The sequence below is a fragment of the Anaerohalosphaeraceae bacterium genome (assembly GCA_037479115.1).
GTDB lineage: Bacteria > Planctomycetota > Phycisphaerae > Sedimentisphaerales > Anaerohalosphaeraceae > JAHDQI01.
Genome location: JBBFLK010000003.1, coordinates 114,147 through 171,817, shown reverse-complemented (window position 1 = coordinate 171,817; position 57,671 = coordinate 114,147). Strand labels below are relative to the sequence as shown.

General features: G+C 53.9%; 52 protein-coding genes, 1 tRNA gene and 1 riboswitch (1 of these 54 only partly in view). Of the genes, 24 read left to right on the top strand and 29 right to left on the bottom strand.

Annotation, left to right across the window (positions count from 1 at the left end):
• The first annotated feature begins 302 nt into the window (after positions 1–302).
• The gene (gene larE / locus WHS88_02755; GenBank protein MEJ5259091.1) at positions 303–1,127 is read left to right on the top strand and encodes an ATP-dependent sacrificial sulfur transferase LarE; all 825 of its coding nucleotides are present in this window, start codon (positions 303–305) and stop codon (positions 1,125–1,127) included.
• A gap of 335 nt (positions 1,128–1,462) precedes the next feature.
• Positions 1,463–3,379: a TonB-dependent receptor gene (locus tag WHS88_02750; protein ID MEJ5259090.1), complete on the top strand. Its 1,917-nt coding sequence runs from the start codon at positions 1,463–1,465 to the stop codon at positions 3,377–3,379.
• 57 nt (positions 3,380–3,436) lie between these two features.
• Here WHS88_02750 and rpiB read toward each other — a convergent pair whose 3' ends face one another.
• Together rpiB and WHS88_02740 are read right to left on the bottom strand one after the other, a co-directional pair.
• Positions 3,437–3,901 (bottom strand): ribose 5-phosphate isomerase B, encoded by a 465-nt coding sequence (gene rpiB, locus WHS88_02745; GenBank protein ID MEJ5259089.1) that lies wholly within the window; start codon positions 3,899–3,901, stop codon positions 3,437–3,439.
• Complete coding sequence (locus WHS88_02740) at positions 3,898–5,010, bottom strand: Sua5/YciO/YrdC/YwlC family protein (GenBank protein ID MEJ5259088.1); 1,113 nt, start codon at positions 5,008–5,010, stop codon at positions 3,898–3,900. Before WHS88_02740 ends, rpiB begins: the two co-directional genes overlap by 4 nt.
• 160 nt (positions 5,011–5,170) lie before the next feature.
• Here WHS88_02740 and WHS88_02735 point away from each other — a divergent pair, with 160 nt between their 5' ends.
• Positions 5,171–6,406: an aspartate kinase gene (locus WHS88_02735; GenBank protein ID MEJ5259087.1), complete on the top strand. Its 1,236-nt coding sequence runs from the start codon at positions 5,171–5,173 to the stop codon at positions 6,404–6,406.
• Between the two features lie 139 nt (positions 6,407–6,545).
• On the opposite strand, the gene WHS88_02730 is transcribed toward WHS88_02735, so the two are convergent.
• Positions 6,546–6,824: a hypothetical protein gene (locus WHS88_02730; protein ID MEJ5259086.1), complete on the bottom strand. Its 279-nt coding sequence runs from the start codon at positions 6,822–6,824 to the stop codon at positions 6,546–6,548.
• Positions 6,825–7,052: 228 nt separating this feature from the next.
• On the bottom strand, positions 7,053–8,180 hold the full coding sequence (locus WHS88_02725; GenBank protein ID MEJ5259085.1) for a DegT/DnrJ/EryC1/StrS family aminotransferase: 1,128 nt from the start codon (positions 8,178–8,180) through the stop codon (positions 7,053–7,055).
• Between the two features lie 183 nt (positions 8,181–8,363).
• Between WHS88_02725 and purF the strand changes: the two genes are divergently transcribed.
• Genes purF through WHS88_02710 form a run of 3 tightly spaced genes read left to right on the top strand, consistent with a single transcriptional unit; the run spans position 8,364 to position 11,918 of the window.
• Positions 8,364–9,800 (top strand): amidophosphoribosyltransferase, encoded by a 1,437-nt coding sequence (gene purF, locus WHS88_02720; protein ID MEJ5259084.1) that lies wholly within the window; start codon positions 8,364–8,366, stop codon positions 9,798–9,800.
• A complete protein-coding gene (gene purM, locus WHS88_02715) occupies positions 9,800–10,873 on the top strand; it encodes a phosphoribosylformylglycinamidine cyclo-ligase (protein MEJ5259083.1) in 1,074 nt (357 codons plus the stop codon). Before purF ends, purM begins: the two co-directional genes overlap by 1 nt.
• Before the next feature lie 46 nt (positions 10,874–10,919).
• Positions 10,920–11,918 (top strand): hypothetical protein, encoded by a 999-nt coding sequence (locus WHS88_02710; GenBank protein MEJ5259082.1) that lies wholly within the window; start codon positions 10,920–10,922, stop codon positions 11,916–11,918.
• Between the two features lie 5 nt (positions 11,919–11,923).
• On the opposite strand, the gene WHS88_02705 is transcribed toward WHS88_02710, so the two are convergent.
• Together WHS88_02705 and gdhA are read right to left on the bottom strand one after the other, a co-directional pair.
• On the bottom strand, positions 11,924–12,658 hold the full coding sequence (locus tag WHS88_02705; GenBank protein MEJ5259081.1) for a uracil-DNA glycosylase: 735 nt from the start codon (positions 12,656–12,658) through the stop codon (positions 11,924–11,926).
• Positions 12,659–12,759: 101 nt separating this feature from the next.
• On the bottom strand, positions 12,760–14,112 hold the full coding sequence (gdhA, locus tag WHS88_02700; protein MEJ5259080.1) for an NADP-specific glutamate dehydrogenase: 1,353 nt from the start codon (positions 14,110–14,112) through the stop codon (positions 12,760–12,762).
• Positions 14,113–14,301: 189 nt separating this feature from the next.
• Between gdhA and WHS88_02695 the strand changes: the two genes are divergently transcribed.
• The 7 genes from WHS88_02695 to WHS88_02665 all read left to right on the top strand — a co-directional run bounded on the left by WHS88_02695 (position 14,302) and on the right by WHS88_02665 (position 19,072).
• Positions 14,302–15,177: a LysR family transcriptional regulator gene (locus WHS88_02695; protein ID MEJ5259079.1), complete on the top strand. Its 876-nt coding sequence runs from the start codon at positions 14,302–14,304 to the stop codon at positions 15,175–15,177.
• A 2-nt stretch (positions 15,178–15,179) separates the two neighbouring features.
• Positions 15,180–15,791: an HAD family hydrolase gene (locus WHS88_02690; protein MEJ5259078.1), complete on the top strand. Its 612-nt coding sequence runs from the start codon at positions 15,180–15,182 to the stop codon at positions 15,789–15,791.
• Positions 15,788–16,591 (top strand): hypothetical protein, encoded by an 804-nt coding sequence (locus tag WHS88_02685; GenBank protein ID MEJ5259077.1) that lies wholly within the window; start codon positions 15,788–15,790, stop codon positions 16,589–16,591. Before WHS88_02690 ends, WHS88_02685 begins: the two co-directional genes overlap by 4 nt.
• A 22-nt stretch (positions 16,592–16,613) precedes the next feature.
• Entirely contained in the window at positions 16,614–17,090 is a 477-nt protein-coding gene (locus WHS88_02680; GenBank protein ID MEJ5259076.1) for a flavodoxin domain-containing protein, read from the top strand.
• A gap of 111 nt (positions 17,091–17,201) precedes the next feature.
• Positions 17,202–17,375 (top strand): hypothetical protein, encoded by a 174-nt coding sequence (locus WHS88_02675; protein MEJ5259075.1) that lies wholly within the window; start codon positions 17,202–17,204, stop codon positions 17,373–17,375.
• A 92-nt stretch (positions 17,376–17,467) separates the two neighbouring features.
• Positions 17,468–17,941, top strand: coding sequence for a hypothetical protein (locus WHS88_02670; protein MEJ5259074.1), 474 nt, complete (start codon positions 17,468–17,470; stop codon positions 17,939–17,941).
• Positions 17,942–19,072 (top strand): hypothetical protein, encoded by a 1,131-nt coding sequence (locus WHS88_02665; protein ID MEJ5259073.1) that lies wholly within the window; start codon positions 17,942–17,944, stop codon positions 19,070–19,072.
• A gap of 34 nt (positions 19,073–19,106) precedes the next feature.
• Here WHS88_02665 and WHS88_02660 read toward each other — a convergent pair.
• From WHS88_02660 to WHS88_02615, 10 genes are all read right to left on the bottom strand, one after another.
• Positions 19,107–19,181, bottom strand: a tRNA-Glu gene (locus WHS88_02660).
• 12 nt (positions 19,182–19,193) lie between these two features.
• A complete protein-coding gene (locus WHS88_02655; protein ID MEJ5259072.1) occupies positions 19,194–19,364 on the bottom strand; it encodes a 4Fe-4S binding protein in 171 nt (56 codons plus the stop codon).
• A 153-nt stretch (positions 19,365–19,517) separates the two neighbouring features.
• Entirely contained in the window at positions 19,518–21,857 is a 2,340-nt protein-coding gene (locus tag WHS88_02650) for a hypothetical protein (GenBank protein MEJ5259071.1), read from the bottom strand.
• A 139-nt stretch (positions 21,858–21,996) separates the two neighbouring features.
• Positions 21,997–23,625 (bottom strand): murein biosynthesis integral membrane protein MurJ, encoded by a 1,629-nt coding sequence (murJ, locus tag WHS88_02645; protein ID MEJ5259070.1) that lies wholly within the window; start codon positions 23,623–23,625, stop codon positions 21,997–21,999.
• 107 nt (positions 23,626–23,732) lie between these two features.
• Positions 23,733–24,500 carry a ComF family protein gene (locus WHS88_02640; GenBank protein ID MEJ5259069.1) on the bottom strand — a complete coding sequence of 256 codons (768 nt, stop codon included), beginning with the start codon at positions 24,498–24,500 and terminating at the stop codon, positions 23,733–23,735.
• A 340-nt stretch (positions 24,501–24,840) separates the two neighbouring features.
• On the bottom strand, positions 24,841–25,611 hold the full coding sequence (locus WHS88_02635; GenBank protein ID MEJ5259068.1) for a prepilin-type N-terminal cleavage/methylation domain-containing protein: 771 nt from the start codon (positions 25,609–25,611) through the stop codon (positions 24,841–24,843).
• Positions 25,598–26,617 carry a hypothetical protein gene (locus WHS88_02630; GenBank protein MEJ5259067.1) on the bottom strand — a complete coding sequence of 340 codons (1,020 nt, stop codon included), beginning with the start codon at positions 26,615–26,617 and terminating at the stop codon, positions 25,598–25,600. The genes WHS88_02635 and WHS88_02630 overlap by 14 nt, the downstream gene beginning before the upstream one ends.
• A gap of 51 nt (positions 26,618–26,668) precedes the next feature.
• Positions 26,669–27,196, bottom strand: coding sequence for a PEP-CTERM sorting domain-containing protein (locus WHS88_02625; protein ID MEJ5259066.1), 528 nt, complete (start codon positions 27,194–27,196; stop codon positions 26,669–26,671).
• A 320-nt stretch (positions 27,197–27,516) separates the two neighbouring features.
• Positions 27,517–27,733: riboswitch (cobalamin riboswitch) on the bottom strand.
• Positions 27,734–27,795: 62 nt separating this feature from the next.
• Complete coding sequence (locus WHS88_02620; GenBank protein MEJ5259065.1) at positions 27,796–28,632, bottom strand: ABC transporter ATP-binding protein; 837 nt, start codon at positions 28,630–28,632, stop codon at positions 27,796–27,798.
• A 16-nt stretch (positions 28,633–28,648) separates the two neighbouring features.
• Complete coding sequence (locus tag WHS88_02615) at positions 28,649–29,458, bottom strand: ABC transporter permease (GenBank protein ID MEJ5259064.1); 810 nt, start codon at positions 29,456–29,458, stop codon at positions 28,649–28,651.
• A gap of 317 nt (positions 29,459–29,775) precedes the next feature.
• Between WHS88_02615 and WHS88_02610 the strand changes: the two genes are divergently transcribed.
• Together WHS88_02610 and WHS88_02605 are read left to right on the top strand one after the other, a co-directional pair.
• Positions 29,776–30,498: a B12-binding domain-containing protein gene (locus tag WHS88_02610; protein MEJ5259063.1), complete on the top strand. Its 723-nt coding sequence runs from the start codon at positions 29,776–29,778 to the stop codon at positions 30,496–30,498.
• A gap of 140 nt (positions 30,499–30,638) precedes the next feature.
• On the top strand, positions 30,639–31,097 hold the full coding sequence (locus WHS88_02605) for a PTS sugar transporter subunit IIA (GenBank protein MEJ5259062.1): 459 nt from the start codon (positions 30,639–30,641) through the stop codon (positions 31,095–31,097).
• Positions 31,098–31,126: 29 nt separating this feature from the next.
• Here WHS88_02605 and glgP read toward each other — a convergent pair whose 3' ends face one another.
• Both glgP and WHS88_02595 read right to left on the bottom strand, forming a co-directional pair.
• Positions 31,127–33,739, bottom strand: coding sequence for an alpha-glucan family phosphorylase (gene glgP / locus WHS88_02600; protein ID MEJ5259061.1), 2,613 nt, complete (start codon positions 33,737–33,739; stop codon positions 31,127–31,129).
• A gap of 192 nt (positions 33,740–33,931) precedes the next feature.
• Positions 33,932–34,390 carry a hypothetical protein gene (locus WHS88_02595; protein ID MEJ5259060.1) on the bottom strand — a complete coding sequence of 153 codons (459 nt, stop codon included), beginning with the start codon at positions 34,388–34,390 and terminating at the stop codon, positions 33,932–33,934.
• Positions 34,391–35,046: 656 nt separating this feature from the next.
• Between WHS88_02595 and fusA the strand changes: the two genes are divergently transcribed.
• Positions 35,047–37,083 (top strand): elongation factor G, encoded by a 2,037-nt coding sequence (gene fusA / locus WHS88_02590; protein ID MEJ5259059.1) that lies wholly within the window; start codon positions 35,047–35,049, stop codon positions 37,081–37,083.
• Positions 37,084–37,140: 57 nt separating this feature from the next.
• Here fusA and WHS88_02585 read toward each other — a convergent pair whose 3' ends face one another.
• The 11 genes from WHS88_02585 to WHS88_02535 all read right to left on the bottom strand — a co-directional run bounded on the left by WHS88_02585 (position 37,141) and on the right by WHS88_02535 (position 48,740).
• Positions 37,141–39,993 (bottom strand): hypothetical protein, encoded by a 2,853-nt coding sequence (locus tag WHS88_02585; protein ID MEJ5259058.1) that lies wholly within the window; start codon positions 39,991–39,993, stop codon positions 37,141–37,143.
• Between the two features lie 3 nt (positions 39,994–39,996).
• Complete coding sequence (locus WHS88_02580) at positions 39,997–40,524, bottom strand: HAD-IIIA family hydrolase (protein MEJ5259057.1); 528 nt, start codon at positions 40,522–40,524, stop codon at positions 39,997–39,999.
• Between the two features lie 8 nt (positions 40,525–40,532).
• The gene (locus WHS88_02575) at positions 40,533–41,501 is read right to left on the bottom strand and encodes a KpsF/GutQ family sugar-phosphate isomerase (protein MEJ5259056.1); all 969 of its coding nucleotides are present in this window, start codon (positions 41,499–41,501) and stop codon (positions 40,533–40,535) included.
• Positions 41,502–41,548: 47 nt separating this feature from the next.
• On the bottom strand, positions 41,549–43,075 hold the full coding sequence (locus WHS88_02570; GenBank protein MEJ5259055.1) for an Rne/Rng family ribonuclease: 1,527 nt from the start codon (positions 43,073–43,075) through the stop codon (positions 41,549–41,551).
• Between the two features lie 18 nt (positions 43,076–43,093).
• Positions 43,094–43,744, bottom strand: coding sequence for a TIGR03936 family radical SAM-associated protein (locus WHS88_02565; GenBank protein ID MEJ5259054.1), 651 nt, complete (start codon positions 43,742–43,744; stop codon positions 43,094–43,096).
• A 24-nt stretch (positions 43,745–43,768) separates the two neighbouring features.
• Positions 43,769–45,505, bottom strand: a complete 1,737-nt coding sequence (gene ptsP / locus WHS88_02560; GenBank protein ID MEJ5259053.1) for a phosphoenolpyruvate--protein phosphotransferase — start codon at positions 45,503–45,505, stop codon at positions 43,769–43,771.
• Positions 45,506–45,514: 9 nt separating this feature from the next.
• Positions 45,515–45,823 carry an HPr family phosphocarrier protein gene (locus WHS88_02555; GenBank protein MEJ5259052.1) on the bottom strand — a complete coding sequence of 103 codons (309 nt, stop codon included), beginning with the start codon at positions 45,821–45,823 and terminating at the stop codon, positions 45,515–45,517.
• 63 nt (positions 45,824–45,886) lie between these two features.
• The gene (locus WHS88_02550; GenBank protein ID MEJ5259051.1) at positions 45,887–46,345 is read right to left on the bottom strand and encodes a PTS sugar transporter subunit IIA; all 459 of its coding nucleotides are present in this window, start codon (positions 46,343–46,345) and stop codon (positions 45,887–45,889) included.
• A 72-nt stretch (positions 46,346–46,417) separates the two neighbouring features.
• Positions 46,418–46,774: a ribosome-associated translation inhibitor RaiA gene (gene raiA / locus WHS88_02545; GenBank protein MEJ5259050.1), complete on the bottom strand. Its 357-nt coding sequence runs from the start codon at positions 46,772–46,774 to the stop codon at positions 46,418–46,420.
• Between the two features lie 30 nt (positions 46,775–46,804).
• Positions 46,805–47,473 carry a DUF502 domain-containing protein gene (locus tag WHS88_02540; GenBank protein MEJ5259049.1) on the bottom strand — a complete coding sequence of 223 codons (669 nt, stop codon included), beginning with the start codon at positions 47,471–47,473 and terminating at the stop codon, positions 46,805–46,807.
• Positions 47,474–47,705: 232 nt separating this feature from the next.
• Entirely contained in the window at positions 47,706–48,740 is a 1,035-nt protein-coding gene (locus WHS88_02535) for a lysylphosphatidylglycerol synthase transmembrane domain-containing protein (protein ID MEJ5259048.1), read from the bottom strand.
• 103 nt (positions 48,741–48,843) lie between these two features.
• Here WHS88_02535 and hisI point away from each other — a divergent pair, with 103 nt between their 5' ends.
• From hisI to pstB, 8 genes are all read left to right on the top strand, one after another.
• Complete coding sequence (hisI, locus tag WHS88_02530; GenBank protein ID MEJ5259047.1) at positions 48,844–49,260, top strand: phosphoribosyl-AMP cyclohydrolase; 417 nt, start codon at positions 48,844–48,846, stop codon at positions 49,258–49,260.
• Between the two features lie 96 nt (positions 49,261–49,356).
• Positions 49,357–50,049 carry a response regulator gene (locus WHS88_02525; GenBank protein ID MEJ5259046.1) on the top strand — a complete coding sequence of 231 codons (693 nt, stop codon included), beginning with the start codon at positions 49,357–49,359 and terminating at the stop codon, positions 50,047–50,049.
• Between the two features lie 9 nt (positions 50,050–50,058).
• Positions 50,059–51,843, top strand: a complete 1,785-nt coding sequence (locus WHS88_02520; protein ID MEJ5259045.1) for an ATP-binding protein — start codon at positions 50,059–50,061, stop codon at positions 51,841–51,843.
• 268 nt (positions 51,844–52,111) lie between these two features.
• Positions 52,112–53,416 carry a putative porin gene (locus WHS88_02515; GenBank protein MEJ5259044.1) on the top strand — a complete coding sequence of 435 codons (1,305 nt, stop codon included), beginning with the start codon at positions 52,112–52,114 and terminating at the stop codon, positions 53,414–53,416.
• Between the two features lie 109 nt (positions 53,417–53,525).
• Complete coding sequence (locus WHS88_02510; protein ID MEJ5259043.1) at positions 53,526–54,362, top strand: phosphate ABC transporter substrate-binding protein; 837 nt, start codon at positions 53,526–53,528, stop codon at positions 54,360–54,362.
• Positions 54,363–54,393: 31 nt separating this feature from the next.
• The gene (gene pstC, locus WHS88_02505) at positions 54,394–55,377 is read left to right on the top strand and encodes a phosphate ABC transporter permease subunit PstC (protein MEJ5259042.1); all 984 of its coding nucleotides are present in this window, start codon (positions 54,394–54,396) and stop codon (positions 55,375–55,377) included.
• The gene (gene pstA / locus WHS88_02500; GenBank protein MEJ5259041.1) at positions 55,374–57,008 is read left to right on the top strand and encodes a phosphate ABC transporter permease PstA; all 1,635 of its coding nucleotides are present in this window, start codon (positions 55,374–55,376) and stop codon (positions 57,006–57,008) included. Before pstC ends, pstA begins: the two co-directional genes overlap by 4 nt.
• Before the next feature lie 55 nt (positions 57,009–57,063).
• Positions 57,064–57,671, top strand: the 5' portion of a protein-coding gene (gene pstB, locus WHS88_02495) for a phosphate ABC transporter ATP-binding protein PstB (protein MEJ5259040.1). The gene runs 247 nt beyond the window's last position; the window shows 608 of its 855 coding nt (coding positions 1–608); its start codon is at positions 57,064–57,066; the stop codon falls past the right edge of the window.

The following is a 57,671-nucleotide window of genomic DNA, read 5'->3' as shown; positions in this document are numbered from 1 at the left end:
ACTGTTCACTTGCCAAAGAGCTTTTCAGTTTCGTTTCGACTTCTTCAAGCCGAAACAATAAGCGGCCAAGCAATTCTCATTAAGAACTTACTTGTCCGCTCGTTCATCTGAGATGAGTTAATATAACTCCAAAAATTTTCCCGTCAATAGCATTTTTAAAAAATTTTTTATTTTTTTTCGTCATTCGCCGGCAGGGACTTTATCACAATTACAGGATATATCCCGTCCGCTTATAGGACATTTTTTTTCTCTTGTCAAAACCGCCTTTTTTTACGTATTGTTTTTCAGAAAGGTTCTTCGCAATGACGCCGAACGAAAAATATCAACACCTTCAAATAAGGCTGCGAGCCCTGCAGAAGCTTGCCGTCGCCTTTTCCGGCGGCGTGGACAGCACCTTCCTTCTGGCCGCCGCCGCACAAACGCTCGGCCCGCAAAATGTCCTGGCCTGCATCGGCATCAGCCCTTCTCTTCCGCAATCGCAATTGAAACAAGCCCGGCGGATTGCAGAACAACTCCAAATCCGTCTGCTGGAAATCCTCTTGACCGAATTGAACGACCCCAACTACACCGCCAACAGACAAGACCGCTGCTTTCACTGCAAAAGCCATCAAATGCTGACGATTCGCCGCCGCGCCGAACAGGAAGGATTTTCCCTTCTGGCCTGCGGCAGCAATTGGGATGACCAAAACGATTACAGGCCGGGCTCGCGGGCCGTTGCCGCTCTGAATATTCTGACTCCCCTGATGGAGGCACAATTAACCAAAGAAGATATCCGATTCCTCAGCCGGCAGATGAATCTGCCGACCGCAGACCTGCCTGCCTCGCCCTGTCTGGCTTCGCGCATTGCCTACGGGATTGAAATCACCGAAGAAAAACTGCATCAGGTCGAACAGGCGGAAGACTTCCTCCGCTCATTGGGGCTTTCTGAGCTTCGTGTCCGACATCACGGCATTCTGGCTCGAATCGAGGTCCCTTCCAATCAAATCCAAAAACTCACAGAGGAATCCTGTCGAAATAAAATTGTCGAAACACTCAAATCCCTCGGCTTTCAATATATCACCCTCGACCTGCAGGGCTTCCGCTCCGGCTCTCTGAACGAAATGCTCAAGCCCTCAGAGCGTCTCTGAACCGTCTTTTCTTCTTCCGAAATTATCGGACATTTTATTTAAAGCGATTCAAAGCCCCTCTGCCCCCCATTCCGCGGCCCCAAATTAAGTATATCTCCGTATTTGCCGAAGAAAAAATACCTATTGAGCCGGCGGAATCCTTCAGAAAATCGCAAAACTGTTTTTCAGGTTTCATGAAACGTTTTTTTTATATTCATCAGGACGGAAAACAAACAGACCCGCATAGGCGGCATCAATCTGCACCGCTCGCTTTGCTTCTTGCGGGAATCGTCTTCTGCCCCTTCGGCCCCCAGGTCTTTCAGGCCGAGTTGTTCGCTGAGAAAAACCTCTTTGATATGTCCCTGGAAGAGCTGATGAATGTCTCTCTGGTGGTTTCCTCTTCCCGGACCGAACAGAAATTAACGGAAAGCCCGGTCCCGGTTACAGTTATCACCGCAGAAGAAATTCACGCCTCCGGCTTGACAAATATTCCGGAAATCCTGCAGTTTTATACCGGCATGGACGTCGCAAAACTGGACCGCACACGCTGGATTGTCGGCGTGCACGGCATGCACAGCGAATTTTCCGACCGAACCCTCGTCCTGCTGGACGGCCGGAGCATAATGAATCCTGTTTTCGGGGCTCCAAACTGGCTGAACCTGCCGATTTTCCTCGAAGACATTGAACAGATTGAAATCACGCGGGGACCGGCCGGAGCCGTTTGGGGAGCCAACGCCTTCAACGGGGTCATCAACATCATCACCAAAAAACCCGACCGGACACGGAATCTTCTGAGTACAACCGTCAGTCAACACGGAGACAGTTTTACGCACCTGCGATGGGCAAACACGCAAGACAAATGGGCATGGAAAATCTCCGCCGGATTCGAAACCATCCAAGATTCCGATGCAGCCGGCGCCGGCAAGTACCAGCTCGGCTATCCGGATATGGCCCCGCTGATTCCGGTACAAACGTACCCCGCACGCGATTTTCTGCGCATCTGGAAGACGGATTCCGTCATTTCGTATCAGACAGACCCTTCGACAAAATGGACCTTCGGGGCTGCTGCTTCCGCCAACGAAACAGGCGACCGGGAAATGTGCGGCCGTTTTCCGCAAGAAGATGTTCACATTGAAATGCTCCGTTTGTTTTCCCGCACCGACTTCGGCATCGATGAGGACATCAGCGGACACCTGCAATGGTATGGAAATTACGCCGCCTTTGAGACCCCTTTTGTGATAGACCGATATGACTACTTTGAGAACGACTTTGAAGGCCAGCTAACCCTGACTCCCAATGAAAAACATACCATCACGATGGGCGGCAGCGCTCGATGGACGCGCATCAGAAACCGAAATCAAACCGTTTTCGGAGAAATCCTTTTCAGCCAAAAAAGATATGAAGAGTACTGGACGGGCTTTTTTCTGATGGACCAGGTCAAACTGACCGACCGGCTGACCCTCGAGGCACAGGGCCGAATCGACCGCTACAGCGAAAGCGGAACTGATGCATCGGTTCGTCTGTCTTCCTTATACGCCCTCGATGAGGCCCGCAGCCACATTCTGCGGGCCGGTTTCGCCAGGGCTTTCCGGGCCCCCACCATCATGCTGCGTGAAACCACACTGAACGGACTGATGGGATTAGTGAATATCATTCCAATCCCCGAAAAACTCAAAAACGAATCCGTCTCGTCCATTGAAGCCGGATACAGCGGACAGCTGACCGAACACCTCTTCCTCCGCACAGATGTTTATTATCAGCGAATGGAAGACCTCATCGGCAGTGAAATCGTCAGCGAAATCGGACCTGTCCAGAACAGCACTTTTTTCAATATCGACGGAGCCGACGCATGGGGAACAGATTGCGAAATCACCTTTAGACACAGCGTTTTCACAGCCGCCGCCTTTTACAGCTTCAATCATTTAAGAACAGACTTCAGCGAACAGAATATCCGCGCTTTCTTCCCCTCCGAGCATAAAACAGGTTTGCGTGTCCGCTGGAAACTCGATGAGAAATGGGCCATGAATCTCAACTATGTGTATAACAATCTGATTCCGATAACCCCTACCGGAAGCCCGCCGGACGATATCGAGGTAAAAAACCGTCTTGACATCACCTTCACCCGCCAAATCGCTCAGGGCAAGGGGGAATGGATGCTGGGGGTGACAGACCTTTTCAATCAAACCGTCCCGCCGGTTCACGACATCAGTTATTTTACGGCTTACGAAACCCCGGGTCGTACTTTCTTTACGCGTCTGCAGCTGTCCTTCTGAAATCCAATAAAAAAGGCCGAACCAAGTCCGGCCTTCGCATTCCGATTTCCAAAAAATCTACCCATTGATTTCTCGCGGGTCTTTGCCCTCTTCGATGGCCTGAATCTTCCGGACCCGCCGCTGGTGACGGCCCCCTTCAAAATCCGTCGTCAGCCACACTTCAACCATTTTCCGGAGCATCGTCGGCCCAAGCAAATCGCCGGACAGACACAGAACGTTTGCATCGTTATGCTGACGAGAAACCTTCGCCGCCAGTTCATCATAGCACAGAGCCGCCCGAATCCCCTTGACTTTGTTGGCGGCAATGCACATTCCGATACCGGTCCCGCAAACCAGGATAGCACGGTCGGCCTTTCCGGAAGCCACGGCCATCGCCGCTTCATAGGCGTAATCCGGATAATCGACCGCCTGGTCATCCTTGTGGGTTAAATCCAGACATTGATGCCCCAGTTGAGTCACAATCGCTCGAATCTGCTCGCCGGAGCGCACGCCGCGGTGGTCATTAGAAACAGCAACAATCATAAAATTTCTTCAATCCTTTCTCGAAGAGCCCTTTCTATTTGTCTGGCACACCTTCTGTAAACGTCTATATCCTGTCCTGCCGGATCCGGAATTTCCGCCTTTTTATCCAATAGATATGCCTGAAAATCAGACGGCCTCATTCGCTCGATATCAGACAAATGGCATTCCGTCATAACAAAAACAAGGTCGCTTTCCTGAAGCGCCTGTTTTGTCAGAAACCGGCTTTTATGTTCATTTAAGGAAACGCCGTATTCGCGACATATAATATCTGATTCTTTGCTTGCTCGAAGACCGTCAGCTGCAAAGACACCGGCCGATTCAACCTTATAACCAAACCGTTCAAGAGAGTCAATAGAACAACCTAATTTATCCGAAAGAATCTTTTTACAAATGGCTTCAGCCATCGGACTTCGACAGGTATTTCCACTGCAGACAAACAATATCTTAATTAAGCTGTTTTTACGAAGCATTTCAGACGAAAAAGAACCCTCTTCAATAATCTCTAAGCCGCTTGCTCCATATTTCACAACCGAAAATGTCTTTTTGTTTCGGATGCTGCATTCATCCAAATCTACAACCAAATCAATTTTGCCCTTGAAATATTCGTAAACATCCGCAGGAGCATATGGATTAAACTTTTCCGAATTCAAGGAACTCATCAGCACAGGCAAAACTGTAGAAGACGATATTTCTCTTGTTTCCTCTGATTCCGGACAATACAAACAAATCCTGCCGTCCTCGTATAAGCAGCGGCAAATTTCTTCCGGAAAGACGCTTCTCATTTTTTGAAGACCTTCCTGGTCCATTTCAAACACTAAAAGAAGGGGACCCGGCCAGCAGTTTCGGATAAGCTTCATCACCGGCCGCAGAACCTTGGGAACATATTTGGAAATGTCCTCCTTTTTTCCCAGAAGCACCGTATGCGGTGCCGGCGCACCTTCTTTCAGGTCATCCAATCCGGCCAACGTGTCCGGCAGGGCCCGCGCCGCTAAGCCGTACCCCGTTTCGGTCGGAAGCGCCGCAATGGCCCCCTGCTCAAGGGCACGAACCACTTTTCGAACCGCTTCCTTATTCAGCGGTTTTCCCAATTTGATAAGCTCTGTTTCCATCGGTCTTTTCGATACAAGGTCCCCGGCAACGGAAGCAAAATCTTAATTTTTCTCGGCGGCAAAAGCAAACCGAAAAGTATTGACTTTTGTCCCACAGATGCCTATAGTAATCCCCCAATTGTTCGAGACATTTAGAGGAAATGTTTTAAGGAAAACCTGTATGTCCATTCTGGTTCAGAAATTCGGCGGAACCTCTGTTGCGAATGCCGAGAAAATCCGCCGAGCCGCGAAACGAGCCATCGAAGCACATCAAAAAGGCTATCAGGTTGTTGTCGTGGCCTCCGCCCGCGGAAAGCAGACCGATGAGCTGATTGCCGATGCGATGGAAATCAACCCCAATCCGCCTAAGCGGGAGATGGACATGCTGCTGAGCACCGGCGAACAGCAGACGGTTTCACTTTTTGCTATGGCCTGCTATGCAATGGGGCAAAAAGCCATCAGTTTCACCGGTTCGCAAATCAGCATGCTCACCGATGACACCCACACAAAGGCTCGCATCCAAAGCATCGGGACGGAAAAAATCCGCAAAAAACTGGATGAAGGGTATATCGTGGTCGTTGCGGGCTTCCAGGGTGTCGATGCGGAAGGCAATATCACCACCCTCGGACGCGGCGGCTCCGATACCAGTGCCGTCGCCCTGGCCGCCGCCCTCGGTGCCAGTTTTTGCGAAATTTATACCGACGTCGATGGAATTTACACCACCGACCCCCGAATCTATCCCAAAGCCGTCAAGATGGAACAAATCAGCTACGATGAAATGCTCGAACTGGCCAGTTTGGGCGCCGGCGTCATGCACAGCCGGTCCATCGAATTCGGCAAAAAATACAATGTCACCATTCATGTCCGAAGCAGCCTGAACAACAATCCCGGAACACTAATCACTCATGAGGTCCCGAAAATGGAAGGTATATTGGTTTCTGGTGCAACCATTCAGAAAGATTTGGCCAAAATCAGCCTGATCGGAGTGGACAACAAACCCGGCAACGCCGCAAAAATCTTCTCCCATCTGGCCAAGGCACGCGTCAGCGTCAATGACATCATTCAGACCGAAGTCAGCCCGGAAAAAGCCAACATCCTCTTTACGGTCAACAAGTCCGACCTGGATGCCGCTCGGCAGGCCATCGAGGAAATCCGCGAATCTGTCCATTGCCAGAACGTATTTGTTCGGGAGGACGTGGCGGAAGTTTCGATTGTCGGAGTTGGGATGCGGTCTCATTACGGCGTAGCCGATCGAATGTTCCAGGCCCTGGCCGATGCAAAAATCAACATTGATTCCATCACAACCAGCGAAATCCGAATCAGCTGTCTGGTCAACTTGGCCGACGGCGATAAGGCCCTGATTGCAGTCTGCGATGCTTTCCAGCTTGATCGCCCCTCCAATCAGCGGACTCTGTAAACCCCAAAAACGATTCGGCGGTCTCCGTGCATGGAAACCGCCGAATCGGGACTCGGCCTCGCATTCAGGCACAGCATACAAGGCACACAGACGATACCGAAAACAGGCATATAGACTGTTTCGGTTTTTCGGCAGTTTTTCAGCTTCCGCTTTCGGCCTGCCGTTTGGCCGCTTCCCGGCGAAGATAATCCGCCAGCTGAACAGACTTTTCCTCGGCGAAACTAATCAGTTGGTCCATCCCCAGACGTATTTTGCACGACAAAGCCAGTAAATCCTCCCGCATCTGCTGTCTTTCCGCCAGTCGTTCCGTCATCGTCTGTTCATTCTTCGTCCGGCCGTCCTCGACAGGAGCCACCAAATACAGGGCCGCCGCAAATCCTGCCCCAAACACCATCATGAGAAACAGCAATCGACCCATCGTTTTCTCCCGCGGAAAACATCGTTTTTTGGTTTTGCATTTGCCTTACCAAGTCGGCCTCGTCTATTAAAACCTACGAAATATCCGCAGGCCGGTCAACCAATGAACCCGGGGAAAAGGAAAATTTTGAATTGCCGTAACCAGCGAAACAGCAATGGTTTACAAAAGGCATGGCCCTGCTGAACCGACGCAGAAACGCCGATTCTCTCCAACCAACGACGCCGCCGGTCAATTCAGATGATCCAGAATATCCTGCAGCTCTGAACAGACCAGCTCGACCTCTCCGCGGCTCAGATTGTTATGAAACGGCAGTGCGATGGTGCGGGCGCTGATATGGTCCGTTACGGGGAAATCCCCGCTCTTGTGTCCGAGGGCTTTGGCGAGAAACGGCTGCAGATACACCGGCGGAAAATAGTTGCTCACCTGAATCCCCCGTTCCATTAGCCGGTTGAGCACTTCGTTGCGCTGCTCGGGTCGGTAGACATCCGCCAGACGAATCACAAACACAAACCAGCTCATCCTCGCCCCGCCGGGAACCTGCGGGAGAACAATGCGTTTTTCATTCGCCAGCCGCTCCAGATACATCTGGGCTACCTGCTGACGCTTGCGCACAAACTCTTCGATCCGCCTGACCTGAGAAACACCCAGGGCACAGTTAATATCGCTGAGGCGGTAATTGTAGCCGAGCCGCTCATGGGCCAGCCAGCCCCCCCCGCTTCCCCGCCCCTGATTGCGAAGCGAAATGCACAAGCGGGCGATTTCCTCATCATCCGTCACAATCATTCCTCCTTCGCCGGTCGTCATCTGCTTATTGGGATAAAACGCAAAGACCCCCACCCGTCCGAAGGTACCTGCTTTTCGTCCGTTCAATTCCGACCCGAGGGCCTCGCAGCAATCCTCCACCACCTCCAGCCTGTGGGCTTTTGCCAACTCGCAAATCTTATCCATCCCCGCCGGATTGCCGAATACCTCCACCGGAACAATGGCTTTTGTTCGAGGGGTTATTTTCTTTTCAACCTCCTTTACATCCAGATTCAGCGTGACCGGGTCAATATCGGCAAACACCGGCGTCGCACCGGTCATCAGAATCGTGGTCACGGTGGCAATAAACGTAAATGGTGTCGTAATCACCTCATCGCCCGGCCCCAGGCCCATCGCCTTCATACATAAAAACAACCCGCTGGTGCCGCTGTTGACCGCCACCGCATGGCGCCGGCCTACATACCGTTCAAAACACTCCTCAAACTCCCGCACCTTCGGCCCCAGCGACAAATAGGGACTTCGCAGAACCTCAACAACGGCCTGTATATCCGATTCATTGACATCCGGACGCGAAAGGGGGACTCGAAACTCCATATTGCATATCCTTTTTTTAATTTTAGTGAAAGAAACAGTTATTTTAGCAGATTCTGTCTCGATTTTCAATAGATTTTACGATTTCCCCGTGACCCGATTCCTGAATTTGCCGTTGACGGCGGACGCTTTCTTCGGTAAGGTAGTAGGCAGATGTCTGACTCCAATCTGCCAATCTGAGGTTCTATGACTCAAATAAAAGAAGAATGCGGGATATTCGGTATTTTCGGAGATCCCGAAGCCGTTCAGAAAACGTATTTCGGATTACACAGTCTTCAGCATCGAGGCCAGGAATCCGCGGGCATTGCCTCCAGCAACGGTGAGAGTATCCATTGTTATACAGGAATGGGGCATGTCAGCCGGGTTTTCCGTTCCGGACGGGGCATCCTCGAACGGCTGAACAACCCAATGGCGATCGGCCATGTCCGCTATTCAACCAGCGGCTCCACCACGCCGATGAATGCCCAGCCCTTCCTGAGTGAATACTCACGCGGACAGGTGGCTGTCGCCCACAACGGCAATCTGATTAATGCTTCTCTGCTTCGGGATGAATATGAGGCCTATGGGCATATTTTCAAATCCTCTAACGATACCGAAATTATCGTCCATCTGCTGGCCAAACCGTCTCATATCACCAAACCGGACCCTCTCGGACATGTCCTCAACCATCTGCAGGGGTCTTTTTCGCTTCTGTTCCTCTTTCCGGACCGCATCGAAGCCGCCCGCGACCCCTACGGAATCCGTCCGCTGTGTCTGGGAAAAACCAAAAACGGCGCCTACTGTGTAGCCAGTGAAACCTGCGCTTTTGACGCCATCGAAGCCGATTACATCCGTGAAATTGAACCCGGCGAAATCGTCACCCTCGACGCCGAGGGCGTCCACAGCCGTTTCTTTGTTACCCCCGGAACCGTCACGCCGGCCCACTGCATTTTCGAGCATGTCTATTTCGCCAAGCAAAGCAGCATTGTCTTCGGAGAAAACGTCCACGAAGTCCGCAAACGGTGCGGGCGCCGTCTGGCTCAGGAGCATCCGGTTTCCGCCGATGTTGTCATTCCCGTGCCGGATTCCGGCACTTCCGCCGCAATCGGCTATTCCCTCGAAAGCGGCATTCCCTTCGATATGGGGTTTGTCCGCAGCCACTACGTCGGACGCACCTTTATCTCGCCCAGTCAGGCCCTTCGGGATTTGGAAGTAAAACTCAAACTGACGGTTGTCAAAGAAGCCGTGCGGGGCAAACGGGTCATTGTGATTGACGATTCCGTCGTCCGCGGCACAACCACCAAAGGCAAGATCCGCTCTCTGCGTCAGGCCGGCGCCAAAGAAATCCACCTGCGGGTGGCCTGTCCGCCGGTCCGCTTCCCCTGCTTTTACGGCGTGGATTTCCCGACCCGCGAGGAACTGCTGGCCAATCAGGTCCCCCTGTCCGACATCAGCCGTGCTCTCGAAGCCGACAGCGTGGAGTATCTGTCCCTCGAAGGACTGCTGAGCAGCGTTTCTCTTCCTGCAGACCATTACTGCACGGCCTGCTGGAGCGGTCAGTATCGAATCCCCGTTACAACACCGGTGAACAAATTTTCCCTGGAACGCCATCAAATGCAATTATTCGACGAGATGGAACTCTGATGACACCCTCAAAAAAACTCACGTATCAGCAGGCCGGCGTCAGCATTGACGCCAACGATGAAATGGTCCGACGCATCAGCCGTTCGCTGGCCTCCACATTCGGCCCGCGTGTCATTCCGCTGGAAAACGGCTTTGCCGGTCTTTTTCGTCTCGATTATGATGAAAAATTATTCAAGAAAAACTACAAAAACCCCGTTCTGGTTGCCTGTACCGACGGCGTAGGAACCAAAATCCTCATCGCCCGCCAGATGAACCGGATGGATTCCATCGGAATCGATTTGGTGGCGATGAATGTCAATGATATGCTCGTCCAGGGCGCTGAACCGCTCTTTTTCCTCGATTATCTGGCGGTCCACAAACTCATCCCGGAACAGATTGCCGAGATGGTCGAAGGCATCGCGGCCGGCTGCCGGATGGCGGACTGTGCCCTCATCGGCGGAGAAACGGCCGAAATGCCTGATTTATATGCGGAAAACGAATGCGACATGGCCGGATTTGCCGTCGGCGTCGTGGAGCGAAACCGCATCATCACCGGCCGAAATGTAGCACCGGGCGATGTCGTTCTCGGTCTGGCTTCCACCGGTCTGCACAGCAACGGTTATACCCTCGTCCGCCATATCTGCTTTAAGCAGGAAAAACTTCAGCTCGATGACCGTCTGGACGAATTGGACGGCGCCCCGTTAGGGCAAATCCTCCTGACGCCCACACGGATTTACGTCCGCTCGGTTATCTCCGTCCTGTCTGCCTATAAAACCAAAAAAGTCATCCACGGCATGGCTCATATCACCGGCGGCGGGCTGGTCGGGAATATTCCGCGCGTCCTTCCCCCCGCCTGCAATGCCGTCCTGAAAAAGAAATCCTGGCCGATTCCCCCCATTTTCCATTTCCTCCAAAAACGCGGTCCGGTCGAGGAACAGGAAATGTACCGGGTCTTTAATATGGGAATCGGGTATGTCCTGATTGTTGCTCCGGATTTTGCCGATGCAGTGAAAACCAAGCTGGAAAAAGCCGGAGAAGAAGTCTATAAAATCGGCGTGATTACACCCGGAACAGGCAAGGTCGTCATCAAATAAGCGGGAAATTCGAAACATGGGTCCGGCAAACAGGCAAGGAGGAGTTTTGCAGCGGATTTTGTATCCCGGCCTGCCGGCAGGGCTGCTTTTTTTGGCTGTATCCGTTTTCCTCTTTTGGCCGCTGCCGTCCCGCTGGGGTCTTTGGGGCACACTGCTGCCGGCAAACAGTTTTCTGGCGGCGATGGGCTGTTTTGTGCTCAGCCGGCGATGGCTGGATTCCTTTTGGGCCTCCGCCATAGCCGGCGCTGCCTATGGGTTCGGGCCGTTTGTCCTCAGCTTTAAGCTCTATCATCCCCTGGCCGGCTTCTCGATTGCGCTTTTGCCCTGGCTCTTCTGTCCGGCCGCCTTTTGGAATCGCTTTGCCAAACCGTCTTTGTCCATCGCGCTGCGCCGCCTTCCCCTTTTGATTCTTCCTTTTGCCTTCCTGTTTCTTTTTTACTGGCTCGCTTCTCTGCCGCAGCTGGGACCGTACAGTCTGATGCCTTCCACGCAGCAGCTCGGCAAAGAAGATATCCTCTCTATCCTCGAGTTTCCCACCCCTCCGGCCAACAAAATCATCATTGGTTTTTATGCGAATGCCTTTATCCTGGCCGTGATGGGACTGTTTGTCTATTCCTTCCTGCTCCGGGCCCTCGTGCTGCTGCCGCCATTGCTGGGGTTTGTTCTGGCCTTTTCCCAGCCGCTTCTGAACGTTCCTCCCGTAGTCTGGGTCGCCGTGCCGATGCTTTTTCTGTCGGTTCTGGCCGGTTTGGGCGCTCAGGCGTTGGTTGTTGCAGGGCCGGCGGACCGAAAATGGATTTTGGCTTGTCTGCTGCTGGCCGCTTTTCTGGCCGTCTTCTGCTTTTTCTTTGCTTTCAGCCGTCCGGACAGGCACGGATACTGGACCCCGGCCGTGATGTACGGACTTTCTTTTCTGAGCATCGCAGCGGTGTATGGGCTCTGCACCCGGCAGATTCGCCTGCATTTTTTACGGTGGCTTCTGCTCATCGCGGCTCTCGGAGCAGACCTTTTCTACACCAGCCGAACGCTGATTGCCTCCCTGTGAAAAAATCAGGTGGGGTCCGCCTGCCTTCCGCCCTGCGGTATTTTCAGTCCGAGTGCATCGGCCACCTTTTGCAAATCCTCCCAGACCCGCTGGCGATTTTCATAGGAATAATTCCGCAGCAGATAGGCCGGATGATAGGTCGGCATGACTTTGGCCGGACGGTCTGAATCAGAAAAACGGTATTCGTGAAAATATCCTCTCAGCTTGCCGATGGCCGCCTCGGTCTGCAGCAGGGTGCGGGCGGCGTGCGAGCCCAGCGCCACAATCACTTCCGGCCGCAGGATATCCAGCTGCCGCTTCAGATATGGAAGACAGTTCCAGATTTCATCCGGTCGGGGGTCGCGGTTTTCCGGGGGGCGGCACTTGAGCGTGTTGCAGATAAACACATCCTCACGGCGAAGGCCGATGGCGGCAATCATTCGGGTCAGCAGCTGGCCCGCCCGGCCCACAAACGGCCGGCCCTGCTGGTCTTCGTCGGCTCCCGGCGCTTCTCCCACAAAAACCAGCCGGGCCTTCGGATTGCCCTCCCCGGGCACAGCGTTCAGCCGTGTGCTCCCGATTTCGCATTTGCGGCAGGCCCGAACTTCTTCGGCAATTGCCTCCAAAAGCTGCTGGGAATCTTTGGCCCCGCAGGCGTCCGTCGAAACCGGACGGCTTCGCAGGGTAAAATCCCCCGCAAAAAAAGACTCCATTTCTTTGTGCTGCCGCAGCAGTCTGGATACGTCTCGTGGCTCATTCATAGCAGACAGTATATCCAGCCCCGCTCATTCTTCCAAGAAAAAAGGCCTGTCCGGCAAAGACAGGCCTTTGGAAACCCCGCAGAAAAAGACACGCAACCAGCTTACACAACGCCCTGGTCAATCATCGCATCGGCAACCTTGACAAACCCGGCAATGTTGGCACCGACAACATAGTTGCCCGGCACGCCGTATTCTTCCGCTGTGGTCTTCACCTGGGTATGAATGGCATCCATAATCTCCTTTAGACGCCGCTCAACTTCCTCGCGGGTCCAGTTGGTATGCTGGGCGTTCTGAGCCATTTCCAGACCCGAAACCGCCACACCGCCTGCATTGGCCGCCTTGCCCGGCCCGTACAGAATCTTGCTCTGCAGGAAGACTTCCACTCCGCCCGGTTCGGTCGGCATATTGGCGCCTTCGCTCACCAGTTTGCAGCCGTTCTTAACCAGCGTCTTGGCGTCCTCTTCGGAAATCTCATTCTGAGTTGCAGACGGGAAGGCACAATCGCACTGGATGCACCACGGACGCTTGCCGTCCAGATACTGGGAGCCCTTGAATTTATCAGCATATTCCCGAATCCGGCCGCGGCGGACATTCTTGAGCTCCATCACCCAAGCCAGTTTTTCCGCATCGATTCCGGCCGGGTCATAAATCGTTCCCGACGAATCAGACAGAGTCACACACTTGCCGCCGAGCTGATTGATTTTCTCCACAGTATATTGTGCGACGTTTCCGGAACCGGACACCGTGCAGATTTTGCCTGCAATGCTGTCCCCGCGGGTGGCCAGCATATTCTGCGCAAAGAAGACACAGCCGTAGCCGGTCGCTTCCGGCCGAATCAGAGAGCCGCCCCACTTGACCGCCTTGCCCGTCAGAACGCCGGTAAACTCATTGACAATCCGTTTGTACTGGCCGAACAGATAGCCGATTTCCCGTCCGCCCACCCCGATGTCGCCGGCCGGCACATCCGTGTTGGCTCCAATGTGCTTGCAAAGTTCCGTCATAAACGACTGACAGAACCGCATCACTTCGTTGTCCGACTTGCCCTTCGGGTCAAAGTCCGAACCGCCTTTGCCGCCGCCCATCGGCAGGGTCGTCAGAGAGTTTTTGAACACCTGTTCAAATGCCAGAAACTTCAAAATCCCCACATTCACGCTCGGATGAAACCGAAGACCACCCTTGTAGGGCCCAATCGCACTGTTCATCTGAACGCGAAAACCGCGGTTGACCTGAATCTGCCCCTTATCATCCAGCCACGGAACACGGAAGACGATGACCCGTTCCGGCTCCGTAATCCGCTCCAGAATTTTGTGCTCCTGATATTTCGGATGACGCTCCAGCACCGGCTCCAAAGACTCCAGCACTTCCTGCACCGCCTGGAAAAATTCCTTCTCTCCGGGGTTTCGGCTCTTGACTATATCCAGAACCGACTGAATGTAAGAGGATACTTTTGACATGTTCCAATTCCTTAAAAAGTCTGTTTTTCCCGTATTTTTGTTTCTGGGCCTTCCCAGAACTGTCTTTTTGTGAAAAGAATCAAGAAAAAACACTTTACTTAAAATAATGTTGTCTTATAGTAATATTAACAAAACCAAATAACAAATAAACTTTTCGAATACTTTCAATAAGCAGGGTTTATATAAGTGATGAATATTGAAACGGCAAAAATCTTCTGTGACTTGGTAGAAATGAAGAACTTTTCACGGACTGCGGAGATTCACGGCATCAGCCAGTCCGCCGTTTCTCAGCAATTGGCCCAGCTGGAAATGGACCACAAAGTCCAGTTAATCAACCGCAAAAAAAGGCCGATTGAACTGACCGCCGCCGGCCAGATTTTCTACCAGGCCTGCAAGGATATCCTCGAACGATACGACCGGCTCAACAGCGAACTGGCCGCCCTCAAGCAGTCCACCTGCAAAATTCATCTGGCGGCCATTTTCAGCATCGGGATGCACACCCTTCAGCCCTACATCCAGAAATTTATGTCCGTCTATCCGGATGTCAACCTGGCGGTCGAGTACAACAGCGCCAAAGATATCTATGAAAAAATTCTCCGCGGAATCATCGATATCGGCGTCGTGGCCGTTCCCCGCCGAGACCGCAATCTCGAAATCTTTCCCTTTGAAAACGAACCGCTCGTGCTGGCCTGCAGCCCGTCTCATCCTTTCGCAAACCGAAAAACGGTGGACATCCACGAGATTCAGGGGGAAAAATTCATCGCCTTTTCGGAAGAAGTCCCCACCCGCCGCTTTATCGACGACATCCTGAACCGATACCACATCACCGTCCGCTGCATCATGGAATTTGACAACATCGAAACGATTAAGCGGGCAGTGGAAATCAATGCGGGAATCAGCATCCTGCCCGCTCCGACTCTTCGCAGTGAATTGGCCAACGGAACGCTGCGGGCAATTGAATTCTCCAATGAATCCTTTTTCCGCCCGACGGGAATTATTGTTCGCAAAGACAAAACCCGCTCCAAGGCCGCCCAATATCTGATTGAACTGCTTCGAAAAGAATAAGTATGCCTGTACACTCTGTTCTTTTTGATCTGGACGGCACGCTGACAGTGCCGCTGCTGGACTTTGATTTGATACGACGCCAAATCGGGCTTCCGCCGGATTGTCCTTCGATCCTGGCTGCGATTGAAAAACTGCCGGAAACGCACCGTCAGCGGGCCTGGGAGATTCTCTGCAGCCATGAGGAACACGCCGCTGTTCATTCCGCACTTCAGCCATCGGCCAAACCCCTGCTGGAGTATCTGCGGCAAAAAAACATCAAAACAGGCATTCTGACCCGCAATTCCCGACAAAGCACCCAAACCGTCCTCGCCAAACACCGCCTTACGGTTGACGGAATGATAACACGTGAAGACGGCCCTCCGAAACCGGACCCTTTCGGCGTGCTGGCCCTGTGCAGACTGTTCCGGTCCTCTCCGCAAAACACCCTCGTTGTCGGCGATTTCCTCCACGACCTCCAGGCCGCCCGTCAGGCAGGAGCTCCGGCCGTCCTTTTCAAAAGCCACCCTCGAGCCGATGAATTTGTTCCGTGGGCGGATTTTGTCATCCATTCCCTTGACGAAATCCGGCTTATCATAGACAATCTGTCCGACAAACTCGAAGGGAACCATCGATGAATAATCTGTTTTTCCGTGTAAGTATGCTCGGGTTCTTTCTGCCGATTGCGGCCTCCGCAGCGGCAACGTCCGATTGTCCGCCCTCCGGGGACCCCAACCAGTCCCCCGATGCGGCCGTTCAGACAATCCTGAACCAAATGCATCAGACCGCGCAAACCATCCAAACCCTTCGGGCCGAGCTGACATATCTGTTCATCCAGGACCCCGAACTGTTGGATTCGAAAACCCTTCGACGGGGCGTCCTTTACTATGTGAAAGGCAAAAGCGGGTCCCGCTCGAACCTGAGAATTTCCTTCGACACCCTCCAGCAGGATCAGGAGCCCCCTCAATCCCGTCCCGAACATTATCTGTTCGACGGCGTCTGGCTGACCAAAATCGATTGGGCTCTCGAAACAATTGACCGCTACCAGAAAGCCCCTGCCGACAAACCGGTCGGTGTTTTCGATTTCATCAGCCACAATTTCCCGATGGTTGGTTTTACAGACCCCCAAAAACTCCGGGACGAGTTCGTTATCACGGCTTCGCCGGAGCCGAACGACCCCAATCAGCCCCGGCATCTGCTTCTGAAGGTTCGGAACAGTTCCCGGTATAAGGATGATTACAGACAAATGGAGGTCTGGATTGACTCCAAAAACTGGCTTCCTATCCGGTTGACAGCCGTTTCGGTCCAGGGAGATTTCTACGATTTAAAGTGGGGCAATCTCCAGATTAATGAAAACATATCCGACAGTGTTTTTCAGATTGCAACCCCGTCTCATTTTCGCCAAAATATCCATCCGTTAGAAGAAAACGCAAACTGATAAAAAAATAAGGAGCTTTCTTATGGCAAGCGGATTGGTTATTTACTATTCCCGCAGCGGCAATACCAAAATCATGGCAAAAACGATTGCGGATGCAATGACGGCCGCAGGCGTTCCGACCGCCTGCAAAAGCGTCAGTGAGGTAAAACCGGACGACCTTCTGAAAGTCGATGCCATAGTCGTCGGCTCCCCTACCTACTACGGCCGGGCCGCCGCCCCCATCGCCCAGCTTTTTGATGAAACCGTCAGCAAGCACGGGAAACTGGACGGCAAAGTCGGCGGGGCCTTCAGCAGCTCGGCCAACATCGGAGGCGGAAACGAAACGACCATCTGCGAAATCAACAATATGATGCTCATCCATGGAATGATTATTCAGGGCGACCCTCAGGGAGACCATTACGGGCCGGTTGCCATCGGAAAGCCCGATAATCGAGCACTCGAACAGTGCTCGCGGAGAGGTCAGCGGATTGCCGCCCTCACGAAACGCCTATTCGGGTAAAATGAGGAAACCCCCGTTTTTCGCAAAAAACTTTGACATCCAAAGACTCGATTGATAGACTTTGGAAACGAAACAAAAAAGATACTAACTGTCTTCTTAGGAGGTTCTTTAATGCAGGAATACGAAACACTCAAAGCTCTGGTTGCTGAAATAGAAGCCGATATCAACAAAGCGGAAGGCGGAAATAAAGCGGCCGGAACAAGAGTCCGCAAACAAATGCAGGCCATCAAACAAGCGGCGCAAAGCGTACGCAATAAAATCCTCGAACTGCGCGTGGAAGACTGACGCAAACGGACAATCCATCGGCCGCTTGAGTTTCTCAAACCCATAAAAACGAGTATGTAAGTCGTGTTTCCTGAAAAGGAAAAGGGGAAATTATGCCTCCGCAATTGCTGTTTCCATATAAAGAATTAGACCTCAATCACATCGAATTTGATCGTGCCGCCATCGCGGAAGTCAACCCTCAATCGTATGAAATGGCTCAGCTGGACGCGATTGTCTGGTATGACTTGTCCAAAATGATGGCCCTTGGATACAAAGACGTCACGCCCAATGAATTCTGGGTTCGAGGCCATATCCCCGGACGTCCGATTATGCCCGGCGTAATCATGGTAGAGGCTGCGGCGCAGCTATGCAGCTTTTTTATGAAAAAAATCTACGGGCTGGAGGGCTTCATCGGCTTTTCCGGCATCGAACAAACCAAATTCAGAGAAACCGTGGTTCCCGGCAGCCGATTGTATCTGCTCGGCCACATTACAAGGGTTCGAAGCCGTCAGTTTGAGGGCGTTGTACAAGGAGTCGTAAACGACAAAATGGTGTTTGATACAGTCATCAGCGGGATGAGAGTATAGGTGGACTATCCGCTCGAACATTTCTTTGAATACCGACAATCCCTGACAAATGAAACACCCCGTTCGCTGCCGAATGAGCGGGGTGTTCTTCTTTTTGCCGATTCAAACAATTGCCCCATTCAGCTTCTTCAGACGGCTTCCATCCGACGAACGGTTTTGACCCGGTTATCAGCTCCTCCCGCCGGGGAGTTGTCCCGCAAAGCCAGTCTTCGGCCTCTGGCTGCCTCGGTCCTTTACACGCTCGTATCCTCGGACTATCACGCTTTCTGGCTGTACAGCCGGCTGGTGAACCTTTTCTTCCCGCAGCAGAGCCGGGACCTGCTCCCGCTTCCGCCGGCCCACTGCGTCCGTCTGAATCCGCAAGAACCCTGGGCGGCCTTTGCCGTGTCCGCTCAGCCGTTTAGAGACAAAGAAGCCGTATATTGGGGGCCCTTTGCGACTCGAAGCGATGCCGATTTCTTTGCCCGCACCTGGAATGACATCTTCTGCCTGTGCCGAAACCGTACGCTGGCTCTGGCAGGAAACGGCTCCAAATGCACCTATTTCCAAATGAATCTTTGTCCGGCAGACTGCGTGAAAAAAGAGCAGAACATCCCCTATCCTCAACGCCTCAAACAAGCCCTCGAAGCAGCTCAATCTTCCCCAGCCTCTCTGCAGAACCCATTGACGGAACGGATGAAAATGCTCGCCGCTCAATTACAATTTGAGCAGGCCCAGGTCATCAAAAAACAGCTCGAATCGCTCGAAAAGCTTCAGACTGCCCCCTATCGCTGGACCACCCCGCTGGAGCGGTTAAAAATCCTTCATATCTCGGAGTACCGCTGCATCCGCTTTCAAAAACGACCGGTTCCGTTGTATCAGGCCTTCGTGATTACGGGGCAAACTGCAGAGAAACTGCCCTGCTTTTCGCTCGAGTCGGCTGAAAACCTGCTTCAAATCGCTCAGACCCCGCCCGGCCGCTGCCTTCTGGAACCGCAAAACCTGTCCGAGCACATCTCCCGACTGTCTGTTTTTCTTTATAAAACCGCTCCGCCGGGCATTTGGCTGAATCTGAATAAACCGCTGGTGCCCAATCGGTTCAAAGAGAAGCTGCAGGAATGGTTGGAAAAAACCGTTTCGGAAACCAAATAAAAAAGGACGCCTTTTTCAGGCGTCCTTATCGATTTAGCCCCAAGGGGATTCGAACCCCTGTTGCCGGGTTGAAAACCCGGTGTCCTAGACCTGCCTAGACGATGGGGCCGCCTCTTGTTTTTTACATACTGATGGCTTCGACCGGGCACTCATTTACACACAAGCCGCAGTCCACGCACTTTTCCGCATCGACTACCGCTTTGCCCTCAATCATCTCAATCGCTTCGCTCGGACAGGCATCCACGCAAGAGCCGCATCCGGTGCACACTTCTTTATCAACTTTTGCCGGCATTGTATTCTCCTTTCCAAGTATCCGGTATTCTTATTCTGTAGGTGCAAAAGAGTACCGAAAAATTTCGGCAGTCTCAAGTATTTTTTCGCTTTTTTAAATCAAAAAATTCATCTTGGACAAAATACCCCTTATTTTGTCCGGACTATAGCTGGTTTATGGGTTTGCCGCAGCCGCCGGAATATCCTTCGGCACTGACGCACCCAGAGCCGCGGCCAATTGGCGGACATATGGGCTTGCATCATACTGCCCCATCCAATTCAAGACCTGATCAAAATTTTTCGATTGAAGACTGCTCAAGAGATACAGCGTCATCATCCGGATGGGCCATCGGTCATGAGACAGATTGTCGGAAATAGAAGCAACCAAAGAGGAATCCAGCGTCAGGGCAACATCCGTGAACGTCGAAAGCGTTTGAAGTCGAATAATCCAGTCTTCATCCGCCAGCAGCCGACGGACGGCATCGGCCAGAAGAGTGGGTTCGGCCCTCACAAAACGATATCCGACTCGGTTTGCCAGGGCCGCCTGCTGCTCGGCCAAAAGCCCCGTAAACAGTTCGGCAGAGCGAAACTTCTGGCCCTCTTTGCCCCTGGACAAACCGCTGAGCCGCTGAATGAGAAAATCCTGAGTCAAAGCGATTCCTCGCCGGCGTACCGTCTGGCGAACCGGTGCCGGGCGAAGCAGAGGGTTGTTCTCGCCCAATTCCTGAGAATCCGGTTCATCCAGCCGCAGAACGAAATCGATTTCCACCGAGGCCTGCGGATAGGTTCGAAGCAGCCGGCGCAGGGGACCGGTCATCAGGTCCACCGTAACGGCGGCATGCTGTCCCGGACGAATCGGCAGACTCGGACGCAGGGGCAGCCGAACCAGCGAAGGAAATGTCTGAACCAAATCCCCGCGGACCTCCGCATCAATTCGAACGTCGCCCCGCAGCATTCCCGCCGGCCCCACTATCAGCAGACGCGGACCGATATTGTCCACCACAACTGTAGCCGGCATATCACTGCCGTAAGGATAGTCAGAACCGCTCATCCGCAGCTTTGCACGGACCAGTTTGGACAAAGGAAGAAACTTCGGACAGACTTCATCCCCGAACTCCGCCTGCAAATACTGCAGGATTTCCGTCGGGGAAAAAGCAGGCAGATAGTCCGACCCATTGGCCTTCAGAACCTCCTGGGCCCTCCAGGCGAGAATGGTTTCCGGGCCCATCTGGACGACTTTCTTCAGAGGCGCCAGGGCCGCTTCCCGGTTCTTTTCTTTCAGGAAAAGGGCGGCCTGAGTAAAGAGAGCAACCGGGTCATTTTCATCTGCATTTTCCAAATACTGACGAGCCAGGTCTTCCTGCCCGCTTTGAACCAGGGCATAAGCAAACAGAACGCGGGCCTGCGGACTGTCCGGACGTCGGGCAATCGCTTCATGCCCCCAAGCCAGGGCCTGCTCGGCATCCGGCAGGACAAAACTGTAAAACCAGCTCAGCTGTTCGGGCATCAAGCCGCCTGCATCGGCGTTGGAGCGAATTCGTTCCGCTGCCTTTCGTCCGGCCGCCTCCAGACGTGCGCGTCCCCTCTCCGTCTGGCCCATTCGCATCATGGCCAGGCCTGCCGCCGACTCGAGCATCAGGTCCTCCCGACCTTCCGTCCGGGCCTGTTCTGCCAGCGTCAGACACAGGCCGGCGGTTTTTTCAGACTGAAGGGCACACAGAGACCAGCTCAGCAGAATCTCCGTCGGCAGCGGCTCCCCGGGATACAGGTATTCAGACAATTCGGAAAGATACTGATACGCTCGAACCGCTTCCGAATACAGCTGAACCTGCCGGAGAATGTCTGCATAGGCCCGCGCCGCCGCCGCATTCAGCGGATTGACCTCCAACATGCGTCGCAGATGAAGCACCAAAAGCCCCCTGGGCACCTCCTGCCCCATCTCCGCCATTTTTGAGAACGCCAGCAGATTATATGGGTTCAGACTGTATGCGTACTGCAGACGCTGAAAGGCCGTGGTCATATCCGCCCGTTCCAGTTCGAGCATCGCCAAATGCACGGAAAGTTCCGACACAACCGCCGGATTTTTATTGCCGTAGATGCTGAGCAGACGCCCCAAAAGCATCTCCCGCTCCTGACGCGTCTGAAGCCGTCCGAGCAGATAACCGACTCCGCCGGTGACCACCGCCAAATTGGCACGTTCATCAATGTACTGCCGCAGGGCATCGCGGACGGAACGGGAATAGTCATTCGGATTCGCACCAGCCGAAGCGGCCACCTTCAGCAGCATCTCCTGTGCGGAACCCAGCTGAGGATCGAGAGCCGTCGCCGCCTCCAGAAACGCCATGGTTATCTCAATGGAGCGGGCGGAAAACGGGTCATTGCCATAAACATCCATCGCCGTTTTGGCCAGAACAGCCGCGGCAGCCGGAGAGGTAAAAGAGCCCTCCTGAGCGAAAACCGTCCTTGCCAACCCTCCTGCGACAACCAATCCTAAAAAAAACAGCCGTTTATTCATTTTGTATCTCCCTGCAGCTGCCCGCAATCAAAACCCGTTTTTGGTAATCCCTGCGGCGGCTTTAAATCCCCGCGTAAACACGGCGGCATTATAAAACAAGCCCGACAGACCGTCAAACCTTCTCGAGAAACCTTCTCGACTATTGCTCGGGTTTGCCTTCTTCCCTCGGCTGTGCCGGCGCAACCTGCTTTCGGCCTGTCAAAAGCCGGAGCATCTCATTGCCGCTTTGCCACGAACCGAGAAGATAAACTCCTGCGCACACAATCACGACAGTTCCCACCCGCACCAATTCAAAGAATGTTTTATTCGGCAGCCCTCTGAGCAGATACAAAACAAGTCCCCCTGCCAGTGTCATCAGAATTGTGCACCCAACCGTCTTCCTGAAAGAGCTGCCCCAGCCTTCGAAGATGCGTTTGCCAAAATTTCGCTGAAGTCCAGCGAGCAGAATACCCGCCTGCAGATAGGAACACAGCGCTGTCGAAACCGCAAGTCCCGCCGCCCCCAGCGGCCAAATCAGCAGCAGATTCAAACAAATATTCACCCCAACGGCAGCCGCCGCCGTCATTGCCGGACGTTTCGACTGCCCGATGGCATAGTACACCCGCGTGACAATCTGCTGGCAGAAATAGCCGCACAGCCCCAGACTGTAGCAGTACAAAATCCACGCTGTAGCTCGTGTATCCTCCGCCGTAAATGCCCCCCGCTCAAACAGCACCCTGACAAGGGGTCGGCCGATGAGAATCATCCCCGCCGCAGCCGGCAGCGCAATAAAAAAGGCCCCGCAGATTCCGCGTCGAATCGTCTGCAGCAGCTCTGTCTTATCCTCCCGGGCGGCTGTGCGGCTCAGAACCGGATAAATCGCCGTAGCCAGCGAAACCCCCAGAACCCCCAGCGGAAACTGGTAAAGCCGCTGCGCATAAAAAAGGCCCGAAACCGTCCCAGCCCAGACCGGATAGCGAATCGTCTGTCCAAAAAGAAGGAAACTGTCCCCCTTCTCCGCCGAACCGGACAAAGACTTGGCAATAATATCATCCGCCAGCGTGTTAATCTGGGTGGCCGTCAGCCCTAATATCATCGGCCCCATCAGCATCAGAATCGACCGAACCCCTTCCGAGCGAATCTCCCAGGCAGGCCGAATCTGCACCCCATACCGCTTCATCGGCGCTGCCACCAGGAGCAGCTGCCCGATTCCGACGGCGATGACGGCCCAGGCCGTAAAATAAACCATCTTTTCCTTCGGCCAGCCCAACCCTTTCCCGGAAATCACCAACGCCCCTATCAAAAAAATATTGAGCACCACAGGGGCCAGCGCCGGAGCGGCAAAATGCCGATGGCTGTTCAGAATCCCCCCCATCACCGCCGCCAGACAAATCATCACCATATACGGCATCATAATCGCCGTCAGTTTCAGCATCCGCCGTGTGCTCTCCAGCTCCGCCCCGACCTGCATATAGCCCCAAATCCCCGCCCAAACCAACAAAACAACGGCCGTCAAAATCAGAAAAACGGCCGTCAAAACCGTATTGGCCAGCCGATTGGCCTCCTTGGGGTCTTTTTCCAGATACCGGCTGTACACCGGAATAAAAGAGGTGGTTGCCGCCCCTTCGCCGAATATCCGACGCGAAAGATTGGGAATCTTAAACGCAATCGTCCAGGCATCAAACAAGTCGCTTCGCCCGAAAAAATACGCAAACGCCATATCCCGGACCATCCCCAAAATCCGGCTGATGACGGTCAAAAACGCAATCTGTCGAAATCCCTTTACCATTCTAAGTTTATCCGTAAAAACGAGTTAACAGTTTTTTCGGCCAAAATCCCCTCGCATCCCCAATAAATCCGGGCAGGTCAGGCAGTCCCCCTGAATTTCGCGGTCTGTCAATCGAAATCCGCTGTGTCCGCCACTGCGGCAACCAGTGCATAAACCTTTTGTGCACCAGCCCTTTTGAGCACCCGAGCACATTCATTCAGCGTCGCCCGGCTGGTCGTAATATCATCCACAAGGCAAACGGACGCCCCCGCAAAAGAATGCCCTTTTCGGACGGCAAAAGCTCCCTTGACATTTCTTCGCCGTTGAGCACTCGTCAGATTCCACTGCCTTCTGGTGTATCGAACCCGAACCAAATCTCGGCTAACAGGAACATCAATCCCCTTCATCGCCTTTGCCAGCAAATAGGACTGATTGAAACCTCTTTGCAGACGCCGCAGCCAGTGGAGAGGAACCGGCACGAGGTAATCGACCTGCCCCCAGGAACGACTTTCCAATACGGCCCTTAAAAACGGTCCGAAAAAGTCCGCCAGCTCCGTTCTTTCCTGAAATTTCAGCCGCAGCAGCAAATCGCGCAAGACGGAATCATACTGCCCCACCCGCAGAATGCCGTCCGTGAGAATCCGCTGTCCCTCGCAGCGTCCGCACCCCTCCGGCAGATGCCCGTAAGGGCTGACTGTCAGACCGCACCGCCGACAGTAATCTTGTCCGGTTGTGCGGGAGAAATCCTGCCAGCAGCGTCTGCACAGAAAGGTTTTTTCTTCCGGGAAGGCCCCGCACAAGAGGCACTGCCGAGGCCAAAGCATTGCCGCCGCCCCCTGCCCCCACGGCCGCAGCCGCTTTCGAAAAAACAACCCAAGATGCTCAAAAACCTGCATTCCCTCCCGATACCATACCCGCCGAATGCAGGCAACTGTTTTTTTGCATCATGACCTCCCCACGTCCACCTCACCCACATCCACCCACATTATGATTGCACCGCCCCCGTCATTCTCGCGACTTGTTTTCCGAAGCTTTGAGCGAAGGAGAAAAGCGGGATTTGAATCGACCGGTGTGGGAATTAGCCCCGGGCGCAAGCCCGGGGGAAAGGAGATGGGGTTCTCGTCTTCTTTTTCCCCGCCCGTAAGGGCGGGGCTATCCTCTGCCGCCCAGCGGCCAGTATCCAGCAGAAAAGGTGAAGGCCAAAATCCCCTCTCTGCACAGTTTTGTTTGCTGCTGTTAATTCAAATCATACAGACGGTTATCCGGCGACAGAAAGCCCGTTCCCTCTGCAATCATCTTCTTGTCCTCCGGATAGGTCTCCGTGTATCGGTCCGCCAGCGTTTCTGCGTGTCCGTCGCAAAAAGCCGCATTGGTTTTTCGACGATGCCGAAACCCCTGCGTCCCGGCATACCGGCCGCTGAAACTCCAATCTCCCGGATTGGCCCACGGCGCCCGCATAAACTTATTGGCCCCTTCCCCATATTGGCCGTCTCCGAACAAGGCCGTCTGGGCTGGATTGCGAACCTGATGATATTTAGCCGGTTCCGGAATGCTCTCAGCGCTGCCGTGCCCGATATAACTGGTGTTGTAATTGTAGCCCGTAAACGGCTCGCCGCCCGCATTGTCCGCCCCCCGAAAACCCGGGCACTGCTGAATCTCCATCGAATCGCCGCTTTGCCACAAAATGCCGGGTTCCCATGTATAAACCCTCCGCCCGTCGGCCCAGCTCTGCGTCGTAATATAATCCCACGCAATCGTCCGAATTTGGCTCCAGTCGGAAGAGGCAACGGTTCGGTAGGCCATCGGATAGAATCCGTCGTAGCAGGCCGTATACGCCGACGCCGCCAGGGCACACTGCCGCAGCTTGCTCAGACACAGCACGGACTGCCCCTGCGCCCGGGCCTGCTTCAGGGCGGGCAGCAAAAGACCGGCCAAAAGCACCAGACAGGCCAAAACCGCCAGCACTTCCGCCAGCGTAAATCCCCGGCACTTTTTATTCAACGCCACCTTCCGTTCCTTTCAGCCAATCGGCACTCAGCCAAAGCAAATCTTCCAAATCGACGCGGCCGTCTCCTGTAATATCCCCCGCAGGGAGCCGTTCAGAGCGGCCCCGAACTCGTGCCACTGCATCAATCTCCGGCGTAGCCCCGCTCGTCCGCGGATTGTCAAAGCGAATGTACTGAATCCATTTCCGCCCCGTCTGCGGGTCAACCGGCAGCGGAAACTGCGAAATATCCAATGCCGTCCCGCCGGCCGACTTTCCGTACTTCAAAGCAATCTGAGCCAGCGTGGTGTTTCGAAAATCCGTTTCCAGCACCGCCGGGTCAAGCGGCAGCGTCGGGTCCGTCTCTTGTCCCCACCATCCGGGCAGGCCCGGCTCGTACACCCGTCCGAGCGTCGGGGCAAACGCATCCGCAAAAAAATCCCCCAGAAAACCGTAGCGGCCCGGAAAGTTTGGGTCTGAAAAATCCGGATTGACCCGATACGTCTCATCCATTGTAAAGGTGAACCAGTTCAGTCCGTCCTGACTGACGCTGACAACCGCCGGCTCCTTCGTGCAGGGTTTATTCAGAGTCGCCAGCAGCGCCGGATTCCCCATCAGCCAATACTGGCTTCCGCTGATGTTTTGAAAGGAGTTTCCAAAGACAATCAAATCTTTTCCGAAGGGATTATCCGGTGCATCATAAACCCGTCTGCCGAATCGCAGAACCAGATGTCCTCCAAAGCCGATGCTGACTACCTCGCTGGGCAGCCAGGCCGGATAGACCGGCACCACCGGCACCGCCTGCCCCGGCGGTGCAGCGGCCCCGTCCCCGACGGTATCCACCGTCGGCCTGCCTAAAGCCGCCTGCGGGTTGTTATACGGCTGGCCTGTCCAGTAATGCGTCGGAATCCCCCCGCCCGGCACATATTCCACCACCTCCACAGCAAAATCATTGGCATCCCAGACAACCCCTGAAGCCGCCGCCCCAAGCAGAATCCAGCTGACCGCCAAGAACAATTCGTTCCTCATAGGCTCCCCAAAAAAGGAGGCCGGACGTGAAAATCCGGCCTCCGCTGGATACTATCGTTGTTTCCTGAACACAAACAAGCTCACCAGCCCCAGCATACCTAAACTTGCCGGCTCCGGAATCGGCGTCCTGACCGAACCGGTAAAGGCCCAGTCCCAGTCACTCGGGCCGACCCACACCCAGTCGCCGCTGGCCCAGCCGTCCCATGCTCCGTTTGAAAGAACCCGGTCCGAAGCACCGATCCAGCTGAGCGACCAGTTCACGCCGTCATCCGATGTAAAGAAACTCCACGAGCCGCCCCGTTTGGAGGCCCCCAGATAACTTAAATCCGCAATAAACCAGCCGCCGACGCTGTCCACCCAGTACGAGCTCATCGTAAAGTCATCCGAATACGCATCAATCGCCAACAGAGCATCATAGCTGGTTTTGGCTCCGTTCCACATGTATCCGAAGGCATAACTGGTGCTGTCGTCGAAATCCACCACAATCATAGCCCGATTGCAGCCCTGACCAGCCCAGTACTCCACATTCACTTGTTCAAAACTCAATCCCGCCAATGCGGCGGACGATAGACTAACCATCACACAAACACCTGCAAAAAACCTTTTCATTCTTTCCTCCGAAAACCAATCTTAAAAAAACCTTTTTTGACTTTTCCTCAACACTCACAAGTCCCGACAATCTATTTCTTCATCCTGCTGGTTTTCACCTCCGTTTCCTGCGTTTCTTTGGCCCTAACCGCGAGGGCCCCGGCGGACAAAACAAAAAAGCCGCTGCCTCCGCCACGGAAGCAACGGCTTTGAATGTCTGATTCCACTGAAGGCCGAACCGCCTCTCCAAATAAGAGGACAAGCGCTCGGCGGCTTCAAGGTGCACAGCGTTCCATCCGCGGGAAACATCTTATGCGTTCCGAATTGCAGGCAGGTTTTCTGACTTGCATCGATTCTCTGCAGGCACCTTCCCATCCTTTCAGACAGTGGTTTTTGCCCGCAAAGTGCCGAACTTGCGATTCGGCCGATGCTCACAGCGGCGCGACCGTCACGGTTTTTCACCGTGTTCCCGTTTGACTATCCGAAAACCCCTCTTTGGGATTTCGGACCCGCAATCCATCTTTCACTGGTAAAGAACAAAGGAAAGAATATCTCCGCTTTTCAAAAAATCAAGAAAAAAAGCCGACAGGTTACTCAAAATCCTCCGGCATAAACTGGGTTGGAAATTTCGTTCCGCCCAGCCGCAGCGCCTCCAGTTCCGCCTCACTCACCTTGCCCTGGATAAACTGCTGAACGACCTCGTTGGGATGAGTGCGAATATGTTCGGCATCTCCATCCGCAATAATCCGACCGTGATGAAGCATCACAATCCGATTCGCTATTTTATAAGCACTTCGCATATCGTGCGTAACCACGACGCTGGTTACCTTCAGCTCCCGCTGAAGTTTCAGAATCAGCTCATTAATCACATCCGAGGTAATCGGGTCCAGGCCGGTCGTCGGCTCATCATAAAGAATAATTTCCGGATTGAGCGCAATCGCCCGCGCCAGGGCGACCCGCTTGCGCTGACCGCCGGACAAATTCGCCGGATAATAATGCTGATATCCGTCCATTCCCACCAGGGCCAGCTTCTGCTTGACCATTTCATCGACGGCCTTCCAATCGGTAATTTTGTAGTGCTGGCGCAGCGGGAAAATGATATTTTCATAAACCGTAATGCTGTCAAACAGCGCCCCCATCTGAAAACAAAAACCGAATTTGCGGCGAATCGGAACCAGCTCCCGCTCGCTGAGGTGATCGATGCGTCTGCCGCGGTAATAGACTTCCCCGGAATCCGGCCGTTCCAGCACAATCAGATGCTTCATAAAGACGGTCTTGCCGCAGCCGCTCGGGCCGATGATGACCGTCGTCTTGCCTTCCTCAATGGCCATCGAGACGTTATCCAGGACCAGCTTCTGGCCGTACCGCTTCGTCAGGTCGCGGACGACAAGAATTCCGTCCTCCGGCTGAATCTTCTTTTGAATCAAGGCACCTCCGCCGAAATTAAATCAGGGGCCGCAGCGGCCAGAATGTTTTATACACCGCACTGAGAACCACGGCAAAGACATAATTCAAAGCCAGGATGGAAATAAAGCATCCGACAAACGCCTCCGTACAGGCCTCGCCGACCCCACGGGCCCCCTCTCGGCAGGTAAATCCTTTATAACAGCTGATTATGGCAATCGCCCCGCCGAAGAAAAATCCTTTGAGGGCTCCGGTGGAAACGTCCCACAATTCCACCCCCATCGCACTGTAGTTCCAATACGCCCCCGGATTGATGCCCAGCTGTTTGACGCTCACAAAATACCCGCCCAGGATACCCAGCAAATCCGCATAGATAATCAGCAGCGGCGTCAGCAGAAGACACGCCAAAACCCGCGGAGCCACCAGATACCGGATGGGACTGACCCCAAAACTCTGTACGGCTGCAATCTGCTCGGTTACATTCATCGTACCCAGCTCCGCCGTCAGAGCCCCTCCGACCCGTCCGGCCAGCATCACGGCGGCCAAAACAGGCCCTAATTCTTTCACAACCGCAATGTTAATTAAAACGCCCAACCGCTCCTCCAGCCCCATCGACGCCAGTTGTCCATAGGCCTGAATCGCCAAAATCATCCCCACAAAGGCACCGGTGGCCATCACGACCGGAACACTTTTAACCCCGATAATGTTCATCTGGTTCAGAACCAAAGGATAGGAGCGCGGATGAAACAGGGTATGGACCATCGCTCGAAAGGACTCCGCCGAAAAACGGCCGAATCGGCCGAATCCTTCGATGCAGGCAATCGTTCGTTCTCCGAGAATCTCTATCATGAATTCTCCTTTCACAAAACACTGTCATTCAAACTATCGGTTTTTTCGCATCCTCTTTTGCAAAAAACAAGTTCACAGATGAGGCAACCATTTTTCTCCATTTTAACGTTAAACAGATTCATTTTTTATAGGACATAAAAGCCGCAAAGAACACATCCTCTTATTAAACAAAGACTTACAAATACCATTCAAAATAAAAAAGGCGAAACATTTTACCTATTTTAACTAAAGATTTTTTGATGGCGAATCCGATTAAATCCCCAGATTGGCTATTTTTCCCATTTTGACTTGTTCTAAAAAATGAAAGGAAGAGGCTTATGGTAGATGAATGCATTCTCGAAAAATATCTTCGTTCCCTCCTTTCCGGAGACCGTATTTCCTGCCGGCTTGTGATTGAAGAAATCCTCAAGAACGGCGTCCCGGCCCATCAGGTTTATATCGATGTCATCTGGCCGATTATGGTCGAAATCGAAAAACTGTATCGAGAAGGACGAATCGACTCCGCTCAAGAGGCCTTCGCCTCTCGAATCAATCGGACGTTGGTCAATCAACTCCAAAATAAACTGCCCAGAAAACCCGAAAAACACAAGAAAATCGTCATTTGTACCGCCGATAACGAGCAAGCCGAGCTCGGCGGACAAATGCTCACGGATTTGTTTGAGAGCGACGGCTGGGAAACCCGTTTCCTCGGCGGAAGCGTCTGCACAGATGACATTCTGGCTTTTATTCATACATATTCCCCAGATATTCTCCTTCTTTATGGGATGAACGGCTCGGATGCCCCCAATGTTCGGCGTCTTATCGACATGATTCGAGATATCAACGCCTGGCCGAACATGCGCATTATGCTTTCCGGAGGCGTATTTGGTCGGGCCGAGGGGCTTTGGGAGGAAATCGGAGCGGACTTGTACGCGCCCAGTCCGGAACAGGCCGTCCAGCTGGCGGATATGGACCGAGCCGCCGCTCCAATGCCCCAAAAAACGATAAAACAAAAGGTCAAAGCCGCCGCAAAACCCGCTGTTTCTTCGGCAAAACGCTGATAAGACGGTACCTCGACGACAATCGGAAATGGGCTTTTAACAGAAAAAACATTGCTCTTGTGGAGAAATAGTGGTATAAAGTCGGGCTTGTTTTTCTCAAAAAAATGTTTGGAACAGGAATCAGTCAATAGGAATTCCGTATGATCCTAACGCAAATCCTGCAGCCGACTTGCATTAAGGCTCCGCTGGAAAGTCGGGACAAAACAGGCGCGATTGAAGAACTGATCAACCTGCTTGCCCAGGCAGGCCAAATAACCGACCCGGCCGGTGCGCTCGAAGCCGTGATGGAACGGGAACAGCAGCGAAGCACCGGCATCGGTTCCGGGATTGCCATCCCTCACGGGAAAACCCCCTCCGCCAAAGAGCTGGTGATGGCTTTCGGCATCGCAAAAAATCCGATTGACTTTGACAGCATCGATAAAAAACCCGTCAAAATCATCGTGTTGCTGCTGTCCCCGCCCGACTGCACCGGGCCCCATATTCAGGCACTGGCCCGCATCAGTCGGCTGATGCTGGACGAGACCCTCAAGGCCAAACTCGAAAAGGCCTCCTCTCCGGAAGAGGTGTACGAACTGATCAGCAGCAAGGAAACCGAGTAGCCCGTCCGGAATGGTCAGGAATTCTCCCGTTATCCTCGGGAGCTTTCCCAGAGCACCATGCCCGGCTCATACGGCTCCACCAGGTCCTGATGGCGCGGGATAATCCGCAGGCAGAATCCCTGTTTGCCGGAATTGCGGCAGTCGATGGTTCCCTTGAATCGAGCGATTCTGTCCGGATTAAGTGACCCTTCCTCATACTGCATTTCCGCAATCTGGCCGTCCTCGATGATTCCGGAAGAATTGACATGGCCGTAATAGACCTGCACGGAAATATCGGAAGGATTCAGCCGCCCTAATTTCACATCCGCTGTAATCATCAGTCTGGAGCCGACCTCCAATTCCGGCACGCGGCCGTTCCAGGCCACATACTGATTGTCTTTGCCGGACTGAACCGAGACGTTCAGAATCGCCAAATCCTCCCAGGCCATACGCGTCCGCACCTTCCATTCCGAAAGGGCCCGAACCCTGGCCTCGCCGTTTTCGGTCAGCTCCACCCACTTGACGGCGGCCGGCCGGTAATACCGACGGGTGTATTCCGCCACCATTCGGCTGGTATTAAACCGCGGGGCGCACCACTTGATTGTATTTTTCATCCGCCGAATCCATTGTCGAGGCAGGCGGTCTTTGGAACGCATGTAGAACAGCGGAACCACCTCCTGTTCGAGCAGATTGAAAATGGCCTGTGATTCCACCTGGTCCTGGTAGCTGAGGTCTTCATACTCCTCGCCGGCGCCGATAATCCACCCGCTTTCCGGCACATACCCTTCGCACCACCAGCCGTCCAGCGTGCTCATATTCAGCACCCCGTTAATGGCCGCCTTCATTCCGCTGGTTCCGCTGGCCTCCATCGGACGGCGCGGATTGTTCAGCCACACATCGACTCCCTGAACCAGATACCGTGCGATATCCATATCATAATCTTCAAGAAAAATCAGCCGCCGCCGAATCTCCGGATTCTGCGAAGCAAAATGAACAATCTGGCGAATCAGTTCCTTGCCCGCCGTGTCCCGCGGATGCGCCTTGCCGGCAAAAATAAACTGAACAGGCGTCTGTGTATTCGTCAGCAGCTTCATCAGACGCTGCGGTTCCCGCAGCAGCAGCGTCCCTCGCTTATACGTGGCAAACCGCCGGGCAAAGCCGATGGTCAGCGCCTCCGGGTCCAGGACCTCATCCGCCCACTTCAGCTCTGAATGGAATGTCCCGCGGCGCTCCATCTGACGTTTCAGCCGCGTCCGAGCAAAGGCAATCAGCCGTTCTTTGCACCGCTGATGAGTCCGCCAGAACTCCTCGTCCGGAATCTGATCAATCACCTGCCAGAGCGACTTGTCCACAATCTCATCCGCCCAGCGGGCCCCCAGATAGCGTTCATACAGCTGATTCATCTCGGAGCTGAGCCAGGTCTTGGCATGAATGCCGTTTGTGATGGAACCAATCGGCACCTCGTGCACCGGAAGTTCCGGCCACAGATTCCGCCAAATCTGCCGGGAGACCTGCCCGTGCAGTTCGCTCACTCCGTTGCGGAATGCACTGCACCGCAGTGCCAGCACCGGCATCTTGAATGATTCTGAACCGTCCTGCGGGCGAATTCGTCCCAGCCCGAGAAAGCGCTCCCGGTTGATGCCCAGCTTGCCGTAATAATGACCAAAGTATTTATCCATCAGCTCCACCGGAAACTCATCGCTTCCGGCTGCGACAGGCGTATGAACCGTAAAAACGTTGCTCGCTTTGGCTGCCTCAAAGGCCTCTTCAAACGACATATTCCGAAGGCTGCGGAGCTTGGAGATGCGTTCAATCGCCAGAAACGCCGCATGCCCTTCATTCATATGGCAGACGGTCGGCTCCAGCCCCATGGCATACAGCGCCTTTAAGCCTCCGATGCCCAGAATAATCTCCTGACAGATGCGGGTCTCTAAATCTCCCCCGTACAGGGCCTGTGTGATCGCCCGGTCCTGCGGGGAATTGTCCGGCACATTTGTATCCAGCAGGTACAGGGGCGTGCGCCCTACCTGCGCCTTCCAAACCTGGGCCGACACCGTCCGACCCGGGAACTGGATGGTCACCAGCAATGGATGCCCCCCTTCCTTCCGCACCAGTTCCAGAGGCATGGTATGAAAATCATTGTCAATATAATGTTCCTGCTGCCATCCGTCGGTGTTCAGATACTGACGGAAATAGCCCTTCTGGTACAGCAGCCCCACGCCGACCAGAGGAATCCCCAAATCGGAGGCACTTTTCAGGTGGTCTCCCGCCAAAATCCCCAGACCGCCCGAATAAATCGGGATGCTTTCGTGAATCCCGAATTCCGCACAAAAATAAGCAATCAGCGGACGCGGCTGCTGACCGTAAATCTTGTCAAACCAGCTGGGAGCGTTCAGCGTCTGCTCCAGTTTGATTTTGGCCTGCTGAATCTGATATAAGAAACCCTCATTCCTGGCCAAATCCTCCAGACGGGCCTGGGAAATCATCCCGAGCATCCGTACCGGGTTGTGCATGCACTGTTTCCACAAATCGTAATCTGCACGCCGGAATATATCCGTAATCTCATAATTCCAGGACCAGTACATATTGCCGGTAATCAGCTGCAGGTCTTTCAACGGCTCCGGCAGAGACGGTTTGACGGTAAAGGTTCTGACATTCTGCATAAGTCTTCCCTGATTCAAGTTTTTAAAAGCACACACGCATGTCCCAAAAAGGACACGTGCCGCTTTCGTTATCGGTTAAGAACACTATATCCTTAATCGGAAAACAACCGCTGTTCTCTTCGGCTTTCTTGATTTCTACGATTATCGGACGAAAAAGATAAGAGGAAAAACAAAATCACGGATTCAGGAGTCTTATTTTCTGTAACCTCCGGAATTGCCTGCATTCCCAGAGTTCATTTCCTCCAGAACCCAAAAAGAGGTCAACTCTCCAATATCATAGACTTTCGGACGCATCCTGAGGGCTGCAAACTGCGAACTGACAACCAAAAAGACATTTTCCTCCCGAAGCAGAACCGCCTTTCGCCCCACGGGACTCGCAGAAGAAAGGACCAGTTCGAGGGCCAACCCCAAAGACATTTGGCCTCGGATTTCCAGACCAATCGGGCGGTCCGGTTCAATCAGCAAATTCCGGCTTAAATCCGGCCACAATACAATCAGAGGCAGCGGCGGCTCGACGGAGGTTCGAATAATCTCGAGGGCCTCCCGAATCGACACATCCTCGCGAAGGGCCGATAAATCCGCCTCTTTCTTCAAAAGGTTCTCGATTTGAATCTCCTGACGTTTCGGCCGGACCCGGACTGTTTTGTTCATTTCTGCTAAGGAAATAGGCAACTTTTGTGTCTCTTTCGGTTCGACTTCCGGGGAATTCTCTTGGGTCTGTGTTTGTGAACCCTCCTCCAGAGACGTGATTAATTCTGCCAGGTTAACAGGACCGGCAAAAACATCGGCCGAAATGCGGAAGTACCCCCGATCTTCAATATTGCGCAAAACAAGCTCTTTTCCGCTTCCTCGCAAGAGGGTTTCCAGAGTGTCCCGTCCCTCCTGCCGGCTTCCCTCCTTTCCCAACCCCCGCACTTTAACACGCAGCGGAATATTTTTGATGCGTTTCCATTCATCAACCCGGCAGGTAAACTCATCCGAGGAATGAACCTGCAAAATGGAAAGAACATAGACGCGCGGACGGTTTGTTTCCGTTCCGAAGACAGAATCGGTCTGCCAAAAGACAAACAAGCAAACTGTTAGAAAAAACGCCTGCTTCATAAACAAACCTAAATTGTACAAAAGAGGATTCTTTGGTCAAATTAGATTGCAAAATTAACGGATTATCTGGATATGCAATACCCCATACATCTTTACAGTGTTCTTTTCCTTTATTTAAGACTTGTCGGCGGAGCATTTTCCCTGTACAATCTCGCTTTTTACACGAAAGAGGAAAATAAAGGTTTTCAGTTTGGAGGTTGACAAGCGTGGCAGCAATCAAAGACTTTCGAAATGTGGTGCTTTTAGGACACGGCGGTGCCGGCAAGACCTCGCTGGCGGAGTCTATTCTCCATAAAGCCGGTGTTATCAACCGCTTAGGAAGCATTGACGAGAAAAACACCGTGTCGGACTTTGATGAAGAGGAGAAAAACCGCGGGCATTCCATTTATTCATCGCTGCTGTATTTCTCCCACGCCGGAAAGACCGTCAACCTCATTGATACCCCCGGCTATCCAGACTTCATCGGGGCGGCTTTGATGTCCATTCCTGCCGCAGACACGGCGGTCATCGTAATCAGTGCCTCGGCGGGCATTGAAATCAACACGCGAAAATTGTTTGCCGCCGCCTCCTCCGCCGGAAAAGCCCGGATTATCGTCGTCAACAAAATCGATGCGGAAAACGCCGACTTGAAAGAACTGCTCGGCCAGATTCAGGAATCCTTCGGTCCTCAATGCCGTCCGGCCAATCTGCCTGCCTCCGACAAAAACTCCGTAATCGACTGCATTCGCAACAAAACCGGCCAATCCCCCGTAATGGATGTGGCCAAAGCTCATACGGAACTGCTCGAGAGCATCATTGAAGCCGATGATGAGCTGATGGAAAGCTATCTGGCCGGCGAGACGATACCGGACGAAAAAATTTCCGATGTTTTTGTCAAGGCCCTCGTGTCCGGGACGGTCATTCCCATCCTGTTCACCAACGCCAAAACCGAAGTCGGCGTTCCGGAACTGATGAACATGCTGGCGCTCTACGCTCCGTCTCCTGCGGATGTCAAACCGCCGGTTCTTCTGGACGGCGAGAAAAAAATGGAAATTACGCCCGACCCCAACGGGCCCTTTGCCGGTCTGGTTTTCCGTGTCGGATACGATGCCCGGTCCAATATGAAATACGCATCGATCCGAATTTTCAGCGGGAAGCTGGATTCCTCCACCCAGCTGTTCGTCGGCGACGCCCGCAAGGCCATCCGACCCGGCCATCCGCTCAAAATGCTCGGCGGTGATATCAAAGAAGTCGAGGTCGGAACCTGCGGGGACATCATCACTCTGACCAAAATCGACGAACTTTCCCACGGTCTGCTCGTGCACGACGGGAAATTCTCCGGCAAATTCGAGCTGCCGGCGATTCCCAAACCGATGTTCTCGCTGGCCCTGGAGCCGGCCTCCCGAAACGATGAAAACCGGCTCAGCAGTGCGCTGGAAAAACTGTGCGAAGAAGACGTCTGCTTCAAGGTCAACCGCGACCCGCAGACCAAAGAGCTGGTTATCAGCGGACTGGGAGACCTGCACCTGCGGATTATGCTGGCCAAGATGGAAAACCGCTACAAGGTATCCGTGCACACCAAGCCGCCCAAGATTCCGTATCGCGAAACCATCACCGCCAAGGCGGAAGGACACTACCGGCACAAGAAGCAGACCGGGGGAGCCGGCCAGTTCGGCGAAGTCTTCCTTCGGGTTGAACCGGCCCCGCGAGATTCCGACCCGCCGCTGATTTTCAGCTGGGATATTTACGGCGGCACCATTCCCGGACAGTTTGAGCCGGCGATTCTCAAAGGCATTCAGGATGTCATGGAAAGCGGCATTGTCGCGGGCTTTCCGATGCAGGACATAAAAGTATCTATTTATGACGGCAAGCACCACCCGGTTGACTCCAAAGAAGTGGCCTTCCGAACCGCGGGCAAAGGGGCCTTTATCGACGCACTCGAAAAGGCCAAACCGGTGCTGCTGGAGCCCATCGTGAATATGGAAATTACCGTTCCGGCGGAAAACATGGGCGACATCACCGGCGATATGGCCTCCCGGCGCGGACGTGTTACCGGACAGGAAATGCTTCCGGGCGGGATGGTTCTGATTCGGGCCCAGGTGCCCCTGTCGGAAGTGGCCAACTACAACAGCCAGCTCAAAAGCGTCACCGGCGGCCAGGGCAGCTACTCGATGGAACTAAGCCACTACGAACCGACTCCGCCGAATATCCAGCAGCAGGTCGTGGCCCAATACAAGAAAGAAAAACAGGCGGAAGAAAAATAGCCGCCTAACGGAGATTCGATCCAAAAGCCCGCCGGCAGACGGCGGGCTTTTTTATTTTTACGGGGCAGGACTCTGGGGAGTGAGAACGGACGGCGACGGACTCAGCCGGGTCTTCAGTTCACCGGTCTGCGGATGGTACTGAATAAGCGGAACATTCACGCCGTTTACCTTGCAGGGACGCTCCGGACTGCCTTCTATCACAACCCAGCCGTTCTGCTTTTCATAGGTCAGGACATCTCCCTGCAGATAGCGTCCGCCCTGCTTGTGCTCGCGGTATTCGACGCCGCCGTCCGCCCGCAGGAAATCCAGTTCATTTCGCCCGCCGCCTTTGTCGGAAAAGGCTGCTCGGACCCGCACACACTGAACAATAATCTGATTCGCCAGCTGACCGTTTTCAAACGGCCAGTAATTCAGATAGATGCCCTCGGTGCCCTCGCCGGAAAACTCATTGGCGGACAGCCGCCAGCTGAGCCGGTCAAACCCTTCCATATAAGCAAAACAGGGTCTTTGGAAACTGAACGGCCCCGCGCTGTCCGAGGAAGCCGGAACCTGCTGGTTATTCAGCTCCATTTTTCCGGGACCGACCGCGACAATCCGATCCTCCTGTCCGAAATATTCGAACTGCCGACACGTCAGACGCAGATGATTGACTTTCTTGCGGTCTGCAAAATGCAGCGATTCAAACAAAACCTGCTGGTCCTGCATGGAAATATAGCGAATCCGCTGTTCTCCTCCGGTGCCGCGGCCGAGCTGAACCAGGAGCCGGTCACCGTAAAAACGGCGGATAATCTGTTCTCGCTCATCCTGGGCTTTCCATTGGGCCGACACCTTGCCCCGAAAGACGACCTGCTCGATCGTCCCCCGCCCGTCCGTCGAAAACTCTGCAAAATCCTCCGCCGTAATTTCCACCGGAATCGGTTCCGTCCGGAGCGGCGTGGAGGCGTCTGCAGGCGTATAAAAGGCAAAGAAGACAGGGCCCGCTGCACGGGCGGTGCCCCGAAGGAAATCATAATCGATGCGAAGGGCCTCAAACCGGGCCGGAGGCAGGTCTTCCTGCGGTCGGCTTTGAATCTGAGAACGGCCCTGCAGCTGGACCTGGGCCGGCACCAGGCGGCCCTCCTTCGTCTGCTCGAAAGCAATGTCCGCTGAATCCGACTCCACCGTTTGGTCCGGAGTCGTCATCCGCACCTGTCCGGCCAAATGGGCCTGTTTGACCTGTCCGGACGGGTCAAAATGAAACGTGGACTGCCGGGCCTCGACTCGCGACGACTGTCCCCCTGAGTTGGTTTCAAACTGGACATTGCCTTTCAAATCGAGAAGACGCGGTTTGCTCGTGAGCGGTTCGAAGGCCAAAAAGGCCTGCTGCGAGCGGCTCCGAAGGCCCTCCTTTTCCCAAAGGGCCTCCACGCCGCCGGCCAGATTGGCCGTTTTCAGCGACAGCAGTGAATCCGAAGGTGCCGGAGCAAACTCCAAATCCATCGGTCCATGGAAAAGCACCTCTTTGCGGCCTTCACCGGATTTTGAGGCATCTCCTTCCAGAAAGACCTGTCCCGGTCCGTCAACCCGCGCCAGATTGCTCCGGCGGTCCCAGAAGACATTCCCCAGGGTGCGGATTCGGTCTCCGGAGCGGTCCAGATACAGCCAAATCGGATTGTCTTTGGAATCCGAAAACAATTCGAGCACATCCTCGGCCAGCACATACCGCAGGGCCGAACAAACCGCCAGCGGAATCCTCGTTTGGGAATCGTCCGCCAGCCGCTCAATCCGAAGCCGACCGATCATCTCGACCGCTGAGACCGGTTTCATTTCTCCGGTCGGCTTCTGCTCCGGTGCAGCCTGAATAACAACCCCGCCCCGACAGGTAATCAAGACCTCATTCTCCGCAGGCCGGACCGGGTTGTCTGTCCTTGTTTCTGCTTCCGGCAGCTTTAGCGAAACCGGCCCTTGAACCGGCGGCTCCGACGACATCGGTTCCGGACGCGGCGGATTTGCCGGCGCTGAGTCCTTCGCACTTTTCTGCCAGAGAATCTGACGAATGTTGACCTGGTCAGCTCCGGCCACAACCAGCCGCGTACCGTACTGAACCACCACATCGTCTCGAAGGCTGCATTCGTAGTAAAGCGGTTCGGCAGTCCCCGATGCGGAAGCGGACTGTCCGTCTTTTTCCGAAGGCCCCGCAAGCATGTTTGCGGGCCCGCCTTCGGCTTCTTTGGCTGAATCGGACGTGCCAAGTCCGGCTGCTTCTTTAATCAGCAGATAATCCAGATTCCGCACTTCCAGATATTCCATCCGGCTCAAACGCGGATTGTAAACAAGCATCAGCCCCTTTCCCTTCAGCTCGGCTTCCTGTGAGACGACCTGAACGGGGCCTTCGGTGAAAAATTCAGACCGTTCGCTGTTGTAGGTCAAATCCTCCAGAAAAATCTGCGCGGAGATTTCGTCCTCTTGGCCCTCCGGTGCCCGTATTTGCAGGATTACCTGCTCACGAAGTTCGACATTGGACGGAACCTGCCCGCTGGTGTCCATCTGAATCCGTCCGCGTCGGGCGTCAATGCGGCAGACGAAACGGTCTTCATACCGAATCAGATACGGGGACTCTACAATCCAGTACGCCGTGCCTTCCGTGGGCGTAAGCAGTTTGGTAAAACCGCCGATTTCTATGACCCGTTTGGTTTGCGGGTCGCGGCGCACCCAGCGGCTGTTTTCCACCAGCTCAATTGACGTATCTGCAATCGGACGGTTTTCCGTTCCGGACCGTTTCGGAATATCCGGCACAGCAACCGGAGCCGTCTTGGGAGACGGAACAGATACAGACGGACTGAGCCGCCCGAAAATTATAAAGACCGCGGCGGCGGCGGCCAGCCCCGCTGCGGCTAATGCTGTTCTTCGAATCCAACTTCGTTCCGCCATCGGCTACACCTGATATGGTTTCAAAAGGTCATCCCAGCGTCCGGTCGTCCGCAAAAGATATTCAATCACCTCCGCCACGGCTCCCTTTCCCCCCTCGCAGGCCGTTACATAATCCGCATACTGCCGCACTTCCTTCGGAGCATTGGCCACCGCTGCGGCAAACCCGACCCGCCGCAGAATCGGCAAATCCATCCAGTCATCCCCCACATAGGCCACCTCATCCGGCTCCAGCTGCATATCCGACAGCACCTGCTCAAAGGCAGGCAGTTTTTCCGCGCAGCCCTGCAGAACCAGCGAAATCTGGAGCTGTTCGGCCCGCCGCAGCGTCGCCTCCGACTGTCGGCCGCTCAGCAGCCCGCACAGCAGACCCGCCCGCTGCCACATCCGAATCCGATGTCCGTCATAGACATTAAACCACTTGCTCTCCGAGCCGTCCGGATGAATCAGAAGACTCCCATCGGTCAGGACCCCGTCCACATCCAGAAGCAGCAGACGAATTCGATTCAGATTTCCTCGGGTTTTGGCCGCCATCTCCATCCTTACTGAACAATTTTCAGACTGACAATATCCTGTACATCGATTAACCCCACCGGCCGTTCCTGTGCATCCACCACCGGCAGTTCATCAATCCGGTATTTATGGAAAATCGCCATCGCCTCGGCCGCCAGGGTCTCTTCCGTCACCCGCTTGCAGGGCGATGTCATTAAGTCCGCCGTCCTGCGGGCAAACACCTCCGCGCCCAGCCGCGTCATCGCACGGCGAAGGTCCCCGTCCGTAATAATCCCCTTCAGTCTGCCCGCCTCATCCACAATCATCACCGCCCCGCGGCGCTTCAGCGCAGCCGTCTTGTTCAGCATCTCCTCCACCGTATCCGTCTCCAGAGCCAGCGGCAGGGTCTCGCCCCGTTTAAACCACATCGACTGGCCCACGGTAATCAGCCGGGCTCCCAAAGCCCCGCCGGGATGAAACCGCGCATAATCTTCGATTGTAAAGTTCCGCGCCTTCATCACCGTCAGCGCCAGCGCATCTCCGAGGGCCAGCATACAGGTCGTCGAAACACTCGGCGCCAAACCGTGCGGACAGGCCTCCTCCTGAACGCCCATGCACAGCACCAAATCGCTGTAGCGGGCCAGCGGCGACTGCCCGTCTCCCACAATGCTGATCAGCGAAATCTCTCGCTGTTTGAGCGGCTCCACCAGCCGCAGAATTTCATCGCTACGCCCGCTGTGGCTGAGCGCCAGGACTACATCCTCCGGCCCGACCCGGCCCAGGTCGCCGTGCAGCGCCTCGGTCGGATGCAGAAAATGACTCGGCGTCCCCGTTGAGGCCAGTGTGCCGCTGATTTTCTGACCAATCTGGCCGGCCTTGCCGACCCCCGTCACAATAACCGAACCGCGGCATTCGTAAATCCGACGCACAGCCTCCGCAAAAGCCGCCGATTCCACCAAACAAACCAGCCCGGCGATTCCGGCCGCTTCTGCTTCAATCACCCGTCTGGCATAAGCCAAATCCGGCTTTATTGAGGAACATTCCTTTGATTTTGTCCCATTCTTATTCAAATTTTCACCTCGTTGCCTCGCGCATCATAGCAAGTGATTTTAGGAGTCTGCCCATCCGCTTTCCAGTCTGCATGGACCGCGATTTCCTTTTCATTTTCCGTTTCCAGGCGCACCAGGACCGACCGTTTCTGATTCTGAAGAAAATCCGCAACCTCCGGCTGGACGCGCAGCTCAATCTTCTGAATCTCTTTGCGGGCCGCCGCCGTCTGCAGCAGACGAATCAGCTCAATCGCCTGCGATTCATAACTCTTGACCAGCCCGCGGCCCTGACAATGCGGACATTTCTGATAGGTACTCAGCTGAAGCGACGGACGAATGCGCTGCCGCGTCAGCTCAATCAGACCGAACTGGCTCATCTTCAGGGCACGCGAACGAGCCCGGTCGCTCTTGAGCGCCTCCCGAAAAACCCGCTCCACCTCCCGGCGATTCTTTCCGTCCCGCATATCGATAAAATCGCAGACAATCAGGCCGCCCAAATCCCGCAGCTTCAGCTGCCGCACAATCTCCTTGGCCGCCTCCAGATTAATCTTCAGGGCCGTCTGTTCGGCGTTGTCCTGTTTGCGGTATTTGCCGCTGTTGACATCGATGGCCACCAGCGCCTCGGTTTGCTCAATCACCAGCGAGCCGCCGCTCTTGAGCGGCACATACGGAGACTGAATCTTCTCAATCTCCTGCTCAATTCGGAATCGGCTGAACAGCGGCACCTTTCCGTCATAATAAACCACCCGGCTGCACATCCGCGGCTGCACAATGCCCAGAAAATCCTTAATTTTCTGGGTAATAGCCTCACTGTCGCAGTAAATCTTGCTGATGCGGCTGTCAAAAATATCCCGCACCGTCCGGATGACCAAATCCGACTCCTGATAAATCAGTGCCGGGGCCTTTTCGGTCTCACTGCGTTTGAGAATCGCATTCCACAATCGCGACAGATACGACACGTCGTTCTGCAGCTCCCGTTTGGTCGCCATCTGCGCGGCTGTGCGGATAATCAGTCCCGACTGCTTGGGCAGTTTGAGCGTCGAGGCCAGCTCCCGAAGCCGTTTGCGCTCCGCTTCATCCTCAATCTTCTGCGAAACCCCCACCTGATTCATCCAGGGCATCAAAACAGCATACCGGCCCGGCAGGGAAATATAGGTGCTCAGCGTGGGGCCCTTGGTGTTGATGCCCTCCTTAATCACCTGCACAATAATTTCCATTCCCTTCTTCAGACATTTTTGAATCAGAGGACGCTGGGTTACCGACTGACGCCGGCCGATTTTTTCCTCCTCCTTGTCCTGCCCTTCCGGAAAATACCGCGGATGCAGGTCGCTGATGTGCAGGAAGCCGCTCTTGGGCTGCCCAAAATCCACAAACGCCGCCTGAATCCCCGCCTCAATATTGACAATACGGCCCTTATAAATATTGCCGACGGTGCTGGCCACATTGGCCCGTTCGATGTACAGTTCCTCCAGCACCCCGTCGTCCACGACGGCGATTCGGCATTCTTCCCCTTCTGCAACATTTACCAGCATTTCACGTGCCATCTTTACAAACCCCGCTGCTCAATTGTCCGTCCAGACTACATTGTTTCTTCGCGGAGGCCCCGCAAGGTCCTCCCGTTTCAGCCCCAGCCAGTCCAGCATTTCCTCCAGACGAAGCGTCCCCTCCGGCGTGATTCGGCAGACCAGACAAATCCGCTCGGAATCCCCGCGGATTCCCTCCAGATACGAATGAACATCCAGAATCTTGTTTTGCCGGCCGGGTTTTTGTCTTTCCCGCCAAATCGGTTCTCCTGACAAAAGCTGCTGCTGAGCCCACTGGAGCCGCTCGAGCCAGAAGTCTGCAGAAACCTCTTCCCCCCGCTCAAAAACATAATCCGCTCGCACCGCCTGCCGGGGACCCGGACTCGCCGGAACCTCGATACACCGGATTGTGCAGCCCGCCGGAAGTTTCTGAGCCAGACCTTCCGTTTCAGACAGGGTGCACACCCTTTCCAATTGAACCCAAAGCACTTCCCCTTCGCCTTCCACTCCGACCGCACGCGGCAAAGGAAGCGACAGACGCGGATGCGGATTAAACCCCGCACTGAAGGAAACCGGCAGCCCGGAACGGGCCAGGACCCGGGCCCACATCGTCATCGTTTCCCGATGCGAAAGAACACACAAATCCCCCTGAATATCAAACACAATCCTCATGGCTGTCCGCCGGTTCATCCCAATCCGCCTCCGCCGTTTATGTCAGTATTCCACCGGCAGAATCCGGCTGGCTGCATCTCGAAGCAGATTCTTGATTTGACGCTGGGAATCCATGGTTGCCACTTTGCGGGCCAGAAGATTGCACTCCTCAATCGTGACCGAACAGACAATCTTCTTGACCTCCGGAATCAGCGGCGGAGCCATCGACAGAATCCGCACCCCCATCCCCAGCAGCAGCATCACAAACTCGGGCTCGGAAGCCATTTCCCCGCAGATGCTCAGCCCGATGCCGGCTTTGCTGGCATCGTGTATTACACTGCGAATCAGATACAGCACCGCCGGCTCCGCCCCGGAGTACATCGTGGAAACATGCTCGTTTCCCCGGTCCACCGCGAGGGTGTACTGGATCAGGTCATTGGTGCCGATGCTGAAAAAATCGCTCTCCAGCGCCAAAAGGCCCGCCGTCAGCGCCGAACTGGGCGTTTCAATCATAATCCCCACCGGCATCTGCGCATTGTACGGGACCCCGTATTCGTCCAAATCCTCCATCACATCCCGCAGAATCATCTTGGCCTGGCGAAGCTCCTGCATAGTGGTAATCAGCGGGAACATCACCCGCACATCCCCCAGTGTCGAGGCCCGGAGAATCGCCCGCAGCTGCGTCTTAAACAGCGGCAGGTTCTGCAGGCAGTATCGAATCGATCGAAGCCCCAGCACCGGATTGGCCTCCTGCGGATGGCGCGTGGTATGGGGCACCTTATCCGCCCCCAAATCCATCGTCCGGATGACGATGGGTTTGCCGTTCATCAGCCGAGCCACTTCCGAATACGCATGATAGTGGTCATCCTCCGTGGGCTCGGTGCCGCCGTACAGATACAAAAATTCCGTCCGGTACAGCCCGATGCCCTGACCGCCCTTCTGCAGGACCACCTCCGCCTCATCCGGAAACTCCACATTGCCCAGCAGGGTAATCGGCACGCCGTCGCGGGTGACGGCCGGAAGATCCCGAAAGCCGTCCAGCTCATGCTCAAACTCCGTAAAGCGGCGGGCATAGGTGCGGTATTCCTCCAGCGTGGTCTCATCGGGGTCAATCACCACCAACCCGCGGTTGCCGTCGATAATGACGGTGCTCTGAGCCGTCACGCAGCTCATCAGCCCTTCCAGCGCCACGACGGCGGGTATCCCCAGCGAGCGGGCGATAATCGCCGTATGGCTGGTCCGACCGCCGCGCTCTGTTGCAAACCCTTTGACAAAGGTTTTGTTGAAACTGGCCGTCTGAGTCGGAGCCAGGTCATGGGCGACAATCACCACTTCCTCCCGGAGGTGCTCGACCTCTTCGGCCACCTTGCCCAGCAGATGCGTCAGCAGACGCCGTTCAATATCGTAGATGTCCGCCGCCCGTTCGCTGATATAGACATCATCGACCTTCTCAAAATGCGAGGCAATCTCCCGCAGAATCGTCGAAACGGCATATTCCGCCGTCACCAGCTCCTTCTCGATGTAATCCGTAATCCGCTTGAGAAAGCGCTTGTCGCGAAGAAACCGCATGTGCACGGCGAAAATGTCCCGAATCGAGCCCTCCTCAATTCGCTTGGCCGTCTGAATCTGGTCCAGCTCGCGGATGGCATCCGCAAACGCACGCCGAACCCGTTTGATTTCGCCGGCGCGCTGGGAGGCCATAATCGACCGGCGGGGAATTCGATAATCCTTCGAATCAATCACCATCGCCCGGGCAATGGCTATCCCCGGTGAAACGGCTATGCCTTTTCGCAGTTCCATGTCGGCAGGTTATCCTTTTTTTCTCGCATCCGCTGACTGGGGGGCCGAATGGAAATTTTTTGCGACCAGCTCCCCGAGAGCCGCAATCGCCTCGTGGGCATCCGGACCGACAGCCCGAATTTTCAGACGGCTGCCGCACGCCGCCGCCAAAAGGGTCATTTCCATCACACTCTTGGCGTCCGCCTGAACCGAACCGTGCGACACCGTTATCGCAGAGCGAAACCGGCTGGCCAGGTCCACAAACTGCACCGCAGGGCGCAAATGAAGACCCTCTTCATTCTGAATCTCCACCTCAATTTCCGCAACCGGTTCACTCACAATCCATTCGCCTTTGTCTGGAATCTGTCGTTTCCGCTTTCTGCAACGTTCCGAACATGCGCCTCAGCCGGCATCTCGTATAATCTCAGCAATCTCCTCGGCCGTCTGGGCCTGACGCAGAAACCGCCGAAAATCGTCCTGATTCAGATTCCGGAACAGAATCTCCATGGCCTGAAGATGCTTATCCGGGTTGTCTTTGGGGCTGACCAGCAGCAGAACCGTATAGACCGGCTGCTTGTCGAGCGCCCGAAAATCGATTCCATGACTGCTCCGTCCGATGGCAGCGACCGGCTCGGCGATTCCCTCCGCCTTAATATGCGGAAGAGCCACCCCTTTGCCCATGCCGGTACTGGCTTCATTTTCCCGCTGAATAATCGCACGAACCAGTTTCTCCGGGTCACAGGTTCCCAAACAGCCGCTTTGATGAAGAAGCCCTACCAATTCCCGAATCGCCCCATTGCGGTCCTTGGCCTCCAGCTCCGGGACGATTGCCGAAAAACACACAATGTCTGACAATTTCATACGGACTCCTGAACCAAAATGCAGTTCCGGCATTCGGGCACAGACAGGTCCCGCTTTCGCCGGGCAAATGTTTTAGGCCACATCCTCCCGCTCCGGTTCCCCTCCGAATACTTCCGGTCCGACCACTCCGCTCCGTTTGTTGTTCCGCTGCTTTTCCTTCTTCTTTTTCAGCTGTCGGACCATTTTGTCAAAGGCAGCATCCAGCGCGGCATAGAGGTCCGGACGCATCTCTTTGGCGGCGATCAAGTCTTCGTGCTCAACATGCGAGATGACTTCCACCGTAAAATTGGGACCTTCCCCTTCCTCCACCAAAACCTCCACGCGGGCGATATTGCTGTGAAACCGCGGCAGCTTATCGGCTCGCTTTTTGGCATGGTCCCGAATCGCATCCGTAATTTCAATATGCCGACCGGTAATCGTAAAAAGCATCGATATCCCCTTTTCCAATAAAGGTTTGTATTACGAAACAGCTTGTTTTTCCTTTTCCTGACGCAGGGCCTGCTGAAAGGCCTGATGTTCCGTCGGCGTAATCACTCCGCCGCTGATGACAAATCGAAGGGCCTCTTCAATCGTCAAATCCAGCTCCAGCACGTCTTCCCGGGGAACCGTAACCACATACCCGGTAAACGGGGTCGGTGAAGACGGAACAAAAACCGTCAAATAACTTTGAGGGTTGTTTCGGGTAACCCCCTGAAGTCCCTGCCCCGTCACAAGCCCAATCGACCAGATTCCCTTGCGCGGATATTCCAGCGCCACAACCCGATTAAAAGCCAGCTCCCTCCGGACCAGAAAAAAGTCCGTCACCTGCTTGATATACGGATAAACCTGTTTTATCAGGGGGATTTTAAAAAAAATCCTTTCCCAAAAATGCCACAGGGTCCGTCCTGCCATGCTCGCCAAAAACGCCCCCAGAATCACAACCCCGACAATCGTAATAATGAAACCGGAAATTTTTCCGGGGCCGTACACCCAAAAGGATTCGAGAAAATCCTTCTCCCAGGCGGTATTCAGCGAGTGCAAAACCCAAACCAAGGCCCTATTTACATAAATACTAACGGAATCCTGAATAAAAACATACAATTGAACAAATATCCAGATAGTCAGGATTGTCGGCAGGAGTGCTGCCATCCCCCTGAAAAAATAGGTCTTGAAGTTTCGCAATGCCTGCATGTCCGATTTTTACCCTAACCATCTTAGGTCGGGCTGAAAAGTTTATCACTATCACGACAGCCGTGAAAGTTTCTTTATTTAAGGCCCCCGTCTATCCTTATTTACGGGGCTGCGAACGGCTCGTCCCCGGCGTTTCGCTGTCCAAAGGACTTGCCGTACAATATCTTACAATGGGCTGAATGTATCCGAATTACTCCGACCCGTCAATAAAAATATGTTCTTTGGTCTTGGGCAGATAATCCGCTCTCAAGTGGACAAAAATACCCGGAATCGAAACAATCAAAAACAGGGCCCGCTGGCAAACCGCCAAAGCAGCCGCCGTCTCCGGACTGGCCCCGGCAACTTTGACAAACAGCAGAACGACCCCTCCCTCCAAAATCCCCAGACCGGCTATGCTGACCGGAATAACCCCAATCACCCACACCAGCGGAAAGAACAAAAAATAATGTCGTAACTGCCCGGCAACCCCCAAATCCATCCCAATCAGCCAAAAACTGATAAAAGTCAGACTCTGAAAAAGAATCGTAAGGGAAATCAGGACGGGAAAAAGCCACCATTTTCGGAAGAATGCTGATATGATTTCTCTGGTATAAAGAAGGGATTTTTGAATGATTTTTACCAAAAACCCGTCAGTTTCAGAAACCCGGTTTGGGGTTTTCCGTACAATCCAGAACAAACCGGCGGACAACACCAAAACACTTAACACGATGGAAATCAGAATAAAGCGGCTTATCGTTTGGCCGGCCGTTCCGGCATCTGCCAAGGGCCAAACGGACCTGTCAAACCAGAAAACAAAGGTTACAACTGCAATCAAGGCCGTGGAAAACAATCCGGCAAATCGATCCACAAAAACACTCAGCGCTGACAGACCTCGTTTCTCGGTATGTCGAGTCACATACCAGGCTCGAATAAAATCGCCCCCTGTCGAGCTCGGCAGAAAACTGCTGAAAAAAAGTCCGTGAAAATGGAGCCGAAGAGCCGTTTTCAGAGGGATAAAAACCCCCAACGCACGCAGGAGAATCCACCAGCGGAAGGCCATTGCACTTTCCGTGATAAATTTAACGGCAACGGCGACTCCAATAACCCAGGCCTTGAGCTGTTTGAAAGAACCGGCAAATTCCTGATAGTTCAGATTTTTAAAAATCAGATAGCACGCCCCCGCGACGACACAGAGCCGAAGGACAAAAAACACCCTATTCCGAATCGTCTGCTGCCTTTCGTGCAACGAATCTTCCTGATAAATGCTTGTTTTTCCGTATCATACCCGTTAAAACAAAAAGCGGCAAGATGGTCAAACAGGAATGGTCAATTTCGGAAAGGAAACTTTAGTGGCAGCAGATGTCCAATTGGAGGAAGGATTTCAATTCACTCCACGTTTTGATGCAAACGGTCTGATTACCGCAATCGCTCAGGACGCTCGGTCCGGGCAAGTGCTGATGGTTGCTTATATGAATGAGGAGGCCCTTAAGCTGACGATTCAGACCGGGAATGCCGTATATTACAGCCGCTCCAGAAAAAAACTGTGGAAAAAAGGGGAGGAGAGCGGTCACGTCCAAAAAGTCGTGCAAATTCTGACAGATTGCGACCAGGATTGTCTTCTTCTAAAGGTGGAAGTGGACCAAGGGCAATGCCATGTAGGCTATCAATCCTGTTTTTATCGGGCTTTGAAAAAAGGCACCTCCGAACAGTTGGAGCTGGTGGCACAAAAGGTCTATGACCCGAAAGAGGCATACAAAAAGAAATAAGCGGCACCTAAACAGCTTTCTAACATCTTCTTAATCCTATTCGAACAATCCGAAAGTAAATGGGAACAAGAAAAAACCTAAATTTGAGGAAACAAAATGGTTCCCAAAAAGATTTTGATTGTAGAAGATGAAGAAGATGTTCAAGAGCTGATTCAATATAATCTTCGCAAGAACGGCTATCAATGCGAGGCGGCTTTGGACGGGAAAACTGCCTTGGCCAAGGCAGAAACAACAAAACCGGACCTTGTATTGCTTGATTTAATGATACCCAAAATCGATGGGCTTCAGGTCTGTCGGACTCTAAAAAGCAGTACGGACCTATCGAGAATTCCCGTGATCATTCTGACCGCTAAAGGGACAGAATCCGATATAGTCGCAGGATTGGAGGCGGGAGCGGATGATTACATTACCAAACCTTTCAGCCCGCAAGTTCTCCTGGCCCGAATTAAAGCCGTCTTGCGGCGTACAGAAGCGCCGCCGCCGAGTGAGAAATCGGTTATCAAGATACACAATATAGAAATAGACCCGGGCCGACACCGAACTTTTGTAAACGGCAAAGAAGTGGAGCTGACTTCTACAGAATTCAAGATGCTGCATTTTCTGGCTGCTCGTCCCGGCTGGGTCTTCACCCGCTATCAGATTGTCGATGCTGTCCACGGGCCTGACTATCCTGTCACCGACCGGTCTGTGGACGTGCAGATTGTCGGCCTGCGAAAGAAACTCGGCAAGGCCGGCGACCTGATTGAAACGGTTCGGGGAGTCGGCTATCGTTTTCGGGAGGAAAGCTGAACGCTCTTTATGGCCAAACGGCAGGCTCTTCTCTGGCAAATTTATCCGGCAGTTCTCATCCTCCTGCTCTGTTTCCTGGCTGCCCTGTATTGGACCCTGTCTACTGTTCTCCAAAAGAATTTCCTGGAAGAAAAAAAGGAAGAGCTGCGAATCCGTGCGGTCTTTGTTCAGTCGCAAATTGCCGCTGCCGTCAAAGAGCCGTTTGACCCGCCGGCCATTGACCAGTTGTGCAAAACACTCGGCCGTCAAACCGCCACCCGCATCACCGTCATCACCCTGGATGGAAAGGTGCTGGGCGAATCCGACAAAGACCCCTCGCTGATGGACAACCATCTTTCCCGACCGGAAATTCAGCAGGCCCTTGGCGGGCATGTGGGATATGATATCCGCCCCAGCACGACTCTCGGAGAGCGTTTTCTATACGTCGCCGTTCCCTATCCGGCGGAGAACCCCTCTCTGTTTATCCGCACCGCCGCATCCGTCAAACAAATGGATGAGATTTTAGGGCAAATCCGCCGCCAGATGATGCTCTCCGCTGTTCCTGCGGGAGTTTTTCTGGCCCTGCTGCTGTGGCTGATCTGCTGGCGTCTGACCAGACCGCTGAAAGAAATGGAGGCGGCCGCCCGCCGGCTGGCCGAAGGAGATGTAAGCGTCCGGATGCCGCCGGCCAGGACACGGGAGTTTGCCTCGCTGGCCAAATCCATGAACAAAATGGCTCAGGAACTGATTCAGCGGCTGGACACCATTACCGCTCAGCGGAATGAACAGCAGGCTGTTTTGACCAGCATGAGCGAAGGCGTTCTGGCGATGGACCTGCAAAACCGCTGTATCAGTATTAATAACGCCGCCTGTAAACTTCTGCAGATTACCGTCCCGGACCCGGTCGGGCGGACGCTGCCGGAAATTATCCGCAACACGCAATTTCACGACTTCGTCCAAAAGGCCCTGGTCAGTGCGGAATCCCTGGAAGAACATTTGCTGTTTCGGGAACCTGACCAATCCCGTTCCATTCAGGCCCGCAGCAGTGTTCTGATGGATCGGGAAGGAAACCGCATCGGAACCCTGATTGTTCTTAACGATATTACGGATGTGTATAAAGCCCAGCGGGTCAAAAGCGATTTTGTGGCGAATGTCTCCCATGAGCTGAAAACCCCTGTTACCAGTATTAAGGGCTTCATTGAAACGCTCCTGGACGGTGCGAAAGACAACCCCGAAGACCTCCATCGATTCCTGGAAATCATGCGCCGCCAGACGGAACGGCTCAATTCCATCATCGAAGACCTTTTGACCCTGTCAGCCATTGAACAGCAGACCCAGGAATCCGCCATCACCCGCCAGACCGTTTCTTTGAAAACCGTTCTTAAAGAAGCCGTTGAATGCTGTCTGCACCAGGCCAACCAGAAACAAATCTCCCTGCAAATCAACTGTCCGGATAACCTGACAGCCTTTGTCAACTCTTCTTTGCTTATTCAGGCCCTGGTTAACCTGATTGATAATGCGATAAAATACAGCGAAACAGGCCAATCTATCCTTCTTCAGGCCTCTCGTGAGGGGCCCTCCATTCGCATCGACGTAAAAGACAGCGGCTGCGGGATTGCCAAAGAACATCTGCCGCGTCTGTTCGAACGGTTCTATCGGGCTGATAAGGCCCGCAGCCGTGCTTTAGGCGGTACCGGACTGGGTCTGGCTATTGTCAAACACATCGTCCTGGCTCACAACGGCACGGTCCAGGTGGACAGCACCGTGGGCAAAGGAAGCACGTTTTCCATTTTTTTGCCTGCAGAAAATTCCTGACCTGTTTGACTGCCCGGCCAAACCGCTTCATAAAGTATCTGTATTGTCGTGCTCTTTTTTTTAGGACTCCCTAAAAAGCAGGGGCTGCCTGCCATTTCAAACCCTCCGGATTTTTCACCCGGAAAATTCAGAAAAAACGGAAATCTGACGATAATTTTTTATCCGGGAAAAACTTCTTTGAAAACGAATTAACCGTTTTTTGAAGGAAATTCGGCGTGTCTTCAAGCGGTTTGAACACGCAATTATTCCTTTATGTGGAGGTACAGTTATGACAGGAAAATGGAAATGGACATGGACGGCGGTTTTCGCAGTTCTGCTTTTCGGCACCGCCTGGGCCGATGAAATCAGCGAACTGCGAAAAGAACAGGAAAAACTGTACAACCAGCTGGCAGAAATGAACAACCGCCTGCTCAAGATGGAGGCCGCTCAAAAGGAACAGGCCCAGAAGCTTGCCAAAGTGCAGGAAAGCGGCGGCTTTGAAATCCCCGAGACGCTCAGCTGGCTGGAAAAAATCAAACTCTACGGGGATTTCCGCTATCGGTATGAGTGCCGCGATCGGGATTGGAAGTCTGATCCGAAGGACGACCGTCACCGCATCCGCGCCCGTGTCGGCGTACAGTTCCAAATCAATGAGGAATATCTCTTCGACTTCCGAGTAGCCACTTCTGAATTCCTCAAAGATGAAGACGGTGCGATTATCCCGGGTTCCGCTGCCAACGCCGCCAACCAGACCCTTGGTGACTACTGGGCCGGCAAAAACCTCTGGGTTGACCGGGCCTATGTGGCCTACACGCCAAAAGCCGTTGAAGGTCTGACCGTCCTTGCCGGTAAGACCTACAATCCTTTCTACGTCGGCAAAAGTGACTTAATTTGGGACAGCGATGTCAATCCGGAAGGAATTGGTCTGCAGTACACCAAACCCTGGACGGAAAAAGATGAGCTGTTTATCAATGCCTTTGTCGGCTATATCGAAGAAAACGGCAGTTCAGCCGACAAGCGGATGTTCGGCGGACAAGTCGGCCTGGCTCATACCTTTGAGGATAAATCCAAAGCCACCTTCGGAGTGTCCTACTACGACTACTCCAACGTCGAAGGGCAAGCTCTTCCCGCTATTAACAGCCAGGTCATCGACAACGGAGCCGCGGGCAACTCCAATGGCGGCACAAACTACCTCTATGATTATAACCTCGTCAATGCCTTCGGTCAGTATGCCTTCAAACTCGGCTCCTATCCGTTTGCCGCATTCGGTGACTATGTCATTAATACAGCCTCCGGCGTTAAGGAGGATACCGGCTGGCTGGCCGGCTTTACCTTCAACAAGGCCAAAGACCCTGGCACATGGGATTTCACCTACAGCTATCGTGACCTCGAAGCCGATGCTGTGCTGGGCGCGTTTGCCGATTCCGACTTTGCAGACGGCGGGACAAACGTAAAAGGACACAAGATAAACTGGACCTACATCCTCGCCAAGAATGCTTCCTTTGGCATTAGCTATTATTTAGCTGACAAACTCGAACAGAAACCAAACGAAGATTACAAGCGTATCCAGCTCGATTTTGTCGTGAAATTCTGATTTTCACGACCTATTAACCGTTTCCTAACGAAACGCTAACAGATGTCCTGTAGAGTACGGAATATTCTACAGGACATTTCTTTTTTTAAATGAATGGAAAGGGAAAAGAATGAGCGCGTATCAGTTCAGAAATCTGTCAACAGTACTGATTGGATTCAGTCTTCTTGTCTGTTGGGCCGGAGCCGCTGATAAAGTTCTCCAAATCGACGGCTCAACCACTGTAGGGCCGCTTGGGGATGCCTTTGCCGAGGTATTCAAGGAACTGCATCCGGATGTCTCCATCACGGTCAAGAAAACCGGCAGCGGGGATGGCGCAGCGGCTCTCATTGACGGCCGATGCGACATCGCGATGATGAGCCGTTTTATGAAAGACAAGGAGTTCCAGCAGGCCATTGAAAAAGGAGTTTATCCCGTGGCCCACGTGATTGCGATGGACGGGGTCTGCATCGTCGTCCACCCTTCCAATCCGATTTCTGAACTTCGCATGGACCAGGTTCGGGATATCTACATGGGCAAAATCACGAACTGGAAAGAGCTGGGCGGTCCGGATATGCCGATTGTTCCCGTCAGCCGGGACACCTCCAGCGGCACCTATGAATCCTTCCATTCGATGGTAATGAACAATGAGAAGATGGCCCCTAACGTTGAATACGTCAACTCCAATCCGCAGGCCCATGCCCGGATTCGAAGCACCCCCGGCGCCATCGGATATGTCGGCATCGGATTCCTTGACCGGTATGTCAAACCCCTGAAAATCAACGGCGTTACGCCGACCCGCTCTACGATCGCCAAAGGCATCTATCCTGTCAGCCGGCCTCTGTTTCTCTTCACGAACGGCTATCCCAAACTCGGTTCGATTGTACATGCCTTCTGCACCTTCTATCTGACGGAAAAAGGGCAGGAGATTATTGAAGCCAAGGGATTTGTACCGTTGACTGAATATTAATACGGCTCACCCAAGACTCCTGAGGCAAGGTATGACAACAGCCGTCAGTCAATCAGATGAAGCGGTACGGTTTCCCCGGCCGCTGCGTCTTACGTTTCGAGATGACCTGCGAAGCACCCTGCTATCCTGGTTTGTGAAGTCTTTTCTGTTTGTCGTCACATTCTGCTCGGTAGCAGCCGTTCTTCTGATTTTCGTTTTTGTCATTCGCCAGGCAGCTCCTTTCTTTACGGAAAGCGGAGTTTCACCCCGAGAGAGAATCACAGAGTTTCTTACGAGCCGGCGCTGGTTTCCTGAACACCAGGCTCATCCGGAATACGGCATTCTGGCTATCATTGCCGGGTCTTTTTATGTCACCGTCACCTCCCTGCTGATTGCCGTACCGACCGGCCTGCTGGCCGCCGTCTTTCTGAGCGACATTGCTTCCTTTCGCACACGTCAGGTCTGCAAGCCCCTGATTGAAATTCTGGCCGCTATTCCTTCGGTGGCCTATGGGGTTTTTGCGGTGATGGTTGTAGCCCCCTGGCTTCAGAAACATCTGGGGTTTTCGACCGGCACCAATGCCCTGAATGCTTCGATAATCCTGTCAATTATGGCGATGCCGACCATCATCAGTGTGGCGGAAGATGCCCTTACGGCCGTCGGACGAGAAATTCGCGAGGCATCCTATGGTCTGGGCGCCACGCGGGCGGAAACGCTTCTGCGGGTTGTGATTCCCGCCGCCCACAGCGGCATTTTGGCGGCCGTAATCCTCGGGATGATGCGTGCTGTCGGAGAAACGATGGTGGTCTGGATGGCCTCCGGCAATGCCACGCAGATTCCCTCTCCCTGGTGGGATTTGTCTCAATCCGTCCGCACGATGACCGCCACCATCGCCGGCGAACTGGGCGAAGTGCCGCAGGGCACAATTCACTTTCATTCGCTTTTTGCCATCGGTCTGGTTTTGCTGATTTTCACCTTTTGTCTGAATCTGCTGAGTGAACATTTTATTCTGCAAATGAAAAAGTCGAAGCGATGACTCTCTGGCGTCAAATAAAAAATGCGTTTTTTACGGCCCTGTGCAGCAGTTCCGTACTGTTTCTGGCGGTTGCCCTGATGCTCTTCCTGTTTCCGATGCTCTGGAAAGGCAGCAAAGCCGTCTTCTTCCGAAAGACCGTCGAATTCGATAAAATGCAGAAAGAACTGTTCAAACGGGGAAAGGCGGAAGACCTGGAAAGGCGAACGGCTCAAACAAATCAGGCTCGCCGGGAGGCCCTGGACCTGCTGGAGCATTTCAGCCGGGGAATTGACACCGCCCTTTTGAGTCGGGAAGCCCGTTCCGCTTATCAGCAGCTCGGCCGCCATCTTCGCTATCTGGAAGTCGCAGATGAAGAATACGCCCGGCTTCGCGAACAGGCCAAGGAGATTCGGGATGCCTTTCTGCAGGCCCTGGACACAGTGGATAAAGCGGAGGCGGAATCACTGCTGGATACCGTCGATGCCCAGCGGTCCAATTCCCGCTTTCAGAACAGTCCGTTTGAAATTGTCTTTTCGCTTTCCAAACAGTACCGGCAGATTCTTCAGGAAATTGATTTGTCCCGCCGGTCCGAATACGCTGCTGAACTGGATATTGTCAAAACAGAAATGCGGAAACTGTTCGGTCCGCTGCCCGGCGAATCCGTCCCGCCTCTGCCGCAGGACCGGTTCGGCGCCACGCGCTGGGATGTGGCTCAAAAACATCTTCACTATCTGATTTATCAAACCAAATGGGTTCCCTCCGGCAAAGACGACAAACGGCTGATTCCCAAACAAATCCGCCGGGATGACCCGGACGAAGGGATTTTCGGAAAAACGGAACTGGCTCCTCTGTTTTCGATGGTGGAGCAGAATCTTGCCGCGATGCTTCAGCCCCGCCCGACAATTTACTGGCGGTATTTTCTGGACGACAGCACCGCCGGACATTACTTCGGCGGCGCCGGCCCGGAAGTCCTCGGCACACTCCTGCTGACCGTTCTTTCGATGTGTTTCGCCGTTCCGCTGGGCGTGCTGTCCGCCGCCTATCTGGTGGAATATGCCGCGGACGGAATCACCACACGGGTCATCCGCACCTGCATCAATACCCTGGCCGGTGTTCCGAGTATCGTCTATGGGCTTTTCGGGCTGGCTTTCTTTGTTCTGATGGTCGGCAAACCCTGTATTCTGTCCGCCTCAATGACCCTGGCCCTTCTGGTCCTGCCCGTGATAATCCGGGCCTCTGAAGAAGCCATTCGGGCTGTGCCGCAGTCCTATAAAGAAGCATCGCTGGCCCTGGGAGCGGGCAAATTCAGGACATTTCTGACCGTCACCCTGCCGGCCGCCGGGCCGGGCATTCTGACCGGTATTATTCTGAGCTTAAGCCGTGCCGCCGGTGAGACCGCCCCGATTCTTTTTGCCGGTGCTGTCGCCCTCGGACCGATTCCGAACATCGGGCTTCATTTGAAATGGCTTTTTCAGCCGACCCGGGCCCTTTCATACGGGTGCTATGATATAACCGTCGGGGACCGCCTGGCTATGCAGGTGCCTCACAACCAGTTCGGAATGGTGATGACGCTGATTCTGCTGGTTCTCGTGCTGAATTTAGCGGCCATCTTCCTGCGATGGCGAATGAGCCGAAAACTGCAAGGGATTTAAAATGCTGCTTTCTTCGGATAATATTCAGAAAAAACAACACCCACAGAGGCCGAAAATGGAACGTCTTTCTCCACAGTCCGACCCTCGACAGCCCGGTCCGATCCGGCTGGCTGAACCGGAAGCAAAACCGGAAATCCAGCAGACCGTCCGGCCGGAACGGATTATTATTCAAGCCAAAGACTTCAGCTTTTACTACGGTTCGAAAATTGGTGTCGAGAACATTACGATGGACATTGAGGCCGGCTCCGTGACCGCGATTATCGGCCCCAGCGGCTGTGGAAAAAGCACGTTTCTGCGGTGCATCAACCGGATGAATGACCTGATTCCGAACACCCGGGCGGACGGACTGCTGACCGTCGGCGGACAAAATGTCTATGACAAAAATACCAACCTGGTTAACCTGCGTCAGCAGGTCGGAATGGTTTTTCAGAAGCCGAATCCCTTCGCCAAAAGCATCTATGACAACGTGGCGTATGGTCCGCGTCTTCAGGGAATCCGGCGCCGCTCAGAACTGGATGCTATCGTCGAACGGTGCCTTCGTGATGCGGCGCTGTGGGAGGAGGTCAAGGAGGATTTATCCAAATCCGCCCTGGCCTTGTCCGGCGGACAGCAGCAGCGGCTGTGCATCGCCCGTACGCTGGCCAATAAGCCCAAAGTCATTCT

What these genes read in the sequence shown, in the direction of transcription:
- larE (MEJ5259091.1), top strand. Translation starts at nt 303, where the DNA reads ATGACGCCGAACGAAAAATATCAACACCTTCAAATAAGGCTGCGAGCC.
- WHS88_02750 (MEJ5259090.1), top strand. Translation starts at nt 1,463, where the DNA reads ATGTCCCTGGAAGAGCTGATGAATGTCTCTCTGGTGGTTTCCTCTTCC.
- rpiB (MEJ5259089.1), bottom strand. Translation starts at nt 3,901, where the DNA reads ATGATTGTTGCTGTTTCTAATGACCACCGCGGCGTGCGCTCCGGCGAG.
- WHS88_02740 (MEJ5259088.1), bottom strand. Translation starts at nt 5,010, where the DNA reads ATGGAAACAGAGCTTATCAAATTGGGAAAACCGCTGAATAAGGAAGCG.
- WHS88_02735 (MEJ5259087.1), top strand. Translation starts at nt 5,171, where the DNA reads ATGTCCATTCTGGTTCAGAAATTCGGCGGAACCTCTGTTGCGAATGCC.
- WHS88_02730 (MEJ5259086.1), bottom strand. Translation starts at nt 6,824, where the DNA reads ATGGGTCGATTGCTGTTTCTCATGATGGTGTTTGGGGCAGGATTTGCG.
- WHS88_02725 (MEJ5259085.1), bottom strand. Translation starts at nt 8,180, where the DNA reads ATGGAGTTTCGAGTCCCCCTTTCGCGTCCGGATGTCAATGAATCGGAT.
- purF (MEJ5259084.1), top strand. Translation starts at nt 8,364, where the DNA reads ATGACTCAAATAAAAGAAGAATGCGGGATATTCGGTATTTTCGGAGAT.
- purM (MEJ5259083.1), top strand. Translation starts at nt 9,800, where the DNA reads ATGACACCCTCAAAAAAACTCACGTATCAGCAGGCCGGCGTCAGCATT.
- WHS88_02705 (MEJ5259081.1), bottom strand. Translation starts at nt 12,658, where the DNA reads ATGAATGAGCCACGAGACGTATCCAGACTGCTGCGGCAGCACAAAGAA.
- gdhA (MEJ5259080.1), bottom strand. Translation starts at nt 14,112, where the DNA reads ATGTCAAAAGTATCCTCTTACATTCAGTCGGTTCTGGATATAGTCAAG.
- WHS88_02695 (MEJ5259079.1), top strand. Translation starts at nt 14,302, where the DNA reads ATGAATATTGAAACGGCAAAAATCTTCTGTGACTTGGTAGAAATGAAG.
- WHS88_02690 (MEJ5259078.1), top strand. Translation starts at nt 15,180, where the DNA reads ATGCCTGTACACTCTGTTCTTTTTGATCTGGACGGCACGCTGACAGTG.
- WHS88_02685 (MEJ5259077.1), top strand. Translation starts at nt 15,788, where the DNA reads ATGAATAATCTGTTTTTCCGTGTAAGTATGCTCGGGTTCTTTCTGCCG.
- WHS88_02680 (MEJ5259076.1), top strand. Translation starts at nt 16,614, where the DNA reads ATGGCAAGCGGATTGGTTATTTACTATTCCCGCAGCGGCAATACCAAA.
- WHS88_02675 (MEJ5259075.1), top strand. Translation starts at nt 17,202, where the DNA reads ATGCAGGAATACGAAACACTCAAAGCTCTGGTTGCTGAAATAGAAGCC.
- WHS88_02670 (MEJ5259074.1), top strand. Translation starts at nt 17,468, where the DNA reads ATGCCTCCGCAATTGCTGTTTCCATATAAAGAATTAGACCTCAATCAC.
- WHS88_02655 (MEJ5259072.1), bottom strand. Translation starts at nt 19,364, where the DNA reads ATGCCGGCAAAAGTTGATAAAGAAGTGTGCACCGGATGCGGCTCTTGC.
- WHS88_02650 (MEJ5259071.1), bottom strand. Translation starts at nt 21,857, where the DNA reads ATGAATAAACGGCTGTTTTTTTTAGGATTGGTTGTCGCAGGAGGGTTG.
- murJ (MEJ5259070.1), bottom strand. Translation starts at nt 23,625, where the DNA reads ATGGTAAAGGGATTTCGACAGATTGCGTTTTTGACCGTCATCAGCCGG.
- WHS88_02640 (MEJ5259069.1), bottom strand. Translation starts at nt 24,500, where the DNA reads ATGCAGGTTTTTGAGCATCTTGGGTTGTTTTTTCGAAAGCGGCTGCGG.
- WHS88_02630 (MEJ5259067.1), bottom strand. Translation starts at nt 26,617, where the DNA reads ATGAGGAACGAATTGTTCTTGGCGGTCAGCTGGATTCTGCTTGGGGCG.
- WHS88_02625 (MEJ5259066.1), bottom strand. Translation starts at nt 27,196, where the DNA reads ATGGTTAGTCTATCGTCCGCCGCATTGGCGGGATTGAGTTTTGAACAA.
- WHS88_02615 (MEJ5259064.1), bottom strand. Translation starts at nt 29,458, where the DNA reads ATGATAGAGATTCTCGGAGAACGAACGATTGCCTGCATCGAAGGATTC.
- WHS88_02610 (MEJ5259063.1), top strand. Translation starts at nt 29,776, where the DNA reads ATGGTAGATGAATGCATTCTCGAAAAATATCTTCGTTCCCTCCTTTCC.
- WHS88_02605 (MEJ5259062.1), top strand. Translation starts at nt 30,639, where the DNA reads ATGATCCTAACGCAAATCCTGCAGCCGACTTGCATTAAGGCTCCGCTG.
- glgP (MEJ5259061.1), bottom strand. Translation starts at nt 33,739, where the DNA reads ATGCAGAATGTCAGAACCTTTACCGTCAAACCGTCTCTGCCGGAGCCG.
- WHS88_02595 (MEJ5259060.1), bottom strand. Translation starts at nt 34,390, where the DNA reads ATGAACAAAACAGTCCGGGTCCGGCCGAAACGTCAGGAGATTCAAATC.
- WHS88_02585 (MEJ5259058.1), bottom strand. Translation starts at nt 39,993, where the DNA reads ATGGCGGAACGAAGTTGGATTCGAAGAACAGCATTAGCCGCAGCGGGG.
- WHS88_02580 (MEJ5259057.1), bottom strand. Translation starts at nt 40,524, where the DNA reads ATGGCGGCCAAAACCCGAGGAAATCTGAATCGAATTCGTCTGCTGCTT.
- WHS88_02570 (MEJ5259055.1), bottom strand. Translation starts at nt 43,075, where the DNA reads ATGGCACGTGAAATGCTGGTAAATGTTGCAGAAGGGGAAGAATGCCGA.
- WHS88_02565 (MEJ5259054.1), bottom strand. Translation starts at nt 43,744, where the DNA reads ATGAACCGGCGGACAGCCATGAGGATTGTGTTTGATATTCAGGGGGAT.
- ptsP (MEJ5259053.1), bottom strand. Translation starts at nt 45,505, where the DNA reads ATGGAACTGCGAAAAGGCATAGCCGTTTCACCGGGGATAGCCATTGCC.
- WHS88_02550 (MEJ5259051.1), bottom strand. Translation starts at nt 46,345, where the DNA reads ATGAAATTGTCAGACATTGTGTGTTTTTCGGCAATCGTCCCGGAGCTG.
- raiA (MEJ5259050.1), bottom strand. Translation starts at nt 46,774, where the DNA reads ATGCTTTTTACGATTACCGGTCGGCATATTGAAATTACGGATGCGATT.
- WHS88_02540 (MEJ5259049.1), bottom strand. Translation starts at nt 47,473, where the DNA reads ATGGCAGCACTCCTGCCGACAATCCTGACTATCTGGATATTTGTTCAA.
- WHS88_02525 (MEJ5259046.1), top strand. Translation starts at nt 49,357, where the DNA reads ATGGTTCCCAAAAAGATTTTGATTGTAGAAGATGAAGAAGATGTTCAA.
- WHS88_02520 (MEJ5259045.1), top strand. Translation starts at nt 50,059, where the DNA reads ATGGCCAAACGGCAGGCTCTTCTCTGGCAAATTTATCCGGCAGTTCTC.
- WHS88_02515 (MEJ5259044.1), top strand. Translation starts at nt 52,112, where the DNA reads ATGACAGGAAAATGGAAATGGACATGGACGGCGGTTTTCGCAGTTCTG.
- WHS88_02510 (MEJ5259043.1), top strand. Translation starts at nt 53,526, where the DNA reads ATGAGCGCGTATCAGTTCAGAAATCTGTCAACAGTACTGATTGGATTC.
- pstC (MEJ5259042.1), top strand. Translation starts at nt 54,394, where the DNA reads ATGACAACAGCCGTCAGTCAATCAGATGAAGCGGTACGGTTTCCCCGG.
- pstA (MEJ5259041.1), top strand. Translation starts at nt 55,374, where the DNA reads ATGACTCTCTGGCGTCAAATAAAAAATGCGTTTTTTACGGCCCTGTGC.